The organism is Auraticoccus cholistanensis (assembly GCF_009742705.1).
Taxonomy (GTDB): Bacteria; Actinomycetota; Actinomycetes; order Propionibacteriales; family Propionibacteriaceae; genus Auraticoccus; species Auraticoccus cholistanensis.
In genome coordinates this window covers 64,759-108,529 of sequence record NZ_WPCU01000001.1, presented here as the reverse complement: position 1 = coordinate 108,529, position 43,771 = coordinate 64,759, and the positions used below count along the sequence as shown (strand labels likewise).

Genomic DNA, 43,771 nt, shown 5'->3' with positions numbered 1-43,771 from the left:
GGAAGCCGGGGCCGTCCAGCAGCAGCGGGACCCGGATCGAGCCGTCGTGGGCGGAGCGCTTGTACTCCCCGTTGCGGGTCTTGAAGTGCGAGCCGTGGTCGGAGGTGTAGGCCAGCACGGTGTCCTCGGCGACCTCCAGGCTGATCAGGGCGTCCCGCAGCCGTCCCAGGCACTCGTCCAGCCGCTTGACCTGCCCGTAGTAGCCGGCCAGGTGCTTGTGGGCGGTGCCGGGCAGGGCGGCGAGGTCCGGCGGCATCCACGCTCCGGTGTAGCAGTCGCGGTACACCTCCGGAGCCGGGTAGGTGTCGAGCTCGTTCTGGTGGTGGGGCTCGATGAGGGAGACGAACAGCATGAACGGCCGTTCGTCCTCGGCGGCCACGAACCGGATGGCCGCGTCGGTGAGCGCGTCGGCGCGGTAGCCGGTCAGCTGCACCGGGGCGTCGTCGCGGTCGTAGACCACCGTCTTGTACTCGTCGGAGGTGAACTCCAGCAGGTTGGAGCCGAGCCAGTGCTCGTAGCCGTCGCGCTCGGCCGCCGGCACGGGGTTGTGCTCGCTGAGGTGCCACTTGCCGATGTAGCCGGTCCGGTAGCCGGCGTCGCGGAAGACCCGGCCGAGCGTGGGCAGCGAGGGGTCGAGCGGGATGCCGTTGCGGTGCACGCCCGCCCCGGTCGGGTAGCGCCCGGTCTGCAGCGCCGCGCGGGCGGGGGCGCACACCGGGTTGGGGGTGCAGGCGACCTCGAACATGGTGCCGCGCTGCGACATCTGGTCGAGGTTGGGCGTCAGGCCGGTGGGGTTGCCGGCCACCCCGAGGGTGTCCCAGCGCTGCTGGTCGGTGAAGAAGACCACGACGTTGGGTCGTCGCGCGGTCCGGGAGGTGTCGGTCATGGGATCTCCTTGCTGGGGGTGGTCACTTGAGCCCGGACAGCGCGATGCCGCGGACCAGGAAGCGCTGGGTGAGGACGAACAGCAGCGCGGTGGGCAGGAACAGGATCAGCGCCCCGGCCGCGGTCAGGTTCCACTGGGTGAAGTACTCCTGGTTGAACAGCGTCAGCCCGATCGGCATGGTCCGCATCTCGGTGCGGCTGGTGGCGATCAGCGGCCAGAGGAACTCGTTCCACTGGAAGACGAAGGAGAACAACCCGAGGACGGCCAGCGCCGGCTTCAGCTGGGGCAGGATGATCTGGGCGTAGATCCGCAGCTCCGAGGCGCCGTCCACCCGCGCGGCCTCCATCAGCTCGTTGGGCAGCGGCGAGATGAACTGGCGCATCAGGAAGATGCCGTAGGCGTCGATCAGGAACGGCACGACCAGGCCGCGGTAGGTGTCGGTCCAGCCGAGCTGGGAGAAGATCGCGTAGATCGGCAGCATCCTGACGAAGAACGGCACCATCAGCGTGGTCAGGATGGCCACGAACGCGATCCGCTTGCCGGGGAAGTCGAACTTGGCGAACGCGTAGCCGATGAGCGGGTCGAACACCAGGTGCGAGATGGTGATCGCCCCGGCCATCACCAGGCTGTTGAGGAAGAAGCGCCCGAAGGGGGCGGCCTCGAACAGCCGGACGAAGTTGTCCCACTGGGGTGCGGCCGGGATCAGCACCGGGTCGCCGGCGAAGGTCTCGGCGTCGGACTGCAGCGCCAGCGACACCATGTACAGCAGCGGCAGCACGGTCAGCAGCCCGGTGAGGAGCAGCAGCAGGTACGACACCACCCGGTCGCCGGGGAACAGCCGCTCGGGGCGGATCGCCCGCGGCTGGAGGTCAAGCGCCGTCATGGGTGCGGTCTCCGATCTTGAGCTGGACCACCGACAGCACGAGGATCACCACGAGCAGCAGCAGCGACAGCGCCGAGGCGTAGCCGAACTGGTTGTCGTTGAAGGCGACCCGGAAGACGCGGTGGGCGTAGAGGGAGGTGTCGTTGCCCGGTCCCCCGCCGGTGACGATGTAGGGCAGCGCGAACTGCTGCAGCGCCCCGATGACGCCGATGATCGACACGAACAACGTGGTGGGGGCCAGCAGCGGCAGGGTCAGGTGCAGGAACCGGCGCCACGGTCCGGCCCCGTCGATGCGCGCGGCCTCGAAGTAGACCTCGGGGATGCCCTGCAGACCGGCCAGGAACAGCACCATCGTGTAGCCCACCGTGGCCCACACCTCGATGCCGATGATGGTGGCCAGCGGGTGGGTGCTGAGCCAGGCCTGCCCGGGCAGCCCGACGGCGTCCAGCAGCCGGTTCAGGATGCCCACCTGCGGGTCGAGGATGTTGCGCCACAGCAGCCCGATGATGGAGATCGAGGTCAGGTACGGGATCAGGATCACCGCGCGGAACAGCGTCCGCCCGGGCAGGCTCTGGTTCAGCACCAGCGCCAGCAGCAGACCCAGCACGATGCCCACCACCAGGCTGCCGGCGGCGAAGCCGAGGGTGATCAGGAACGAGTGCAGCACCTCGGGGTCGGCGAGCGCCCGGGTGAAGTTCCCCGCGCCGACGTACTCGCTGCTGGTCACCCCGCCGAAGAGGGCGGCGTTGAGCTGGCTGCCGATCGGCAGGAAGAACATCAGCGGGAAGAAGACCACGGCCGGGGAGAGGAACAGCCAGGCGGTCACCGCCTGCCGGCGCGCCATCCGTGGGCGGCCCCGCGGCGGGGCCGGCGGCGAGCTCGGAGCCGGCCGACGTGCGGTCGCGGTGGCGCTCACCCGAGCACCCCGCGGGCCTGCTCGCGGAAGCCGTCCAGGGTCTCGGCCACCGGTCGGCCCTGGATGATCATGGCCTCGTAGGCGGCCTTGAACAGGTCGTTGACCTGGGTCTGGACGCCGCGGGCGGCGAGCTCGGTGCTCTCGGCCCTGACCAGCCCCACCGCGGCGGCGACGGTGCTGAGCACCTCGTCACCGGCCACCTCCGGCGAGTCGGCCCAGCTGCGCCGCGGCATCGACATGCCGGTGGCGGCGGTGGCGGCGAGCTCGGTCTCCAGCGCGGTCAGCCGGCCCACCAGCTCCCAGGACAGCTCGGGGTCCTTGGCCTGGGTGGGGATCATCAGGCCGGCGCCGGCCATCGACGACGCCTGGACGGTGCCGGTCAGCGGCTCGGCGACGCCCAGGTCGATGTCGGGACTGCCCTGCCGGACCGGGCCGAGGTCCCAGGGGCCGGTGAGGAACATCGCGGCACGGCCGGCGGAGAACAGCTTCTGGGGCCCCGAGTAGTCCGTGGTGGCCACGGGCGCCGGCGACACGTGGTCGGTGTGGACGAGCCGCTGCAGGAACTCGTAGACCTCGTCGCCGCGCTCCCTCGGGACCAGGAAGTCGCCGTCCTCGACCGAGGCGAAGGTGACCTCGTGCTGCAGGTACCAGGGGGCGCTGTAGGAGTAGTCGGAGTTGACGGCGAACCCGGAGACGTCGTCGCGGGTGGTGCCCAGGGCCACCTCGCGGAACTCCTCCCAGGTGGTGGGCGGGGTGTCGAAGCCGGCGTCGGCGAGCATCGTGCGGTTGTAGAACAGCAGCCCGTTGGCGGTCAGGTGCAGCGGGACGGCGTAGGTCTTGCCCTCGTGCTGGCGGGCGAGGATGGACTCGGGCAGGAAGTCGTCGGGGAAGCCGATGTCGGTGTTGGCGGCCAGGTCGTCCAGGGCCATCACGTTGCCCTGCACGCCGTACTGGATGCTGGCGGTGCCGGGCTCCTCGACGAGGTCGGGGACGTTGCCGGAGCGGAAGTCGGCGACCAGCTTGGTGGTCAGGTCCGGCCACTGGAACTTCTGCCAGTTGACCACCAGGTCGTGGTCCTTGCCGAACTGGTCGATGACCTGCTGGTACGCGTCGTAGGCGTGCCCGGCGTTCCAGTAGATCGTGAAGGTGCCCTCGCCCTGCCCGCCTCCGGTGTCGGGGGTGACGGGGGCGCAGGCGGCTCCGGCGCCCACCGCGCCCAGGACGGTGGTGCCGAGGCCGAGCCTCAGCGCGGCACGGCGGGACAGGCGGGAGCTGGTCAGGCTGGAGTACATCGACGTCTCCTTCGAGGTGTGTGCGGGTGCAGGGAGGGCGTGCGGGGACGCCCCGCAGCGGCCGCGACGGGCCGGACTGCCGGTGGGGACGAGCGGATCGAGGGTCGGGAAGTCGAGCGGGCGAGCTGGTGTGTGCGAGCGGGCGAGCTGGACAGATCGAGCGGGCGGGCTGGAGGTGGGGCGTACCTCAGGCCGAGGAGCGGTGGTGGAGCCGCCACGGCATGACGATCTCCTGGGCGGGACGGTCGGGGTCCTCGATGCGCGCGAAGAGGGCCTCGACGAGCGGGCGGAACTCGAGCTGGTCGCTCCCGACGCTGGTCAGCGGCGGTGAGGCGAACAGGCCTTCGGAGGTGTTTCCGGCGCCGATGACGGCGAAGTCGTCGGGCACCTTGATGCCGCGGTCGGCGGCGGCCTGCAGCGCGGCGAGCGCGCCACGGTCGGACTCGCTGACCAGGGCGTCGGGCGGGTCGGGACCGTCGAGCAGCGACCGGACGGCGACCACGGCCTCGGCTCGGTCGTCGGCGCCGGTGCGGACGAGGTCGGTGAGCAGCGGGCGGCCGGACTCGGCGAAGGCGGCGCGGAAACCGGCGTAGCGCTCGCCCGGGGAGCCGTCCACCGGGGCGGCGTGGGCGAGGTAGGCGATGCGCCGTCGGCCCTGCTCGATCAGGTAGCGGGTGGCGGCGGTCATGCCGGCCCGCTCGTGGGCGCGCACCACGTCCACCCGGGGCACCGACAGGTGCTCGTGGAACACCACCAGGGCCCGGGTGGTGCGGGCGTAGTGGCTGATGTCGATGCCGGCCGGGAGCGAGACGACGATCGCGCCGTCGACGTAGCCGCGCTCCAGCACCCGCAGCGAGTGCGCCGCCCGCTCCGGGTGACGGATGGGCAGGCCGATCACCGAGTACCCGCGCTCAGCGGCGAGGTCCTCGCACTGGGCGGTCAGCTGGTCCAGCCAGGGGCTGACCGGCGGTGCGTAGGCCAGCGCGATGAGCTCGGTGCGCTGCCGGCGCAGCACCCGGGCGGCGGTGTTGGCGGTGTAGCCCAGCCGGGCTGCGGCGGCCGTCACCCGCTCACGGGTCTCGGCCGGCATCCCCGTGGCGCGGTCGGTACGACCGCTGAGGACGTAGGACACCGTGGTCACCGAGACCCCGGCCTCCTCGGCCACGTCGCGCAGCGTCACCCGGCGGGCTGCAGCGCCCTCGGTGTCGCGTCGTCGACCGGCCATGGTGAAAGCATTCACCAGGTGCAGCGCATCCGTCAAGGAGGCACGCAGCCCACACGCGTGTCAGCGGGCGCGGTCGTCCCAGACCTCGGCGCGGTCGAGGCTGACCACCGTGCCGCCGGAGGCGGGGTTCTTCCGGCCGGTGACGCGCACGGTCACCGTGTGCTCCCCGGGAGGCAGCAGCCGGCTGGTCCAGTGCTGGGCCTGACCGCTCCGCGGCCGGGAGTACAGGTCGACCAGCTCCTCGGGGCGGCCGTCGACGGAGATGCCGGCGATGCCGTTGCCGACGTCGCGGACGCTGAACAGCGCGATCTGGGTGCCGGTGAAGCGGATGGTGGCCGTGCTGCCGGTGGTCCAGCTCCAGTGGTCGTCGCCGCGGTAGCACTGGTGGCCGCAGCCGGTGCCGGAGTGCCACTCGCCGGCGTACTCGACCTCGAACAGGCCGGTGCCCTCGTCGAAGTCGTTGATCGCCCGCGATCCGGGGCCGGGGTCGCCGGAGGGGACGACGACGTCGGTGCCGAGCGCCACCGGCGGGTCGATCAGCGGCAGCCCCTCGGCGTCCCAGCCGACCCGGGCGGCGCGGGTGCTGCGCCACTCGTAGGTGTACTCGCTGGTGTTCTTGGCGTGGTAGGCGATCCAGTCCTCGGTGCCGTCCGGGCTGCGGAAGAAGGAGTGGTGGCCGGGGCCGAAGACGCCGGCGGCGTCGTGGCGCTGCAGCAGCGGCCGGTCGTGGGTGCGCCACTGGGCGAGGTCGGTGGGGTCGCCGTCGGCGTCGATGGAGATGGCGTAGACCGAGTAGTCGGGCTTACCGGTGTCGCAGCTGGAGTAGGTGAGGAAGAGCCGGCCGTCGTGGACGATCGAGGTCGGGCCCTCCCGCACCTCGGGGCAGGTGCCGCGCTCGACCGGCAGCGCGACCACGGGCCCGCTGGTGGACCACGGGGTGTCCATCGGCTGCAGGTAGATCTGCTGCGGCCCGCCCTCGAATCCGCGGCCCGGGGCGCTCCAGGTGAAGTACTGCCGGCCGCCGACGGTGATCGGCTCGCCGTCGATCATGTAGGTGCCGTGGTCGGCGATCTTGGCCTTGAAGTGGTACGGCCCGGTCGGGTCGTCGCCCTCGGACTCCAGCACGTACATGCGGTGGTTGGCGTCCACCCCGTCGCTGGCGGTGTAGTACACGTACCAGCGCGGGCTGCTCTCCCCCGGCGCGGTGGAGCGGTAGAGGGCCGGCGCCCAGATCTGGGTGCTGCGCGAGGGGTCGTCGTCGGCGCCGCGCCAGATGGTGCGGACCCGGGCCCGTGGCAGGTCGGCGATCGACTCGGCGGACTTGATCGTGAGCCGGTCGCCCTGGGTGGTCATCAGGTGGTAGCGGCCGTCGACGGTCACCATGAAGGGGTCGGCGTCGGGGTCGAGCGGGGCGCGGAAGACCGCGGGCTCGTCCGCAGCCGCGTCGGTCTCGTCGGAGGGGTGGGCCGCGGGAACGCTGGAGGCGACCAGCACGGAGGCGGCAGTCAGCATCATCAGGGCGGTGCGGAGCATCTCGAGGACCTCGTCGTCTCGGGGGGTGGTCCGGTCACCGTAGCCCGGAGGGCTCGCCCGCGTCACGGGGTCCGGAGGCTCGCCCGCGTCACGGGGTCCGGAGGACCCGCCCGTCAGCGCACGTAGACCACGTCACCGACGGGCCGCTCGCCGGCGGCGTCGGAGGGGTTGCTGACCAGCTCGCCACCCACGGCCATCGCGGTCGAGCCGCCGCCGTCGAGGTTGAGCGCGTCACGCAGCCCGAGGGCCACCGCCACGTCGGCCGCCTCCGGGATCGACAGCCCCAGCTCGTCGGGCTGCCGGCCGTCCACGGTGACCAGCACGGTGCGGCCCTGGTCGTCCACCCCGGCGAAGGTGCGCGGGTTGCGCTGCAGCACCCAGCCGTAGGCGAAGGAGGGGTCGTCGGGGCGGACCATCCCGTCGCGCTGCTGGGTGACGTGCGTGCGCCCGTCGCGGACCAGCTCGGGGCCGCCGTTGAGCACCGAGACGCCGTCGCGGGTCAGCGGACGTCCTGCGTCGGTCAGCGAGGTGCGCAGCCGCAGCCGGCTGCCCTCGTCGGCCACCAGCTCCGAGACCCGGTCCCCGGTGGCCTGCACCGAGCGCTGGCCCGGCTGCAGCGCCGTCCCCCGCTGCTCGGCGACGCGGACCACGCGCCCGTGCTCGTCCACGACCACCTCCCGGCCGGGACCGCTGGGCGTGGTCGGCCCGAACGCGGTGGTGAAGGCCACCAGCTCGCCGTCGTCGGTGCAGGTGACGTCGTGCAGCGGGCGGTCGGTCGGCTGGTCACCGGTGCCGCCGCAGTTGCGCACCAGCCCGGGGACGCGGTTCAGCCCGTCCAGCTCCGCGGTCCGCGCGTCGCGCCCGCCGGGCCGGGACCGGCCGTGGAGCGTGACGCTGCCCTGCCAGCCGGGACGGACCACGTCGGTGCGGCGGGCGTCGTCGCGGAGCAGGAGCACCGGCCGGTCGCCGACCGGCTCGGAGACGAGCTCGCCGTCGTAGACGGCCGCCCCGGCCGGGTCACCGGGGGCACCGGCGGCGGGGTCGAGGACGAAGAAGCCGGCGTTCACCGCGGCGATCGCGCCGGCCTCGGCGGCCAGCTCGGTGACGGTCTCGCGGTCGACCAGGTCGGGCCCGTAGGAGGCGCCGAGCTCGCCGTCGAAGGTGCGCGGGTCGATGGTGAGGACGTTGACCGTCCACCGGCCGGCGTCGGCGCTGCCGCCGTCCCAGCCGCGGTACCAGTCACGGGCGCTGAATCCGGCGGTGCGGAGCGCGGTCACCGCGGCCCGGGCGGCCTGCTGGGAGGGGTGGCCCTCGGTGAGCCGGACCCGGTACCCGAGCACGGACGCCGGGACGTCGGCGGTGGCCGGCTGCTGCACCGGCTGCACCTCGGCGGCGAACCCGGCGGCCGCCAGGTCGGCGACGAGCGCGTCGGCGCTGGCCCGGTCCTGCACCGCCCGGGCTGGGGCGTCCGGGTCCGGGCCGGTGGAGGGGATCGAGAGCTCGACCACCCACGGGGTGGCCGCGTCGGGGGCGCCGCGGACGATCCGGGTGTGGCTGACGCCGTCGGCGAGGCGGGTGGTGACCTCGGTCTGGGTGAGCCCGGCCGGGCCGAGCGGCAGCTCCGGGACCTCCGGCTGCGCGGCGGCGCGGGGCGCGGCGACGAGCGCGACGGTGGCCACGCAGGCCAGGGCGACGGCGGTGGACAGCGGAGCGGGGTGCCTCATGGGCAGGAGCATGCACCCTGCGGGCCGGCGGAACCAGACCTGGGCGTGAACGCGCGGTGAACCCGCGCACCCGGGCGCGCGCTCAGTCCCAGGTGATGCCGACCTTGCCGGTCCGGCCGGAGTCGGCCAGGGCGTAGGCGTCGGCGGCGGACTCGATGCCGAACGTGTCGGTCACCACGACCGAGGGGTGCAGCTCCCACCGGGACAGCCGGTCCAGCAGCTCGGCCATGCGCACCGTGGACGACACCCAGGAGCCGTGCAGCGTCAGCTGGCGGTGGATGATGGCCTCGCTGACGTCGACCGTGAGCTCGGCACCCTCCCCCACCAGCGCGACCCGGCCCCACCGGCGGGTGCCCCTGAGCGCGGCCAGCTGCCCGGCGCCCGCTCCGGAGCAGTCGACGGAGGCGTCGGCCCCCACCTGCTCGACCGGCAGGCTCTCGTCGACCTGGGTGGTGACGGCGCCGAGCCGCTCGGCGATCTGGCGGCGCTCGGGGCTGGGGTCGCTGCCGATCACCTCGGTGACGCCCATGGCCCGCGCCAGCAGCCCGGCGGCCAGCCCGACCGGGCCGAGCCCGACCACGAGCAGCCGGTCCCGGCCCGACACGTCGAGACGGCAGAGCGCCTCGTAGGCGGTGCCGAACCCGCAGGCCACGCAGGCGCCGTCGAGGAAGGTGAGGTTGTCGGGCAGCAGCAGCAGGTCGGCCTCCTCGGCGAGCAGGAAGTCGGCGTGCCCGCCGTCGCGCTGCCAGCCGTAGGCGGCCCGCATCGGGGAGGTGCAGCTGATCTGGTAGCCCTTGCGGCACTCCTCGCAGAGCCCGCAGCCGCTGATGTGGTAGACGACGACGCGGTCGCCCACCGCACGCTCCTTCACGCCGGGCCCGACGGCGACGACCTCGCCGGAGGGCTCGTGCCCGCCGACGACGTCCTGGTAGGCCTCGGGGCCGGTGCCCAGGTGCTCGCGGTAGATGGCGCGCAGGTCGCTGCCGCAGATGGTGGAGGCCCGCATCCGCAGCAGCACCTGCCCGTGGCCGGGGGTGGGCACGGGAACGTCCTTGAGGTCGACGGTCCGGTTCCCGGGGAGGTAGGCGGCGCGCATGGTGGTCGTCATCGTGGGCATCCTGTCGTGGTCGTCCGGTGCGGGCTGCTGCTCGCGGTCAGAAGAGGGTGTAGCCGCCGTCGACGGTGACGACGGAGCCGGTCATGAAGCTGGAGGCGTCGGAGGCCAGGAACACCACGGTGGGCGCGATCTCCTCCGGCAGGGCGTAGCGCTGCATGGGGGCGTCGTCGATCCAGCGCGGCTTGAAGGCGGGGTCGTCCACGGGCGCCATCTCGGTGCGGACGTAGCCGGGGGCGATGGCGTTGACCCGGATGCCGAGCGGCGCCCACTCCGCGGCCAGCGACCTGGTCAGCTGGTGCACCGCCGCCTTGGAGGCGTTGTAGGCCGGCTGCCACTGCGGCCGGTTGACGATCTCGGCCGAGATGGAGCCGATGTTGACGATCACCCCGCCGCCGGCGTCGGCCAGGTGGCGGGCGGCGACCTGGCTGACCTTCCACAGCCCGTCGACGTTGGTGTCGAACACCGCACGCCACTCCTCGTCGGGGACCTCGAGGGCGGGCCGGTGGATGCAGGCGCCGGCGTTGTTCACCACCACGTCGAGCCGGCCGGTGGCGGCCAGCGCGGCGTCGACGGCGGCCTGCACCGAGCCGCGGTCGGTCACGTCGAGGGCGGTGCCGACGACCGTGCGTCCGGTCTCGGCGGCCAGCTGGGCGGCGACCTCGGTGCAGGCGTCGACGTCACGGGCGCCGATCACCACGTCGGCGCCCGCCTGGGCCAGCCCGCGGGAGAAGGCGAGGCCGAGGCCGCGGTACCCGCCGGTGACCAGGGCGGTCCTGCCGGCGAGGGAGAAGGTGTCGAGGACGTTCACCGCGACACCACGACGACGGACTTCATCGACGTCGGGTCCGCGTCGGCGGTGAGCGCGAACTCGGCGTCCTCGAGGTCGAACTCGGCCGTCACCAGGGCGTCGAGGTCGACCCCCGGCTGCTGGGCCGCGGCGATGACCTTGGGCCAGGTGTCGACGTAGCGGAAGATGCCGGTGAGGGTGAGCTCCTTGTTCATGATCGTCTGCACCGGGATCGGCATCGTCTCCGCGCCCAGCCCGACCATGACGGCGCGGCCGCCGGGGCGCAGCGCGTCCAGCCCGGACAGCAGCGCCGGGGTGGCGCCGGAGCACTCGATGAAGGCGTCGACCCCGAGCTCGCCGAGGTCGACGTCGGCGGCGGTGGGGTCGAGGGAGGCGGTGGCGCCGAAGTCGAGGATGCGCCGGCGGCGGGACTCGACCAGGTCGGTGACGACGACCTCGGTGGCGCCGTAGCTGCGGGCGGCCAGCGCGGTCAGCGCCCCGATCGGGCCGCCGCCGCTGATCAGCACCCGCGAACCGGGCTCGAGGGCCGCCTTGCCGCACGCCCACATGCCGACCGAGAACGGCTCGAGCAGGGCGGCGGCGTGGTCGCTGAGGGTGTCGGGGACGGCGAAGGTGAAGTCGGCGGGGGCCACCACGTAGTCGGCGAAGGCGCCGTCGACCGGCGGCGTGGCGAAGAACTGCATGCGCTCGCACAGGTTGAGGTGGCCGGTCTTGCAGAGCCGGCAGGTGCGGCAGGGCCGCTGCGGGTCGACCGCGACCCGCTCCCCCACCCGTGCCTCGTCGACGCCCGGTCCGACCGCGGCGACCACCCCGGACATCTCGTGGCCCAGCACCAGGGGCTGCTCGACGACGAAGTCCCCGATGCGGCCGTGCTCGTAGTAGTGCACGTCGGAGCCGCAGACGCCGACCGAACGGACCCGGATCAGCACCTCGCCCGGACCCGGTTCGGGGACGGGGCGCTCCTGCAGCTCGAGCCGCTTCGCCTCCAGCAGGACGCTGGCGCGCATGGTGCTCGGCACGGTGGTGGTCATCGTCGATCCTCTCCGCTCGGACCCTGGTGACGATATCCGGCGGCGCCGACAGCCGGCACGCGGCTGGCCCGCGGTCCGAGGGCACCCGACAGGCCGGGGAGCCAGCAGCGCATCCGGGCGAAGCCGGGCTCGTCCGGCTTGGTCAGTCCCGGTGGTAGGTGGCGACCGCGGTCAGCACCAGGGTGAGCTCGCGACCCTGCTGCAGCGTCCACAGCTGGTCGATGTCGGCGTCGGTGGGCCGGTCGTAGCGGAAGTACTGGCGGCTGGCGTCCACGCCCTCGGGGGTGGTTGCGAGCGGCGGTGCCGGGTTCTGCCGGTGGGCCGGCAGCGGGTCGTCGTCCTGGTCGTCGCTGGGGTGCGCCTCGAGCTGGACGCCTCCCAGGCACTCGTAGCGCAGGCCCGGCAGGTCGCTGGCGGTGTAGTCGGGGCGGGAGCCGAACTGGCGCCAGTAGCGGGTGATGAGCCACTCGGCGTCCTCGACGTGGTGCTGCGCGGAGTTGTAGGTGGAGGTGCAGCCGGCGGCCTCGGCGAGCCGCTGCTGCTCCCGCAAGCCGGTCTCGACGTCCCCGCCGTCCACGACGACCACCAGCTCGAGCGAGCAGTGCCAGTCCCACTCGGTGTCGATCTTCCAGTTGTGCTGGCCGGCGTCGCAGACGTCGAAGGCCGCGGTGGCCAGCGGCGGGCGCTCACCGCGGACGGCGTCGAGCAGGGCCCGCAACGGCGGCTCGGCCCGGGCGGCCGCCTCGCGGACCTCGGGCTCGCCGGGGTCCTCGGGGTCGATCTCGTCGGTCAGCAGGCACCCGCCGAGCGTGGTGAGCGCGACCAGCAGGAGCAGCAGACGACGGCGCATGCCGGAAGTGTGCGCGCCGAGCAGCTCACCGAGGTTCCTCGGACCGCACACTGGGGGCGGGCGGTGCCGCGTCGCCGGGCACCCGGGCCCTGTTATCGTCCCCGATCAGCCGACGACCTGGGAGGTGCCATGAGCCGCGACACCGCGGGACCGGGCCCGGTCGACCTCCCGCGACGGGCCGTCCGCCCGGTCGTCCCCAGCTCCCGTCGTGGCGCTGCGGCCCGCGAGTGGCTGCGGTGAGGACGCCCTGGCGGGGCGGTCGTCAGCCCGTGCCCGGGTGGGTGCCGGTGGTGCTGCTGGTGCTCTCGCCGCTGGTGCTGGTGGCCGGGGTGGTGGAGCTGCTGCGCGCCGACGGGTCCGGCGACACGGTGACGGCCGCGCTGGGTCTGCTCGTCGGGCTGGTCTGCGGCGTGGTGGGCTGGCTCGGCCGCCCGCGCCCGAGCGGGCGCGGCGACGCCTGAGCGGCTCCGACGCGCGCGCGAGGAGGTCCGGACACGACGACGCCCGGCCCCCGCGTGGTGCGGGAGCCCGGCGTCGACGGGGTCACTGCTGCTCGGCGGCCTTGGTGATGGCCTCGAAGGTCTCGTCGTCCAGCTCCAGCGAGGCGGCGGCGATGTTCTCCTCCAGGTGCGCCACGGAGCCGGTGCCCGGGATCGGCAGGATGGCCGGCGACTTGCGCAGCAGCCACGCCAGCGCGACCTGGGAGGAGGTGGCGCCCAGCCGGTCGGCGATGTCGGCGACGATGCCGCCGGGCTTGCCCAGCTCGCCGCTGGCGATCGGGGCCCACGGGATGAAGCCGATGCCGTTGGCCTCGCAGTGGTCGAGGACGTCCTGGGCGTCGGTGTAGGTCAGGTTGTAGCGGTTCTGCACGGTGGCGACGGTGAAGTGCTTGCTCGCCTGCTCGATCTCGGCGACGGTGACCTCCGACAGGCCGAGGGCGCGGATCTTGCCCTCCTTCTGCATCGCGGCCAGCTCGGCGAACTGGTCGTCGGCGGGGACGTCCGGGCCGATGCGGTGCAGCTGCAGCAGGTCGAGGGTGTCGACCTTGAGCTTGCGCAGGCTCAGCTCCACCTGCTGGCGGAGGTAGGCCGGGTTGCCGACCGGGGTCCAGATGTTGGGGCCCTGGCGGGTGTTGCCCACCTTGGTGGCGATCTTGACGTCGCCGTAGGGGTGGAGCGCCTCGGCGATCAGCCGCTCGCTGACGTCGGGGCCGTAGGCGTCGGCGGTGTCGATGAAGTCGACCCCGAGCTCGACGGCGCGGCGCAGCACCGAGCGGGCGACGTCGGCGTCGGCCGGCTCACCCCAGATGCCGTCGCCGGTGATCCGCATGGCGCCGAAGCCGAGGCGGGTGACGGGGCCGAGGTCCTTGATGTCGTAGGTGCCGGATGCGCGGGCGTCAAGAGTCGTCTGAGTCATGCTCAGGCCAACCTCAGGCCCGGGTGCGGATATTCCGGGGGCGGCCGGGAGCGGGCCGGCGACCGGGTTCAGGCGGCCGTCGAGTGCGGCAGCTCCAGGAGCTGGAACAGCTGGCCGATGGCGCGGGCCTCCAACCCGCGGACCTGCTCCAGCTGGCGGCTGGCGCGCAGCGGGTCGGCGGCGAGGTCGGCCGCGCAGGAGATGCCGGCCTCCAGCAGGCGGTCGGCGGCGTCCTGGATGACGCAGCTGCGCGGGCGCCCGCCGAGCCGCGTGCGGTCGTCGAGGACCCGGCAGAAGGCGTGGTCGTCGAGGCTGGAGATGTGGGACAGGCTGTCGGCCGGCTTGCCGGCGCGGTGGCGGTGCCAGCGGTCGACCACGACGCGGACGGTGAGCGGGTCGGCGGCCGGTTCGTCCTCACCGCCCGCGGCGGAGTAGACGGCGGCGATGAGGGCCAGCTCGATCTCGTGCGAGTAGCTGGAGGGGTGCGAGGCCGCGATCGTGGGAGGGTTCGGCTCGGCGTCAGGTCGTGGCCGGCGTCGGAGCTTGTCCCAGAGCATGGCGGATCCTCTCGTCAACGTTGACGGGTCCGACTGTACGTCAGCGGCTGCCGCAGACCCAGGGGTCGGGCGGAGATGCCTCAGCTGACGCGGGCCCAGGAGGCGGCGAAGCGGTCGGGCGAGCGGGACCCGCCGGCCTCGGCCTCCTGGTCGGGCTGGAACTCGCCGTCGACGACCGCACCCACCCGCAGGTAGCGGTCCCAGAGGGACTCGAACACGACGAACTCGGCCTGGACGTCGTCTCCGAGCTGGTCCTCGTCGGTGCGGGACAACGCCTCGGCGGTGGCGCGCAGGAGCCGGTCGAGGTCGGCGTCGCCGACGTCGCTGTCGACGACCAGGTGGACGCGGGTGGACACGGCCACCTGCCGCACGGCCGCCACCGGCGCGACCTCGGCGACCAGCCGCCGCTCCGCCGACGCCCGCGGCAGCGGCGAGGCGCTGTGGAGCTCACCGTCGGCGGCCAGCTGGTCCTCGGGCTGACGCTCCCGGAACAGGTCGATCGGCAGGTACTCGACACCGGCGACCTCCTGCAGCCGGTCGTGGACCTCCGCCCACGCGTCCAGGTCGCTGACCTGGATCTGGGTCAGCCTCGGCTCGCTGGCGTACCCGGGGTCCGGTGGGCCGAGCACCCGGTCGGCGCCGGCGTCCAGGGCGGTCTCGGCCCACTCGAGCCGCTGCCCGCTGAAGGTGTCGGCGAAGACGTCGGCCCCGGCCCGCAGCCCGCCCCAGCCGAGCAGCAGCCCGCGGGAGAACGGCTCGGGGTCGACCAGGCCGTCCACGTCGTCGACGACCTGCTCGAGGGTGACGTCGTCGGGGTCGAGCAGCACCGCTCCGCGGACCTCGTCGTACCGGCCGGCCTGGCCCTCCACCCACCCCCGGGTGCCCGGGTGCTGGCGGCAGAGCCCGTCCAGCTCGGCCACGGCGTCCCGGGGCAGCTCCATGCCGAGCTCGTCGGAGCGGGTCCACCGCACCCACGCCGAGCCGTCACCGGAGCGGACCTCCCGGGTGGTGCGCGCCTGCTCCCCCGCCCGCTCGTCGTAGTCGGCGACCAGGTCGAACACCTCGCACGGCGCGGCGGTCACCACGTAGTCGGGGTGGTCGCCCACCGTCGCGGACTCGGCACGTCCGTCGCCGCGCAGCCAGAGGGCCGGCTCGAGCGCCTGGTGGCCGGTGCCCGGGCGGATCACCGTCTCCATGCCGTCGACCGACAGCAGCACGCTGCCGCCGTACCGGTCCCAGTCGAGGACCTCCTGCTGCATGGCGTCGACCAGGGCCAGCACCTCGGCGTCCGGCAGACCCGGCTGCGTCGCCACCCGGATCCACTGGTCGTCCTGGTCGTCGCCGTAGACGGTCGGCTCGGGCGCGGCTGAGGCGACCGCGGGCTGCTCGGCCAGCCAGGCGACGGCCCGGTCGCGCTCCTGCTGCTCGTCGTCCTCCGGCGGCGACGAGCAGGCCGCGGTGGTCAGCAGCAGGACGGCCGCGAGGCCGGCGCGGAGGCGTCTCGTCACCCCGGCATGGTGGCAAGGCGCGGGGTCGCGGCGCCGACGGCGTTCCGCCCCAGAGTTGTCCACAGATGTGCCGACGGACCGCCCCGACGACCGCCCGCGCTCCCTAGCGTCGAGGCCATGACCACTCCCCAGGACGACCTCCCCGCGCTCGACGACGGCCTGCTCGGCTTCGGCGCCCCTCCGCCCGACCCGCGCGGCGAGAGCATGGCCGACGTGATGGCCCGCGTGGCCGAGGTGGCCGCCGACCTGTGCGGCGACCTCGGCCCGGCCGGCGCAGCCACGCCGTTCGACGACCTGTCCGCGTCGGCCACCTCGCCGGTCGGTGAGGTGGACGTGGCGGTCCGCGACACCGTCGTGACGGGGCTGCGCCTCGACGAGCAGTGGCTGCGGACCGCCGACGTCGTCGAGGTCGAGCAGCTGGTCCGCGACACGGTGAACCGGGCGCTGGCCGACTTCCGCGACCGGGCGGTCGAGCAGATGCTGTCCGGTGGGTCCGGTGGCACGGACCTCGCCTCGCGCATCGCCGCCCTGCAGACCGACATGCACGAGGCCTTCCGCAACGACCTGGCCCGCGCCGTGGCGCCCGGTGAGGAGCTCGTGCGGCGAATGGGAGGGGCGTCGTGAGCACCGCGTTCGACCCGGGTTCGTGGACCAAGGGCGCCACCGCCATCACCGAGGAGGCCGCCGCCTTCTCCCGGTCGGCCACCACCACCCTGGGCAGCAGCTCCGACGTCGGCGCGCTCGGCGCGACCGGCGGCTCGACGTTGGTGGACGAGGCGATCGCCACCGTGCTGCCGCCGGTGTTCGAGGAGGTCGCGGCCACCATCGCGGCCCTGGCCGAGGGGCTCCGCCAGGAGGCCGACCTGATGCACGCCACCGCCGCCGCCTACCGCGACACCGAGGACGCAGGCGAGCTGCTCGGCCGCCGCGCCGGGGAGGTGTGAGCCGTGGCGATGGTGCTGCCCGGGTGGCTCGAGGAGGCGCTGCAGTTCGCCGGCTACTCCTGGCCCTCCACCGACGAGGACGTGCTGCGGGCGTGGGCCGCGGAGTGGTCCTCGCTGTCGGAACGGGCGACCGGCCACGCCGACGAGGTCGACCACGCCGTCGCCTTCGTCTCCTCGACCAACGAGGGCGCGGGCGTGGCGGCCTTCACCAGCTACATGCGCGGCGACAGCAACCTGGCCGCGCTGCGGGACTTCGCCGCCGCCACCGGCCTGCTCGCGCAGGTGTGCAGCGTCGTCGCGAGCATCGTGGTGACGGTGAAGCTGGCCGTCATCGCCCAGCTCGGGACGCTCGCGGTCGCCATCGCGGGTGCCGTGGCGTCGGGTGGGTTGGCGTCCGCCGCGGTGCTGGTGGCCCGGGAGGTCGCGCGGCGGCTGATCGACGCGGCGATCGGGTTGGCGGTCGCCGAGATCTTGGACGTGTAGCTGTGGGCGGCCTGGTCAAAGCACTGCTGCAGCTCTTGAGGCAGGCAACGGCCAACAGGGGAGGCGTGCGCGCTCTGCCCGTGAGCAGCCGAGGCTGGCAGTCACGCCCACCTCACAGGGCCGTGACAAAGCCCGGAGACCCGGGCACACCGCTGGCAGGCGTCCCATCGAACGCCCAGGTGCGTCGCCTCAGTCCCAGCCCACACGTCAGCGATGGGCTCGAGTATGAGTGGGTGGACGCCCAAGCCAAGCGTGTTCGCCTGCGGGTTCACGACCGAGACGCCTCGGCGCCGCCGGGCTCCAACGCTGCATCTGGGCCCGTCTACCGCGTACAGGTCGGCCAGCGGTACCAGCGCGCCGACGGAACCCTCGCCCCGCGTTCAGCGCACAACCCGAACAGCCCGAATTATGATCCGGACGTCTCGAACGACACCCACATCCCGTGGCCCCAGGACCTACCTCTGCCATGGCGGCTGACGAAGCGATGAGAAAGGACGAATCCGTGGGGACCAGACGACACACGGGCGTCGGGGCAGCAAACCTCGCCGGACTCCTCGACCGGATCCGCTCGAGCAAGGATGGCGTGGAGAAGGCGCGTGAGATCGACAGCTCCACCGACTGGGCGACTCAGTACACGATCGCTGAAGGCGAGACGGTGGCTCGCTTCCTCGCGACGATGGTGGGCGAGCGGTCCGATCCGACGATCCTGGAGGCCGTCCTCAACGCGTTGGCCGAGCTGGATTCGCATGAGCTGCTCCCACGCGACGTGCTGCTCTCCGCCGCAGCACTTCCCGACAGCGAGGACCCGTCGGCACAGGAAGCGCTGGACTACCTGCGTGAGGCGGCGTCGTGGGAGCGGCCAGCTGTACCTGAGCTAACCCACACCTGTTGACGCGACCCTGCTCACGCTGGCGGCCGACCCGCCACCTGCAGATGTGCCTCCGTTGCTTTCACGGTGGCGGACGACTGCTCCCACGTGCAGCCCTCGATCCGAGGGGCAACAGGTACGAAAGCGGAGGCGTACACACACCTGCCATGGCCGAAACATCCACCTTTGCCGTGGATCGAGTGAGGAGAGTTAGATGGCGATAGGGACAGCTCGTGTGAGCCAGCTCGTCGCCAAGCTCGCACGGGACAGGGCGGAGGAGCGTCGTGACGCCGCGGACGGGTTCTTGGACTACATCTCCCAGTACAGCGAAGCGGAGGCCGAGAGGGTTGGGCGGGCACTGCTGCAAGCCGCTCAGCTCGAGCACGACGCAGGCGTGCAGGAGTCCATCGCGAATGCCCTTGCCGAGCTCGCGGTCAACTCACGGCTGAGTCCCGACCTCGTGATGTTGGCTGCCGACATACCTGTCCTGGACGACAGGAATGTCGAAGAGCAGCTGGAGTACCTGCGGGAGAAGGCCGCAGGCTTCTCGAGGGGAGGCGAGGTCACCGTCGCCGCGGGTTCGTCAGACACCCATCGGTTCGGGCCGTCACCAGTTGTGGCGGCGGAGGACAGGACAGGTCTTCGTGCGTCCGAGCAGAGATTAGGGTCCGCCGAACCGAAGGAGATTCCGTGAATGACGTCGATGTGGGGACACTGCTGAGTTCCCACCGCTGGGAGGACCGGCTCCGTGCCGCCGAGCTGTTGCACCGGTGCGCGGACCCGTCCGCGGTGGTGATGTTGAGGGCGCTGCTCGAGGACGACGACGGGGCCGTCATCGGAGCTGCCGCACCGGCGCTCCTGGCCTGCGGTGAGGGAGGTTGGACAGCGGCACTCGAGGGTGTCTGGAACAGCGACGACACCGCTCAGACCGAAGCCATCCGCGGAGCCTTCATCGACCTGGTGCTCCAGGACCAGGACGTCGAGACCGTGCTGTCGGACCACGTGGCCCGGCCTCGGAGCGACGCCGCGGCACGCGGCGCCAACGAGATGCTGATCGCGCTCAAGCTGCGGCCCGCCGCCGACTGACGAGCGTGAAGATGACAGGTGGCGAGGCAGGAACCCCGAGCTCGCCCTGACGAGTCTGGTGCCGAGGGTCACGCCGTCCCTCGGCAGCAGCAGGAAGGTCCGTGATGACCGGTGTGACCGTGTCCCTCACCGCAGATGAGGCACTCGTCCTCCTGGACTGGCTGGCGACCGAGAACGAGATCGAAAAGGTCGCGGTCGAGCCGTCCGTGCGACAGACCCTGTGGAGCCTGGAGGCCGTGCTGGAGTCGGTGGTCGGCGCAGTGGTGGCCGGAGACTACGCCCAGCAGGTGGCGCAAGCCAGGGCCAGACTGACCGCCGCCGCCCTTCCGGACAGTGACGACCCATCAGTGCAGGAAGTGCTGGACTAACTGCGCGAGGCCGCATCGTGGGAGCCGTCAGCCTCCTGCTCATGGAAGGAGGAGTCGTGAGCCTGACCGAGCCGCACCTCACGTGGTTCATCGACGGCCTGACGTCCCCTGACGAGCAGACGCGGTTCTCCGTCGCGGAGGCGGTCGACGACTGGCTCGAGTACTTCGACCTCGAGCAGGCGAGTCAGATCGGATGCCGTCTCCTCAGCCTCGCCGCCACCGCCAAAGATGAGGGCGAGCTGGAATCGGTGACCCACGCCCTCCATGCGCTGGCGCAATGGGACCTTCTGGATCGGGAGGTCTTGAGCGCGTCAGCGAGGCTTGCTCTGCCTGACAACCCCTCTGTCCGGAAGTACTTGACCTACTTGCGTGCGAGGGCGGGCCGGAGCGGACGTGATGGGCACCATGCCCGCGAGGGTCGACCAGGCTGACCCTTCAGCACCCCGATAACAGGACTTCCGGCCTCGTCCGTAGGGTCAAGACCATGCGCACCAGAACGATCGGCAACGACACCGTCGGACGCGTCGAGGTGGGAGCCATCGGGCTCGGCCTGATGACGTTCGACCAGACCGGCACGCAGCCCCGCGAGCAGCTGCTCCACACCGTGAAGGCGGCCCTCGGCGCCGGCGTCACCCTCTTCGACACCGCCGACGCCTACGGTCCCGGTGAGGAGAAGGGTCCCGACGCGCAGGGCGAGAACGAGCGGCTGATCGCCTCGCTGCTGGACGAGCTCGGAGTCCGCGACGAGGTGTTCCTGGCCACCAAGGGCGGGGCAGTGCGCACCGAGGGCGGCGGTTGGGCCATGGACAGCAGCCGCGAGCACCTGCTGGAGGCGGTGGACAACAGCCTGCAGCGGCTCGGCGTGGAGCAGATCGCGCTGTGGCAGCACCACCGGCCCGACCCGGAGGTCACCTGGCAGGAGACGCTGGACACGCTGAGCGAGATCGTGGCCTCGGGCAAGGTCCGGATGATCGGGCTGTCCAACGTCGACCCCGAGCAGATCCGCGCCGCGCACGCCCAGCTGGGTGATGCCCTGGTCAGCGTGCAGAACCAGTTCAGCCCCAAGTTCCGCACCAGCCTGCCCGAGATCGACGTGTGCACCGAGCTCGGGCTGGCGTTCCTGCCGTGGAGCCCGCTGGGTGGGCTGTCGGACGCCAAGGAGCTGGCCACCAAGCACCCGGCCTTCGCCGAGATCGCCGAGGCCCGCGGCATCAGCGCCCAGCAGGTCGCGCTGGCCTGGGAGCTGGCGCAGTCGCCGGTGGTCATTCCGATCCCGGGGGCGAAGCGTCCGCAGTCGATCCACGACTCGGCGGCCGCGGCCGACCTGGACCTGACGCCGGAGGAGATCGCCGCTCTCGACCGGGAGTGACCTGTCCGACGCCCGCAGCCGACCGGGCTGCGGGCGTCGGGTCAGATCTCGTAGGCGCGGCTGGGGATCTGGGTGGCGAGCTTGCCGCCGCTGACGTCGACCAGGGTGCCGGTGATGTAGCCGGCGGAGTCGCTGGCCAGGAAGACGAGCAGGTCGGCCACGTCCTTCGCGCTCTGCCAGCGGCGCAGCGACAGGGTGTCGAGCAGCCGGTCCTGGTCGGCGGGCGCCATCTCGGCGAAGCCGTTCATCGCGGTCGGCACCATGCCGGGGGCGTAGGCGTTGACGGTGACGTCGTAGGGGCCGAGCTCGCCGGCCAGCACGCGGGTGAACTGCACGACGGCTGACTTCGAGGCGGCGTAGGCGGCGCTGCCGATGCTCGGCACGATGGCGGCGAACGAGGCGGCGTTGAGGATGCGCCCCGACCGCTGCTGCTTCATGGTGGGGATCACCGCCTGGCTGAGCAGGAAGACGCCGCCGACGTTGACGTCGAAGCAGGCCCGCCAGCGGTCCCAGTCCAGGTCCTCGACCGAGCCGACGACGTTGATGCCGGCGTTGTTGATCAGCACGTCGATGCGGCCGTGGCGCTCGACGACGGTCCTGACCGCCGAAGCCACCGACTCCGGTGAGGACACGTCGCAGGCCAGCTGCACGTGGCCGGCGGCGGTGTCGTCCTCGTCGAAGGCGATGTCGAGCGCCGTCACGGCGGCGCCCTCGGCGACGAAGCGGTCGACGATGGTGCGCCCGATGCCGCGTGCGCCGCCGGACACCAGCACGACCTTGTCGGTGTGGTCGATCAGCACTGTGGTCTCCTTGCCTGGTCAGTGGGACTGACAGTACTGACCGATCGCGCGACCAGACGGAGGAACATCGTGGAGAAGGTGCTGTGGGTCACCGGCGGCGGCAGCGGCATGGGTGCCGCCGCGGCCCGTCACGCGGCCGGGCAGGGATGGCGGGTGGCCATCAGCGGCCGGCGCGAGGACGCCTTGGCCGAGGTGGCGGCGGCGATCACCGACGCCGGCGGCGAGGTGCTGACCGTCCCGCTCGACGTAACCGACCCCGAGCAGATCAAGACCGCCCACGAGCAGGTCGTGCAGCACTGGGGACGCCTGGACGGCCTCGTGCTCTCCGCCGGGCTGAACAGCCCGCGCCGCGCCTGGGCCGACCAGGACATGGACGAGTTCGCGCGCATCGTCGACACCAACCTGCTCGCCGTGGCGCGGGTCATCGACGTGTCGCTCCCGGAGCTCCGGCGCTCTGGTGGCGTGGTGGTCATCATCTCCTCCTACGCCGGCTGGCAGGTCAGCCCGCTGGCCGGCGTGGCCTACAGCGCGAGCAAGACCGCGCTGGCGTCGGTCGCCATCAGCCTCAACAAGCAGGAGGCCGAGCATGGGGTTCGGGCGTGCCACCTGTGCCCTGGTGACGTCGCCACCGACTTCCTGCAGCAGCGACCCAACGTGCCCGACGAGGCGGCGCGGGCGGTGATGCTGACGCCGGACGACGTCGGTCGGGCGGTGGGGTTCGTGCTGGACTCACCTAGCCACGTGAGAATCGATGAGGTGGTTATCTCCCCGGTCGCGCAGACATAGGCGCCCGGCCCATGCTGTGTGGCGTTCACATGAGTGCTGACCGTATTGGCGCCGGGAACGGCCAAACCGGACAGTTGTCGAGGGAATGCCGGACACCGTGCAGGGTGCTGGACGAAGCGGCCGCTGTATTGTGTGCGCGACCACAAGCGCAGCCTGGCCTGGCCTGGCCTGGTCGAGGCTGACAGGACGACCTGTTCTTTAAGTTGGTCTTCGGTTCGACCTGCCCTGCAACATTCCGCACGTACCCGCCACGAGCGCGGTTGGCACACTCGGCGACCGAGCGCTCGTCGCGCTGGCTAAGGCGCAAGCTGTTGGCCGGCGATCTCGACGAGCGCAACCGCGCCTTGGCGCAGTCGTTTGTGCGCCGCGCCCCGGTTAGCCGCAAGTTGCCCGAACCGGCGCCGGTGCGTGACTGGGTGCCCGCGTGTAATTGCATCGGGGCGCCTCATTTCAGGACACCGTCACTCCGCGCTGCAGCAACCGAGCGCAGACTGTCGCTGACCGCCGCGACGCAGTCCGGCATCGGCCAGCGGCCGTTCGCCACACATTTTGATCAGCCGTGACCCCGGCACATCGCCGTCGCCGACGTGGACCGACTTGCTGGCCGGTCTGTGCGATGCCCTGGACGAGCGGCGGCACGGTGCCAGAGGAGCCGGTGAGGCGCTCGCTGATCGCACTGAGATTCACGCTCGCTGACGCACGCACTGAGATTTAGCAGGTCACCAGGCCTACAGCAGCCCCACCGAGAGATTCGCCAGTTGCGCTCCCAGCTCGACCAGGTCGACGCCGTCCACCGAGAGGAGCAGCAGACGTTGCTCGGCCTCGCCGCAATCTTTGACACCGAGAGGACGACCAGCGTGGCGCGCTGGTGCCGCTCTATCAACCTTCTGAGTTCAGCAACAGAGCCGAGGCCTGACCCTGCTACTACGTGGCTGTACTGTCCGCCTATGGAAGATGAGACGAGCCTCGCCGACGACGCGGCGAAGTCGAGCAAACTCGAGTCCGCCCTCAGGCGCCTCACAGAAGTAGTCGTGAAAGAAGGCGTTGGGCCATTCGTGGGCTCTGAGGCATACGCACATGACCGCTTGCGTCGTACAGGGGATCTAGAGAAGGCCTTGCAGCGCATCGTGACGGAGACGATCGCATCCTCGGGCGTGACCGGGCTCGTTACAGGCATCCCGGGCGGGATCGCTATGCTCGCCACTCTTCCGGCTAACCTGACCTCCAGTTTCGCGTTGAATGCTCGTATGGTCGGCGCTATTGCCACGCTGCGTGGTTACGATGCGGATGACCCGAACGTCATGACGGCGATCCTGGCCATCATGGCGGGGACAAGTCCTGGTCAGGCGGCAAAGCTGGCGGGGGTAAAGGTCGGCGTCAAGGCGGCGGATGCGGGCCTCCGCGCCTTACCTATAGGAGCGATCCGTCTGATCAATAAGCGCATCGGCTTCATGCTCATCGCGAAGTACGGGACCAAGCGTGCACCTATCGTGCTGGCAAAGGCCGTGCCGCTGGTGGGTGGGTTGGTTGGAGGTAGTGTCGACGCTACGCTAACTGCGACTATCGCTTCCCTGTCAAAGAAGTGGTTCCCTGCCGTGGCGCCCTCAGCAACGGTGGTGCAGGGGGAGACCAGCCCCTGACGCCCCTAATTCGCTAGCCCACTGCGCGCCGCGATACGAGTTCAGCTGGCTCCGTTGAAGACGAGCGGTGTTGCGACGAGCGTGGGCATTGAAATCCAAAACACGTGGTCGGCAGGCGAATGACTGGACTTGATGGCGAAGTCACGTGTCATCCACAAGGCAGCGGCAACTCGAGCCGCCATGTTACGGGCGACACGCGTACTCGCCATCACGGCAGCATTGGCGGCATGCGGTCGCCTAGTTGTAACAAGCACACGCCGTAGTCAGTGGGGCACCTTGCACCAGGGGTGTCGCCAGGACTGTGGCGGGGGAGCCGTCGTGTAGTCAAGCAGCGACGAGCAGCCACCGCGCCACCAACGCCCTCGCTGAGCAACCAGTCCACCTGTTCGTCACTATTGGCGTGGCTTGCCACGAAGGTCAGGAAGGCCGTGGTGGTGTCCATCCGTCCCGAAGGCCGCCCTCGTGGATATGTGCTCCAGAGCTGCTGCACTGGGATGCGGGTCAACCCACTCCTGATTGATATTGGCGCGGGTGGCCAGCGTTGCCCAGGTGGCCGCTCGAACATCACCGTCGGTCGCTTCCCGAGAGGTTCAGCCAGAGCTGCTCGGCAGCAAGCGAAGCCGAGGGTCCAGCAGCGCCAGCTCGAGGTAGGAGCACTTGGCGTCCGCGGCCACGTCGACGGCGAGCCCCACTGGGCCACCCGGGTGCACAAGGACCCACTCTGGCTCAGTCGCCCGACGAACCACCGTTCCCAGGCCTTGAAAGAAGGACGCTCAAGACCCCGGGGTCAGCGAGAGGACTGCTAACCAACACCCGACGGGTGGCGGCGCTGCTGCGCCCTACGTCGGCCGCGCGGACCGCGGCCAACAACTCCGGCACCCGCACCGGGTGCTCGCGCCACCGCGGAAGTCGGTGGGCATCCAGGACAGCACGAGCGACTGAGGTGTCCACCTCTCTGGCGTCAGTGCACCCACCGACCGTTCCGCGTTGTCCTCAGTCGTCGAGCTCGGCCTCTCGCTCGGCAGCAGCCACCTCGCTCGCATTCGGTTGCTCGTCAGCAGTCGCGGTCAGCAGTCGCTCGCTGTAGCCCTGACCGTCCATCCAGGCCAGGACGTCGAGCACGCGCAGAGCCGACACGTCAGCCGGGAGGCCTGCATCGTCGCGCAGCGCGATCAGTCGGTGGTGAAGCGCGCCGTCGTCCGCTAGCAGCGCTGCGTGCAGCGGTCGCCAGAACACTCCCGTCCCACCGGTCAGCGTCGCCTTGATCACGCGGTCGTAGACGGGAATCAGTCGGGGCCGCTTGCGAGCCATCAGCTTGCTGACTTTCGTCGCCCCCAGGCCGCGGACGGCGCGCAGCTCACGCTCGAGCGCCCAGGCGGGCGAGAACCTCTCGCCGTCCAGGGAGGGCTCGTCCACGAGGTCCCGGTCCGGGCCCAGGTCCTGCAGGAGTGCTGAGAGCGTTGCGCGCATCGGGCCGAGGAGCTGGAGCGCAATGTCGGCCGAGACGTTCACCGACAGGAGGGTCAGAGACACGAGGTCGTCGGAGGTGATCTCGTTGGCTTGGTCAGCCCGGGTGCCGCTGGGATCGAAGGTGTCCCACCGGCCACCGGTGTACCCGCCGAGGCCGTCGGCCGACGGGAAGTAGGTGCGCAGGACGCGCAGATCGCGCTCGCGGTTCTCCGGCGTGAGTGATGGGGTCAAGTGCAGCTGTTGATCAGGCACGTGTGGCTCCTGGGTAGGGGACGGACAGGTCGGGGACATTGGTGATGAGGACGTCAGGCAGCGGCGTCTTCCGACGCCTACGCGGCCCCGTAGGCCTGCAGGGCGGCGCGGACCTCCGCCCACTCCCCGGTCGAAGGCATGCGTGCCACCAGGCTGCGGAGATCCTCGGCCAGCGCCGACGTCTCCTCATCGAGCAGGTCGGCGAAACGGACGTCGAGCAACCAGGTGAGGTTGTCCGAGGCGTACATGGCTACGCAGTCGAGAAACACCTCGAGGTTGAGGGCGCGCTCGAACACGCTTGCCCCAGGAAGCGCGCACCACCGGAACATCCCCTCGTACAGCCGGCGACGCAGCGTTGACCCGCTGACGTCGAGCACGGTCCCGAGCGGCGCGTCCTGCCCGCCCTTCTTTTTGCTGCGCTTGCGGTACTGCACGACCTCGTGGACGAGACGCAGCACGTTGTCGTCGGTCATCGACGTCCCCACTACCAGCAGGTGCGTGGTCAGCAGCACGGCTTGCAGAACCGCCCCCGCCGGTCGGGAGGCGCCGTCGTAGCCGGCGAAGTCAGCCCGGGTCAGCACAATCGAAGCCGGCTCATCCACCGATCCGTGCATCTTGAGCAGCCAACGTTGGTCCGGACCCGGGTAGGACGTTGGCAGGACGGCCACCACCTTGTCGTCGGACTCACCAGACCTTGCAACCGCCCGACACGCCAACTCGTACAGCGTGTCGTAGTTGGTGGTGATCGCCTGCTTGCACTGAAGAGCCGAGAGCAGCAGATGGGCCGGTGCCGGGACATCGTGCTTCCTGATGATCGACGCCACGCGGCTTGGAAGGCCCTTTTCCGTCTGCTGCAGGAGCTGAGCGACGTCGAGGTGGCCGAGTTCCTTCACGTCGTCCTGTGCGAGGGCGGGCCCCCCAGCTGCTTCAGCAGATCACCCCACGAGGGCAACCCAGCCGGCATGCTCGCGCCTGCGCCGATGAGCAGCGACAGTGACTGGGCCCGTGCCTTCTCTGCGAGGTCCTTCGCGACGGCCAGAGCATCTGACTGGCCCCTGGGACTTCCATCCACCTCAACGGTGATGGCCGGGAAGTAGGTGCCAGGATCGCGACGCCGCGCGTGCTGCAGGGCGCCGTGCACCGAGCGGTTAGGCGTCACGACAGCGACGTCTACCGGATGCTTACGGACGAACTCCGCACAGGTGGTCAGAGCTGCTGCACCACGGCGCCGGTCTGTCCGTCCATGCCGCCGGCACCGACCCCGACGACGGGGACGAGGACGAGCGGTCGGATTCTCCCCGGGCTCTTCGACTCCCCGCCCGTCAGAGCGCCAGCAACCCGTTGCAGCAGGGCACGCAACCGGGACTGTGCCGTGTCGTCGTCATCGTGCTCGTTCGTGACGTCCAGGAACCAGTACTCCTCACCCACGGGCGCCGACGAGTAACCGGTGGCTTCCCAGTCGGCCGGCTTCCAATCCCGGTGCATGTCGGCGGGCGATCGACCTGTCACGTGCTCCCACTGAGGCTCGACGGTTAACAAGCGATCGGTGGGGATGACAGCGGCGTCCGCGACGACATTGCCGATCTTGCCGAGCAGGACGAACAGGTGCCCCGGTCCCGCCAGGGCCTCGGCCGCCGTCGCAATGGACCGGTCTTGACTCATGTCCTGCTCCTCTGTCGGTGGGTGTGATGGATCTGCGTTCAACCGGTCCCTCAGGAGCGGTGGGCTCGGCCGGACGCAGCCATCTGCACCGCCATCGCCGTGGTCTCGTTGAGGTCCTCAGCAACGTCTCGGAGTGTGACGTCTCCGAGGAGGTAGCGCGCTCCGAAGAGGCACTCACCCGTGAGCTGAGTCTGGCGATCGCCGTAGCCGATGCCGAGGAACGGAGGAGCTCCTTTGTCGAGGATGCCCTGGCGGCCGGCTCGGTCGTGTGCCGACTTGAGGTTGGGCGGGTTGGTGACCCACGGCTTGTCGACCTTCGACATGTGTTCCTGCCACAGCCGCAGGAGCCAGTCCCAGTCGAAGCCTGCCGACGTGGTGACTCCTCCCTGGAGGAGGCAGATGCGCACCGACGGTCCCTTCGGCGCGACCCGCTCGCCGTCCGTTGCAGCGCGGGGCCACAACCGCACCGGGAGGTCCTCCTGGACCTCGACGATCACCTCGTAGCCCTCACGCCCGGTGGGGATGCGTAGCGTCGTGACCCAGCTCCTTCCCCCGGAGGCAGGGTGCAGCCTCTTCTCCCCCACAGCTGGTTCGCCAACGGCTCCGAAGACCCAGGCCTGCCGCGCCCTGAGAGCGAGGGCGAAGTCCTCACCTGCACCGAGGCTGCACCACCGCAGGTCGGCTGACACCGCGGGGAGTGCCGTCGACAGGTGGTTGAGAGCGGCTCGGGCAAACGTCGACACCCAGACGTCCGCGCTCTCGGCGTAGGCAGCCAGCACCTTCTCCCAGAACAGCTGAAGCCACGGCGAGTCTGCCGGGAGGTGCAGCGGCAACCGCCCGAGGGTCAGGAGCACCGTGCGCGCCCCGTCCCAACCCTCCTTGGTGATCGTCTCCTCGTACCGCTCGAGCTGTTGCTTCCCCAGACCGGACAGGATCTTGACCTCGATCACCGCGAGCACGGTGCCGTCTGCGGTGCCCACGACGAGGTCGGGACGATTGGGGCCCGACGTCACCTCGCGCCGGACGACGAGCGGACCACCCTCCGTCAGTCCGAGGACTGCCCTCGTGATGACTGGGTCGCTTTCCATCAGGCTGGCGAGAACGTTGGACCAGTCGTTCTCGTTGTTCAAGCTGAGCAGGTGCCTCACCTGCGGCAGCGCGGTCGGCGCGTTCAGCGTCCCGCCTCCTCGACATCGACGGCCACCGCGGTCTGCGGGTGCAGGAACAGCAACACGGTCCTGACGGCCGTGCCGGTCGCCGCCTCGAGACACGAGCGATACGCCCTCATCTGCGGGGCGTAGTACGTCACCCGGGAGTCGATGCCTCCCGGGGGCACGGCATCGGTCTTGTAGTCGACGACGACCAGCGTCCCGTCGTCCTCACGGAAGATGAGGTCGACGTAGCCCTCGAGGACACGACCGTCGTCCTGCACGGTGCCCACGTAGCTCTCCTGCCAGTGCTCTCGGGCGGCGGCTCGCTGAACCAGCTCGCTCCCCAGCGCCGAGCGGACGAGGTCCCGCACTAGGTCGGCCTGCCCGAGGACGCCCTCGGCCAGCACCTGCGCCTCGACCGCCGCCTCGAGTCCGGCACCGGTGGCCAGGTCGACGCTCTGCAGCACCCCGTGGACCGCACGCCCGACCGCCGAGCCATAGCGACCCTTGGACCAGGGCGGCAGCTCGAGGTCCCGCGGCCCCTTGGCCATCCCGTCGGGTGCCTCGGTGGCGCCGAGCTCGACCTCCGGTTCGGTGCCCTCCAGGCCGGACGCACTGACCGTGTGGACGGTGGCGCTCTCGTCCCGCGCAGCCTGCACTCCGGCCAGCCACTCGTCCCAGTCCGGTGGTGGCTCAACACGAGGCGGCGAGGCTGGACCGTCCTCGGGCTGCGCAGCGCCGGAGAAGTGGTGGGCCCCGAAGCCGGCGGCTCCTGCGTCGGCCAGCAGGCTGGCGGCCGTAGTCTGGCCGGGCCTGCGGTGCAGAGAGACGACCAGGTGGTCCCGGGCACGAGTCGCTGCGACGTAGAGCAGCCGTCGCTTCTCCAGGCCGTCCATCTGCTCGTCCACGGGCGCGGCCTCGGCGAAGTCGTCGGTCTGCACCTGGGACCCGAACCTCACCTGGTAGCCGCCGTCACGCCAGAGCAGCCGGACACCGCGAGGCGTCATCGACTGCGAGCTCAACCCGGACACCACGACGATCGGAAACTCCAGCCCCTTGGCGGCGTGGATCGTCATGGCGTGCACGGCGTCGCTGTCGGTCTCGGGCAGCACGGCCTCGGCGACCCGCGTCGCCTCCTGCGCCTGGAAGGCCGCCCACGCCAGGTAGGCACGGAGCCCGCCCGAAGACACCTCCTGCCAGGCGCGCGCCTGGTCGACCACGAACCGCACACGTCGCCAGACGTCACGGCCACGTGGCCGCGCGGCAGCGACCTCCATCATCCGTCGGTCGGCCACCAGCGCGGCCAGCACCTCGCTGGGTTGCAGCCACCGCGCCCGCCGCGCCAGGCCACGCAGGTAGGACAGCGCCGATCCGACCGGGCCGTCGGCAAGGGGGTGCTCGTCCTGCAGCCGCGACCAGATCCGGATGCGGCCGCCAGCGTGACGCCAGTGCCACAGGTCGTCGTCCCCGCACCCGAAGAGGGGTGACCGCAGGGCCATTACGAGAGACAGCTCGTCGGTGCTGTCCGCCACCGCCCGTGCGGCGGCGAAGAGCTCACGAATCTCTTCGCTCTGGTAGACCAGCGAGCTCGCCTCCGCCCGGAAGGGGATCCCGGCCCCGTCAAGCGCGTCCTCAAGAAATGGCAGCGACGTCCGCGCCGGCACGAGCACGGCGATGTCGCGGTGCTCGGCGGCGCGCCAGCCGCCCTCGGCTCCGAGCCTGGCGTCCCACACCTGCCAGCCGTCACGGAGCGCCCGCTGGACCGCGGCAGCCACGTCGGCGGCCTCGCGGCGACGGATCTCGTCTGCGTTCGGCTTGTCCTCGTGCGCCTCCACCCCTAGAACGGTCACCGCAGGTCCTTCAACCGCGTCCCAGCGGTGCGGAGCCAGTGGCTCGTAGGAGGGTTGACCCTCGCCTCCTTCGATCAGCGAGACGAACACGCCGTTCACCCACTGCAGCACCGGCGCGACGGTGCGAAAGTTCGTGTACAGCGTCAGCCGCCTCCCGAGGCGGCGCTCCGCCTGCAGGTAGGTGGCGATGTCTGCTCGTCGGAAGCGGTAGATCGACTGCTTCGCGTCGCCCACGAAGAAGAGCCGTCCCTCGGGCACAGCGACGTCCTGCCAGTTGTCCTGCTCCGCGGCGGCCCCGGCGGCGATGCGGACGGCGAGCTCGATCTGAATCGGGTCGGTGTCCTGGAACTCGTCGAGCAGCAGCCGTTGGTACTGCTGGTGCATCGCGTCCCGGACCGCGGGCTGCTGCCGCAGCAGCTCGCGGGTCAGCACGAGAAGATCGTGGAACTCCAACCGCCCCTCACGACGCCGCTCCTCCGCCGCGGCGAGCACCTGCTGGCCGGCCCACCGTACGAGGATCCGCAGGCACCGGTCGACCACGACGGCCACGACCTCGCCAGCCAGGTCTCGCACGCCCGCCCCACGGGCTCGTACCTCAGCCACGTCGACGCCCCACGACTTCTTCTTCCCCTGCGTGAAGGAGATCTGGGAGATCCGGCGCAGCCCGCCCAGGCGGACGCGGACGTCATCGGTGGCGGCGAGGAGCGCGAGCTCCTCACGCAGGGTCTCGAGGTGGGCTAGCAGCCGGTCCTCGTCGTCGGTGCAGTGCCCGGACAGCGCCACCACCGCGTGGGCGTCCGCCAGGAGGCCGTCCAGCTCCGGCACCTCGAGCACCGTAGGTGGCTGGTCGATGATGCGCTCCTGGATCAGGTCCCAGTCGTTGCCCAGCGCCCGCACCAGGGACCGGATGTGGTCGAGCTTCACCCCCAGCGCGAGCGCGAGGAGGAGCGGCTCGGCCACCTCGTCGTCGTCCAGGAGCACCCGCTGCAGGGTCGACCAGCGGTCGGCGAAGGCGACGCTGGAGCCCACCTCGTCCAGCACCTCGATGACCGGCGGCAGACCGGCCTCGATCGGGTAGCTGGCGAGGATGCGCTGGGCGAAGGAGTGCAGGGTGCCGATCGCGGCCGTGTCGAGGTCGTCCAGCGCCTGCTGCGCGCGGGCGTGGGTCGGCTCGCCGGCGTCCTGGCCGATCGGCTCGAAGCGCCCACGGAGCCGGTCCCGGAGTTCGGCGCCAGCCTTCTCGGTGAAGGTCACCGCAGCGACCTCGGCCAACCGGACGCCGTCCTCGAGGACCAGCGTCGTGACTCTGTCGACGAGGGCTTGCGTCTTACCCGATCCGGCGCCGGCGTTGACGAAGAGGGTCTGGTCGGTGGCCGTGCGGATGGTGTCGCGAGCCAGGTTGTCAGCGGGCGTCATGACGCGTCTCCTGTGGTCGCGGGCTCCAGCAGCCCGACCAGCTCCGCCAGGGCCGGGTCGGTCCGCTTACGTTGCCATCGGTCGCGGTGCGGGCCGTACCCCACCCCGTCTGGGTTGCAGTAGCGGCAGGCGATCCATCCGTAGTCGTCGTCGACCGGCGGGCGGACCGGGAACAGCCCGTTCGCGATCGAGCGCACGAGGATGTCGAGGACCCGGGCGTACTCGGACTCGACCTCCGGCGTGAGCGAGATCCGTCGCCGACCGTGGTTGCGCATCACGAACCAGTAGCTGGCCTCGACCGGTGTGGCGCGGTCGGCCAGCTGCTCGCGGGCGGCGTAGCCGTAGACCGGCAGCTGCAGCCTGGTCCCGCCGGCGAGGGGGTTGTCCTGGGTAATCGCCTTGTACTTGCGGTCGCTGCCGGTCTTGATGTCGGTGACGTACAGCCGCCCGTCAGCAGCCTGGTCCACCTTGTCGGCGCTCCCTCGCATCCGCAGACGACCCTCCGGGAGGGCCACCTCGACCGGCTCAGGGCCACCGTGTCCCATGCCGAAGGCCAGCTCGCTCCTGACCACTCGGGCACCGGTGGTGGCGCGCTCCTCCTCATCCTCGGCCAGCAGCTCGGCCATGGCCTGCCGGATGGCGGTCTGGTCCCGTTCCCACAGCCGCGGGTGTCCGGTGAGGCCACGCGCCTGCATCCGCTGGGCCCGTTCTGTGGTGATGGCGTCCAGCCGCTGCCGCTGCTCGAGGCTCCACGGTTCACCGAACCCTGGGAGTCGGCCCTCGAACTCGTGGATGAGCTGGTCGAGGCTCTCGTGCACCAGGGTGCCGAGGTCGAGCGGGGAGATCTGCACGACGTCCTCGGGCACCTCCACCGGGCGGACACCCAGCAGTCGTTCGACGAAGAAGGCGTGCGGGCAGTCAGCCAGCTGCTCGAGCCGCGTCGGGGAGACCGGGGTGTCGTCGTGGGCGTAGTCGGGTAGCCCTGCGGCTCCCGCGAGGTGCCCGTCGAACCGGGTGAACGCCGTTCCGGCGCGGGCATCAGCCAGCTCCGTCGCTGACGCGACCACCACGTCATGCAGGCCACCGGCTGCGGATGCCCGGATCCGCCACTCCTGTTCGGTAGCCAGCTGCGCAGCACCCATCAGCTGTCCGGCGAACGACCCGGAGGAGGTGAGGGCGCTGTCGTACTCGCCGGCCTCCCACCCTGTGGCCGAGAGCATCGGCTCTCCGCTGAGGTGGCGGAGCGTGGGGAGCAGCCAACGCAACGGGAGGCGACGGGTGGAGCGGCGAAGGTCACCACGAGGGAAGCTGACGACCGCCTCCGGGGCGCTCGCCAAGGCGATCAGCAGATGGCGGTGCCGCTCGTCCATCCGGTCCCGGATACCGCGGAGCATGTCTGGTGCCGCCGCGCGCGCGGCCGCGGGCAGCAGGGCGTCCTCACGCTGCCGGCCGGGGTACAGGTCCTCGCTGAGCCCGACCAGGAAGACGTGGTCGAGGTCGAGACCGACCGCCGCCGACAACGGCGCGACGAGCACGCCCTCGCCGAAACGGCCGACCCGAGGCAGTGCGCGTCCCAGCTCCAGCGTGAGCAGGTCACGCAACGCAGCCAGCGAGACGTCACCGGCGACCCGGTCGAGCTCGCCCAGTCCACGCAGCGTGGAGGTGATCGCAGCTGCGGCGTACTGCTCCTCGACCGGCAGCTGCTGCAGCTCCGCCTGCTCACCCACGAGAGTGGTGAAGAGGTTCAGGCACCACGCGCTCAGCTCCGCCCACGACGTCAAGGAGTCGGCGTGTGCGAACCCGGTCCGCAGCCCGACGGCGAACTCGCGCAAGGCCTCGGCTTGATCGGCGTTGCGTCGTGCGCCCTCTCCCGAGCCGGGACCTTCTTCTTGGTCCAGCTGGTCGGCCTCGGTCCGACGGTCGGCGGCGTAGAGCTCCAGCCGTTGCTGCCAGTCGTCCCCTCGCACCACGCCGGCGCTGCGGGAGATCCGCTCCCAACCGGTGAGCGGGATGGATCTGCCGGCGAGGTCGCGTGTGGGCGCATGCGCAACCGCGTCGAACAAGGCACCGCGGGCGACGTCGTCAGCCGGGAGCGCGAGGACCTCCAACAGGATCCGAGCCACCGCGCGCTCCTGCACCGGTCGACTGCCTGGGCCGTTGACCGACACACCCGCCGCGGCCAGGTGCTCGTGCAGCAGCCGCGCGTAGGGGGCGCGGGCGGAGTACAGCACCGCCACCCGGTCCGCTCGCGTCGACTGCAGCGTGGTGACCACCTCCCGCACCACACACCGAACTTCGTCGTCGGAGTCGGAGCTGGTCATCACCCGGTCAGCCGTGGCCTGCTCCACGTCCTCCCCTCCTGGCGCCGCGCCCAGCTGCTCCAGCGCCCGATGCAGAGCGGCGTCCGGCCGCGGGACGCCGGTCAGGGCCGCGACGACGTGAAGCCGGCCGGCGTCGGCCACGGCGCGGAGCAACCGCAGCTCACCGGGCTCCGGCGTCTGGGGCAGGTACAGCACCACCTGAGTGCGGAGGTCGGAGCCGAGGACCACGTCGGTCGCCGTCTCCAAGAGCGTCTCGGTGTCGTACCAGTCGTCTGCGAGCCGGGACTCCATCGCCGCCTGCACGTCGACCACCTCACCGGTGACCCTCGACGTCACCGCCACGGCCTGCCTGGCAGCGACGGGCAGGGGCCGCAGCTCGTCGTAGGCCTCAGCTACGGCACCGAGGGTGGCGGGGTGGTCGGCCACCGTGGCCAGCGAACTGGCCAAGTTCGACCGCAGCACCGCGCGTGCGGTGGCGGCTAGAACCGACCTGGTGGTCGGGCGGCGGCCACGCATCCGTGGCCCTGCCAGCTGCTCGGCCCAGCGGGGCACCGTGCTGACGGCGACGGCGGCCACACCCGGACTTCCGGCCACACCCTGAGCGAGGAAGCGGCGCGCGACGAGACCGGCGATGTTGCTGGGTGCCAGGACGACCACGGGCACCATTGCGTCACCCGCCTTGAGCTCACCGACGACGTGCGCCAGCCGCTCCAGAGCCGGGCGACCGTAGGACGTGTACTCGACCCTCACGCGGCTCCTCCGCCTGTCGTCATCGTCTCGGCCGAGCGCAGCCGGTGCCGCACACCGTCACCACCGACTGTCTCCACCAGCTCCCGAGGGCCAACCACCACCAGCAGCGAGCGGGCCCGGGAGAGACCGGTGTAAAGCATCTCGCGCGCTCGCTCGGGCTGCTTGAAGCCGTTGACCACCAGCACGACGACCGGACGCTCGAGCCCCTTGAACCCGAGCACGTGGCCGTAGAAGACGTCCTCGCCGGAGAAGAAGTTGTCCCAGTACGCGGCATGCCCGACGGCTTCGATGTCGTGTACCTGCGCGGGGTGGCGCCGCTGGGTGGTCAGCAGCGCCACGTGACCGGGCTCCCACCCCTCGTCCAGCAGCGACTCGACCACCTCGTCTGCCACCTCGATCGCCTCGTCCACCGACGCCTCGACCAGCCTCACCGGTGGGCCGTTCAGTCCCCGCGGGTCCGTCGTGCTCCCCGCGAGGGACCCGAAGAGCTGGGCGATCTGCCGAGTCGACCGCAGGTTGCCGGAGAGGGTGAAGGGAGCCAGCTCGATCGGCACCTGTCCGTTCCGCGGGAAGACCCGCTGGGCGTCGTCCATGAAGGCGAACAGGCCACCGCGCTCGGGGTCACGCAGGCACTTCAGCAAGGACGGCCACCACAGCTCCCCGAAGTCCTGCGCTTCGTCGACGACGACCGAGTCGAACAGCTCCTCCTGCGGCCTCGTCTCGGCGAGCTCTCCGAGCCGCAACGGCAGCCGTCGCTCCCAGTAGTCGGGGTCGTCGTCGGCCCCCGGTTCCGCTCCCCACCGCTTCGGCAGGTCGTGGAACAGGCCGACATAGGCGGGCGGACGCCGCCAGCCGGCGGTCATGCGCTCCAGGTAGCGACCGAGGCCGCGCGAGTAGCAGAGCAGGGCGACCCGCTCCCCTGCGTCGACCCGTCGTCTCGCCTGCTGCAGCGCTAGGTAGGTCTTGCCCGTGCCCGCGCCTCCGACGATGCGCATCCGTTGCTGGTGGGCGAGCACGTCGAGCATCCGCGCCTGCTCGGCGGTCAGGCGGTCGGCGTGGTCGGTGTGCTCGGCGGCCAGCGCCACCTGCTCGACGTGACTCGGGAAAGCGTGGTCGACGATGTCGATGAGGTCGTCGCGACCTTGTTCGTCGATGGGCGAGCGGCCACCCCCCGCTTCCCACAGAGCCCGCTCCACCTGCTCAGCGGCGGTGCCGCCCTCGAGCTCGCTCCGTGTGAGCAGCATGCTGGGGTGCAGGTCGAGGCTGCCTCGCCACTCCCCTTGCAGGTAGGTGTGAGGGAACGCCACCATGGTGACGATCCGGCTCGCGGCCATCGCGACGTCGCGGGTCTTGAGCAGGTCGATGAGCAGGTGCCGGGTTCGGTTGGCCTGCCGGACCGGGTTGATCACCCGGCCCGAGGTGTTGCCCTGCAGCCACTCGCCGTCACGGCGGCGGATGCGGCCACCCTTCACCTCGAGCACGGCGATGCCCCTCCCCGGCCAGGCCACCAGCAGGTCGATCTCCGCCTCGGTGCCGCGCGAGAAGAGCTCGACCCCGGCGAAGAGGGCAGCTTCGTCAGGCAACGTCTCGACGAGGGCGCGCCAGACCGCCTCCTCACCGCCGCTGTCGGCGTCGAACAGCGGTGTCCGAGGGATCAGCCGGGGCGCCACGCAATATGTCTACCGGACGGCACTGACAACTGGCCAGGGTCGAGCAGCCGTCCTGGACAGCTCGACGACCACCGCACCTGCTGGTGCGGGCGCCGACACATACGGTGCTCGCTACATGGCGCACTCCAGCATCCTGGCTCTCAGAGCGACACCGACGCCGCACGCTCCCACAGCCGTCCCGAGCTCCTCGTCGACGGCAGCGCCTGGGCGACCGCGGCCTGCGCCTCCTGCGCCGATCGTCCGAGCCGTCGCGCGTAGGCCACCGCGACGGCCGGCGTGCGCTGCTCGGCGGCCACGCAGTGCACCAGGACGGTCCGCCCCTCCGCGCGCAGATCGGCGACCACGGACGCGGTGTCGGCGAGCACGAAGTCGAGATGGGGGTTGTCGGCAGGGTCGTCGGAGTCGAGCAGCCAGACCTCGACGTGGTCCTCCTCCCGGACTCCCGCCGCAGGCACCTGGTGGAAACCGAGCCGACACAGCGACACCACCGCGTCACCGGCCTGACCCAGGTCCCCCACCGTCCCGAGCAGCACGCCGGCGTCATCTGGGTGCGGTACTGCCGTCCAGCCTGGCTCGGCGTAGGGCATCCGCGCCACGCCCGGCCACCCAGCGGAGTCAGGTCGACCTCCCACCCCGGTCAGCACCGACAACGTCACCAGGTCGCGGACCCGCACGCCCGGCCAGCCGTGGACCTTCCGCCGCCACCGGGCCGGCACGGCCGAGACACCCCAGTACGCGCCCAGCAGACCGCCGGCGATGGCGGCGACGGTGTCGGTGTCGTGCCCGATCCTGATGGCCGTCTCCAGGACGTGCTGCAGGTGGAGGCATCCGAAGCTGCCGGCCGCCGGCTCCTCGGCCGGGACGGGAGTGTGCACGATGCTCGACCAGGCCGCCTGCAGCGCGGTCACCGTCCACCCGTTGCGGAGGAATCGCGAGGGCTGCTCCTGCGTGGCCTCGTCCAGGAGAGCCCGCCAGCGGTCGCGCTGCCCCACCGGCAGCAGGTCCAGGCCGGAGTGGACGTCCAGCTCGCGGTCCACGACCGCCCGGCGGACCGCCTCCGACCACAGCACGCAGGAGGCCACGGCATCGGGGTCCGGGTGCGTCAGCGCGGCCACCGCCGCCGCCGCGTCGGCAGTGAGCCGGCGGTCGTCCAACCGCGTGAGCCCGACCACGGCGGTGCGCATCAACGCACCGTTGCCGGCCCCGCCCCGCGGGTGCACAGCGAGGTCGCGTCGCGCTGCCTCGGTCATCCGACGCCCGACCGGGCCTTCGGTCCGAAGAGCCGCCCCCAGCACCCGGGCGGTCTGGTTGCCGATGTCCGTGGCACCCAGCCGTTGCCACTCCAGGAACGCGGTCGCCACCTCGTCCAACGCGGCGTCGCTGGTCAGGTCGGCGCCGGTGGCAGCCACCTGGGCGATGCACACCGCCATCTGGGTGTCGTCGCTGAACTCACCGGGGGCGTAGGCACCCAACCCTCCCCCGAGCATGGTCGGGTGCTCGCCCAGGGCCCGGCTCCCGAACTCGTACGGCACCCCCAGCGCGTCGCCGCACGCCTGCCCGACCAGCACCCCTGCCATCCGATCTCGATCCATACCGACACCCCGTTTCTATTGTCAGGATAACAATATAGCGCTGCGGTGCAGCAGCCGCTCCGAGCAACACGGGCGTGTGCTGGCGAGGCGACCTTCCGCGGACGTCACCCACCTCGACCCATCAGATTGCGGCCGACGCCGACGACGCCCTCTTGCTGCGCGTGTTCGCAGCGCCCCGGTCTCGGGCGTGCCTCCGGCACTGCGGTCGAGGAGACATAGCCTTGCCGACGTGGCGCTCCAGTCGGACTTCTTCCCCTTCTACGTCACCGTCGACGTGGTGGTCCTGACCCTCCGCGAGGACGTGCTGCACGTGCTGCTGGTGGAGCGGGGAAGCAAGCCCTACCTGGGCGAGCTGGCACTGCCGGGCGGTTTCGTCCAGCCAACCGAGGACCTCGAGCCGGCGGCGTTGCGGGAGCTCCGAGAGGAGACCGGGATCTCGCTGCGGCCGCGCTACCTGGAGCAGCTCTCCAGCTACGGGGCCCCCGACCGCGACCCGCGCCACCGGACTATCAGCATCGCCTACCTGGCCGTGCTCCCTCGGCTGCCGGAGCCGACGGCGGGTACGGATGCACGGGCGGCCGGGTGGTACTCCCTCGAGGAGGTCGCGGATCGGGCGCTGGCTTTCGACCACCGCGACATCTTGGAGGACGGCCTCGAGCGGGCCCGCGCGAAGCTCGAGTACACCTCGCTCGCCACCGCCTTCTGCGATCCGGAGTTCACCGTGGCCCAGCTACGTCGCGTGTACGAGGCGGTGTGGGGACGTCCGCTCGACCCAGGCAACTTCCATCGCAAGGTTTTGGCGTCCCCCGGCTTCGTCGAACCGACCGGCAGGGTCCGATCGGGCGGGCGAGGTCGACCGTCGCAGCTCTACCGCGCAGGAGAGGCCGCGGTTCTGCATCCACCTGTGCTCAGGTAGCCCATCGACATCCAGCGAAGACCGCACCGAATGGCCCGGTGCTGGGCTTGGATGACGCCCATGGACCTCACCCCCACGATTGCCCCGGTATCCGCGTCGATCGCGTGGATCCTGCCGGTTCCGCAGGCGGTCACGGCTGCGGCGATCCATCACGAGAAGTGGGGCGAGCTCGACCAAACCAAGGGCTGGGATCTGGCGGAGATCGACACCAGGTGGTGGCACGGACGCCAGCCGACGGCTGCGGTCCGGGACCGGGCGTCCTGGTTCGTCCGCAGTCGTCTGGCGACCGCGGTCACCGCCGACGCCCACAGCCTCATCTCCTTGCGCCCGGGGGGCCTGCCCAGCCTGGCGGCCGCTGGCGTCTGTGTGGCCGCGATAGAGCTGCGGCGTCACACCGACGGCGTGGACCTGGACGCTGTCTGCCTGCACCTCAACCTCGACGGCGACGCCCAGCAGCGTCCGGACCTCGTGGCCCAGCTGCTGCGTCGCCCGGGGCGTGCGTGGCACCTCGCGGGACCCGATGTGGACAGGAACGCCTTCCTGCACGACGTCGAGCAGCTGCTCGGCGACCACGGCCTGGTTGCCAAGCTGACCCAGGGCGGCTACCTGTACTGCGGCAAGGGCAGTCGCAGCGAGGTCCGACCGCAGATCCTGACCCACCTGATCCTCAACGGTGAGGTTCCGCCACCTCCGCTGCTGCAGGACTACCAGAACTGGGACGTGCATCAGCAGTGGGCCTACGCCCTGGCCAGTGGAGCGAACGCCGAGCTCTACTTCCGGCTGCCGCCGGATCGGCGGGAGGCAGCGGAGGCCTCGACCACGTGGCTGGGTCACACCATGATCCGCTCGGAGCAGGACGGAGCGGCCTTCATCTCCACTCGTGAGGTCGACCGCCCGAGCGTGGAGAACGTCGACACCCAGCTGCTGGTCCACGGCCGCTTCCTCGACCTCACCGTCTTGGCCATGCGCCAGCAGTTCTTCCTCGAGCGTCACGCCAACGAGCTGGTCGAGACCGCTCGAACCTTCGGCGGAGCGGACGAGCACGACGACCTCGGCGAGGTCATAGGGCACGAGGAGCGCCTGCTCCGCTTCCGCAATCGCCTTTGGTTCACCGGGGTCCCGTCCCGACCGGAAGGGACCGCGGTCCTGCGTCTGCTGCAGAGCCAGTACGGGTCTCCTGAGCTGCTCGACGACATCGCCGGGGAGCAGGCGGATATGGTGCGGATCCTCGAGCTCCGCGACAGCCGTCGGCGGCGTATCGCCGGGGAGCGGGCGGAGGAGTCACGGCGCCAGCAGACCGAGCTGACCCAGCGCCAGCAGGACGAGCAGCAACGGACGAGGCAGGTGGTCGAGACCGGCGTGGCGCTGCTCACGCCACCGGCGGTCCTCTCCGGACTCGCCGCGCTGCTGGTGGATCCCAGCTGGCGGTTGTTCCTGGGGACGTTTCTGGTGTCGCTCACCGTCGTGGTCCTGGCTCTGCTCTTCCTCCGCTCGCGCCGTAGCTAGCACCGTGCGAGCTCCGGACCGAACCGGCCGGGCTTCGGGGCGAGCGCGACCCCGGGCTGCCCGACAACGGTGCTACGCGACCCGGACGAGCCGATTCTCAGGAGCGGCCGGTCCTCGAGGTCCGGCGTCAGGACGCCGATAGCAGCTCGCGGTTCAACTGGTCCGCAGCTGCGACCACCACCTCGGGACTCAGCAGCGTCGGCCCCCTCAGGCGTCTCCGCAACGACCGCGGGGCCAGCAGCTGCACCCGGCCGACACAGCGCCGCACAGCGCCGATCGACCAGTTCCCGTTGACGAACAGCAGCACCGGCTGCACCCTGACGGGCACCGTCGTCGCGTCGAGCAGTCGCTGCACCGCCTGCGCCTGACGATCCACCGCCTCCGCCAGCTTGGTGGATCGACGTCCGCCCACCCACAGAGACGGGGAACCCGTCCACCGACCGCGTACCTCGATGCGACCGCGGTAGTTCTTGGCGTCGACCACGAAGACTCCGCTGCGACACACCACCACGTGGTCGAGGTTGGCCCGGGAGCCGGGAAACCTGCGGTCGTGCAGCACGCGCGCGCCGGGCTCCGCGGCGACCAGCTGGTCGAGCAGCTGACCGACGAACCGCTCCCCCTTCGCCCCTCGTGCCCATGCCCGCACGTGCTGCGGCTCGCCGACCAGAGCCAGCACGACGGGCGCGAGGTAGCCGAACCGGTCACGCACCCGCTGGCGGTAGCGAGCTCGCCTGCGTCGGTACTCCTCCTGGGCGGAGCCGCCTGCCGCGGCCTGGACAGCACTCGAACACCCTGTCCGGCCGGCCTCCGCCACCATCTCCGGTGGCGCACTGGCCCCTGACGCCTCCGGGGCGATCGATGGCGCCGGCAGAGAGGGCTCGGCTGGAGCCTGGACGTCCGGCCTGACCGGCTCCGAGCACGGCAGGCACCAGATCAGTCGAGAACTGGAGTCCCGCATCGCACGGGCGCCCGGAGGCAGGCCTGTCGTACACGAGACACAGACGCCGGGGTAACGCAGCACAAGCTGCTTCGTGGTCACGCGCCCAAGGGTGCCCGACGTCAGGTCCGGTGGGCGTGTTGCAGAGGCAGGGCCCTGACGACCTTCTCTTGCGCATGTGCAGCAATTGCATACACTTGCCGTATGCACGAGGACATCACTCTCATGGACGCCGCCGTGGCGGCCCTGGAGTCCGCCGCCCGGGATCTTGCGACTGACGACCATGCCGTCGCGCTGGCGGCTCTCTCCTCGGCTCAGCACAAGATCGACGCCTTGATCGACGAGATCGCCGCCCACGGCGTCCTCGCCGGGCAGTCTGTCCGCTCGTTGGCCGAGGCCGCCGGCGTCGCCCCGAACACGTTGTCTCCGCGACTGGCCCGCACGACAGTTCTCGGGGGCTACGCCGAGCACGGGCGGGTCGGAGCAGAGGGCATCGCCCGGGCCCGCTACGACTTCCGTACCGGGCAGTACCAGCCGTCTGAACCCGCCGCCCCGCTCACCTTCCGCGCTCGACGTTCACGAAAGGACCGCTCATGACCGATCCGACCTTCACCCACCTGGCGATGCTGCTCGACCGCTCGGGCTCGATGCAGGCCATCAAGACCGCCACGGAACGGGGCTTCGACGCCTTTGTCGCCGAGCAGCGTGCGCAGCCAGGCCTCTGCACCATGACGCTGGCCCAGTTCGACTACGAGTACCAGGAGGTGTTTCGCGACCTCGACATCGCCGACGTGCCCCCGCTGGAGCTGGCTCCCCGTGGCAGCACCGCTCTGCTCGACGCCATCGCGAGGCTGGTGCACACGACGGGCGAGCGCTTGGCCGCGCTGCCTGAGCACGCACGGCCCGGCAACGTGGTGGTGGGCATCATGACCGACGGCCACGAGAACTCCAGTCGCGAGTACACCCACCCGGCGATCAAGGCGTTGATCAGCCAGCAGGAGGAGGTCTACGACTGGACGTTCCTGTACATGGGCGCCAACCAGGACGCGATCGAGGTGGGCGAAGAGCTCGGCGTCGACCCCCGGCGCTCGATGACCTACACCGCCGCCGGCACCGGCGCTGCCTTGGGAGCCACGGCGGCGATGGTGTCGCGGATGCGAGAGGCCCGCGCCGGCGGTCTGCCTGCCCGGCAGGTGCGGGAGGACACCGGCTACACGCAGTCCGATCGCGACCAGGCGGGCCGCTGACGGCCGACGCCGGTGGGGGAGCCTGCAGCAGCTCGAGCCAACGGGTGCGTGGAGGGACGCCCTGCTGTCCACGGACCGCGAGGCAACGGTGGTGACGCACGATGCGGGGCTTCCGTCCCTCGACCGCCGGCAGCGTTCTGGCCCCCTCCCGGGCGGAGGTGGTGGACTCGCTAGATTCACCACCTCAGCGCCGAGAGGAGCTCGCATGGCCGCCATGCACACGCTGATCGCGATCATCGCCGTCGTCGTGCTGATCATCCGGTTCAAGGTCGACCCGGTGATCGCGCTGGTGCTGGCCTGCCTGTACCTCGGCCTGGCCGCCGGCGTGGGGGTGGAGGGCACGGTCACCGCCATCACCGAGGGCTTCGGCTCGATCATGGTCGAGGTCGGTCTGCTGATCGGGTTCGGCGTGCTGATCGGGTCGCTGCTGCACTCGATGGGCGCGTTCAGCAAGCTGGTCAACGGGCTGCTGCGCGTGGTGGGCGCCCGGCGCCTGCCCTACGCGATGGCCGCCGCGCTCTCCACGATCTTCCCCTCGATCTACGTCGACGTGCAGGTGGTGCTGGCCTCCCCCATCGCCCGTTCGGCGGCCCCGCACATCGGCCGTCGCGGCCTCGGCTACCTGGCGGGCGCGATCGGCACCGGCATCTTCTCGGGCTACGTCTTCGTGGTCCCGGGGCTGGCGGCGGTGTCCATCGCCGGCCTGATCGGGGTGCCGCTGGGCAGCTGGCTGCTGTTCGGGCTCGTCTTCGGCCCGGTCACAGCGGTTCTCACCACGCTGCTGTTCGCGCTGCTGGTGCGGATGGGGCTGTGGAAGCCCGACACGGACGAGGTCGACGAACCGACCGCCGCCGAGGTCGAGGAGGCCGAGGCCGAAGCCGCCGCAGAGGCCGGGCCGAGCGCGTCGGAGCGCCGGCTGCCGCCGCTCAAGGTCTCGCTGC

42 protein-coding genes (2 of these 42 running past the window's edge) are annotated in these 43,771 nt (G+C 71.1%); 18 read left to right on the top strand and 24 right to left on the bottom strand.

The features are described from left to right. From GC722_RS00490 to GC722_RS00440, 11 genes are all read right to left on the bottom strand, one after another. On the bottom strand, positions 1–886 hold the 5' portion of the coding sequence (locus GC722_RS00490; protein ID WP_156606995.1) for a sulfatase-like hydrolase/transferase. The gene continues 473 nt to the left of window position 1, outside the view; only the first 886 of its 1,359 coding nucleotides appear in the window; its start codon is at positions 884–886; the stop codon falls past the left edge of the window. Between the two features lie 22 nt (positions 887–908). Then, on the bottom strand, positions 909–1,769 hold the full coding sequence (locus GC722_RS00485) for a carbohydrate ABC transporter permease (protein ID WP_156606994.1): 861 nt from the start codon (positions 1,767–1,769) through the stop codon (positions 909–911). Next, complete coding sequence (locus GC722_RS00480; RefSeq protein WP_156606993.1) at positions 1,756–2,613, bottom strand: carbohydrate ABC transporter permease; 858 nt, start codon at positions 2,611–2,613, stop codon at positions 1,756–1,758. The genes GC722_RS00485 and GC722_RS00480 overlap by 14 nt, the downstream gene beginning before the upstream one ends. Before the next feature lie 68 nt (positions 2,614–2,681). Beyond that, complete coding sequence (locus GC722_RS00475) at positions 2,682–3,977, bottom strand: ABC transporter substrate-binding protein (RefSeq protein WP_156606992.1); 1,296 nt, start codon at positions 3,975–3,977, stop codon at positions 2,682–2,684. 187 nt (positions 3,978–4,164) lie between these two features. Beyond that, positions 4,165–5,202, bottom strand: a complete 1,038-nt coding sequence (locus GC722_RS00470; RefSeq protein WP_156606991.1) for a LacI family DNA-binding transcriptional regulator — start codon at positions 5,200–5,202, stop codon at positions 4,165–4,167. 60 nt (positions 5,203–5,262) lie between these two features. Next, positions 5,263–6,735, bottom strand: a complete 1,473-nt coding sequence (locus GC722_RS00465) for a family 43 glycosylhydrolase (RefSeq protein WP_156606990.1) — start codon at positions 6,733–6,735, stop codon at positions 5,263–5,265. A gap of 113 nt (positions 6,736–6,848) precedes the next feature. Then, a complete protein-coding gene (locus tag GC722_RS00460; RefSeq protein WP_197429635.1) occupies positions 6,849–8,459 on the bottom strand; it encodes a phosphodiester glycosidase family protein in 1,611 nt (536 codons plus the stop codon). Between the two features lie 82 nt (positions 8,460–8,541). Continuing rightward, positions 8,542–9,567: a zinc-dependent alcohol dehydrogenase family protein gene (locus GC722_RS00455; protein ID WP_231747260.1), complete on the bottom strand. Its 1,026-nt coding sequence runs from the start codon at positions 9,565–9,567 to the stop codon at positions 8,542–8,544. A 46-nt stretch (positions 9,568–9,613) separates the two neighbouring features. Next, positions 9,614–10,384, bottom strand: coding sequence for an SDR family NAD(P)-dependent oxidoreductase (locus GC722_RS00450; protein ID WP_331714235.1), 771 nt, complete (start codon positions 10,382–10,384; stop codon positions 9,614–9,616). Beyond that, positions 10,381–11,415 (bottom strand): NAD(P)-dependent alcohol dehydrogenase, encoded by a 1,035-nt coding sequence (locus GC722_RS00445; protein WP_156606988.1) that lies wholly within the window; start codon positions 11,413–11,415, stop codon positions 10,381–10,383. Before GC722_RS00445 ends, GC722_RS00450 begins: the two co-directional genes overlap by 4 nt. A gap of 142 nt (positions 11,416–11,557) precedes the next feature. Further along, positions 11,558–12,265 (bottom strand): hypothetical protein, encoded by a 708-nt coding sequence (locus GC722_RS00440; RefSeq protein ID WP_156606987.1) that lies wholly within the window; start codon positions 12,263–12,265, stop codon positions 11,558–11,560. Between the two features lie 269 nt (positions 12,266–12,534). On the opposite strand from GC722_RS00440, the gene GC722_RS00435 reads away from it, so the two are divergent. Continuing rightward, a complete protein-coding gene (locus GC722_RS00435; protein WP_156606986.1) occupies positions 12,535–12,726 on the top strand; it encodes a hypothetical protein in 192 nt (63 codons plus the stop codon). Positions 12,727–12,808: 82 nt separating this feature from the next. Here GC722_RS00435 and GC722_RS00430 read toward each other — a convergent pair whose 3' ends face one another. The 3 genes from GC722_RS00430 to GC722_RS00420 all read right to left on the bottom strand — a co-directional run bounded on the left by GC722_RS00430 (position 12,809) and on the right by GC722_RS00420 (position 15,746). Continuing rightward, entirely contained in the window at positions 12,809–13,681 is an 873-nt protein-coding gene (locus GC722_RS00430) for an aldo/keto reductase (protein WP_156606985.1), read from the bottom strand. Positions 13,682–13,749: 68 nt separating this feature from the next. Continuing rightward, the gene (locus tag GC722_RS00425) at positions 13,750–14,238 is read right to left on the bottom strand and encodes a hypothetical protein (RefSeq protein ID WP_156606984.1); all 489 of its coding nucleotides are present in this window, start codon (positions 14,236–14,238) and stop codon (positions 13,750–13,752) included. A gap of 80 nt (positions 14,239–14,318) precedes the next feature. Further along, entirely contained in the window at positions 14,319–15,746 is a 1,428-nt protein-coding gene (locus tag GC722_RS00420) for a hypothetical protein (RefSeq protein WP_156606983.1), read from the bottom strand. 117 nt (positions 15,747–15,863) lie between these two features. Between GC722_RS00420 and GC722_RS00415 the strand changes: the two genes are divergently transcribed. The 10 genes from GC722_RS00415 to GC722_RS00375 all read left to right on the top strand — a co-directional run bounded on the left by GC722_RS00415 (position 15,864) and on the right by GC722_RS00375 (position 20,864). Beyond that, a complete protein-coding gene (locus GC722_RS00415) occupies positions 15,864–16,370 on the top strand; it encodes a hypothetical protein (RefSeq protein WP_156606982.1) in 507 nt (168 codons plus the stop codon). Then, the gene (locus tag GC722_RS00410) at positions 16,367–16,690 is read left to right on the top strand and encodes a hypothetical protein (RefSeq protein WP_156606981.1); all 324 of its coding nucleotides are present in this window, start codon (positions 16,367–16,369) and stop codon (positions 16,688–16,690) included. Before GC722_RS00415 ends, GC722_RS00410 begins: the two co-directional genes overlap by 4 nt. 9 nt (positions 16,691–16,699) lie before the next feature. Beyond that, entirely contained in the window at positions 16,700–17,173 is a 474-nt protein-coding gene (locus tag GC722_RS17460) for a WXG100-like domain-containing protein (protein WP_456298106.1), read from the top strand. 2 nt (positions 17,174–17,175) lie between these two features. Continuing rightward, positions 17,176–17,661, top strand: a complete 486-nt coding sequence (locus GC722_RS19435; protein WP_408609282.1) for a polymorphic toxin type 30 domain-containing protein — start codon at positions 17,176–17,178, stop codon at positions 17,659–17,661. After that, positions 17,640–18,065, top strand: coding sequence for a hypothetical protein (locus GC722_RS00400; RefSeq protein WP_156606980.1), 426 nt, complete (start codon positions 17,640–17,642; stop codon positions 18,063–18,065). The genes GC722_RS19435 and GC722_RS00400 overlap by 22 nt, the downstream gene beginning before the upstream one ends. A gap of 211 nt (positions 18,066–18,276) precedes the next feature. Next, positions 18,277–18,735, top strand: coding sequence for a hypothetical protein (locus tag GC722_RS00395; protein ID WP_156606979.1), 459 nt, complete (start codon positions 18,277–18,279; stop codon positions 18,733–18,735). Then, positions 18,732–19,127 carry a HEAT repeat domain-containing protein gene (locus GC722_RS00390; protein ID WP_156606978.1) on the top strand — a complete coding sequence of 132 codons (396 nt, stop codon included), beginning with the start codon at positions 18,732–18,734 and terminating at the stop codon, positions 19,125–19,127. Before GC722_RS00395 ends, GC722_RS00390 begins: the two co-directional genes overlap by 4 nt. Before the next feature lie 101 nt (positions 19,128–19,228). Then, the gene (locus tag GC722_RS00385) at positions 19,229–19,495 is read left to right on the top strand and encodes a hypothetical protein (RefSeq protein ID WP_156606977.1); all 267 of its coding nucleotides are present in this window, start codon (positions 19,229–19,231) and stop codon (positions 19,493–19,495) included. Between the two features lie 56 nt (positions 19,496–19,551). Continuing rightward, on the top strand, positions 19,552–19,926 hold the full coding sequence (locus GC722_RS00380) for a hypothetical protein (RefSeq protein WP_156606976.1): 375 nt from the start codon (positions 19,552–19,554) through the stop codon (positions 19,924–19,926). Positions 19,927–19,979: 53 nt separating this feature from the next. Further along, a complete protein-coding gene (locus GC722_RS00375) occupies positions 19,980–20,864 on the top strand; it encodes an aldo/keto reductase (protein WP_156606975.1) in 885 nt (294 codons plus the stop codon). 41 nt (positions 20,865–20,905) lie between these two features. Here the strand turns inward: GC722_RS00375 and GC722_RS00370 are convergent, their stop codons facing one another. After that, the gene (locus GC722_RS00370; RefSeq protein ID WP_331714234.1) at positions 20,906–21,664 is read right to left on the bottom strand and encodes an SDR family NAD(P)-dependent oxidoreductase; all 759 of its coding nucleotides are present in this window, start codon (positions 21,662–21,664) and stop codon (positions 20,906–20,908) included. A 69-nt stretch (positions 21,665–21,733) separates the two neighbouring features. Here GC722_RS00370 and GC722_RS00365 point away from each other — a divergent pair, with 69 nt between their 5' ends. Both GC722_RS00365 and GC722_RS00360 read left to right on the top strand, forming a co-directional pair. Next, positions 21,734–22,450, top strand: coding sequence for an SDR family oxidoreductase (locus tag GC722_RS00365; protein ID WP_197429631.1), 717 nt, complete (start codon positions 21,734–21,736; stop codon positions 22,448–22,450). Between the two features lie 947 nt (positions 22,451–23,397). Further along, positions 23,398–24,090 carry an EcsC family protein gene (locus GC722_RS00360; RefSeq protein WP_156606974.1) on the top strand — a complete coding sequence of 231 codons (693 nt, stop codon included), beginning with the start codon at positions 23,398–23,400 and terminating at the stop codon, positions 24,088–24,090. Between the two features lie 993 nt (positions 24,091–25,083). On the opposite strand, the gene GC722_RS00355 is transcribed toward GC722_RS00360, so the two are convergent. The 8 genes from GC722_RS00355 to GC722_RS00320 all read right to left on the bottom strand — a co-directional run bounded on the left by GC722_RS00355 (position 25,084) and on the right by GC722_RS00320 (position 38,209). Then, positions 25,084–25,812 (bottom strand): DUF6308 family protein, encoded by a 729-nt coding sequence (locus GC722_RS00355; RefSeq protein WP_156606973.1) that lies wholly within the window; start codon positions 25,810–25,812, stop codon positions 25,084–25,086. Positions 25,813–25,889: 77 nt separating this feature from the next. Further along, positions 25,890–26,705, bottom strand: a complete 816-nt coding sequence (locus GC722_RS00350) for an SIR2 family NAD-dependent protein deacylase (RefSeq protein ID WP_156606972.1) — start codon at positions 26,703–26,705, stop codon at positions 25,890–25,892. A gap of 313 nt (positions 26,706–27,018) precedes the next feature. After that, positions 27,019–27,474, bottom strand: a complete 456-nt coding sequence (locus GC722_RS00345) for a hypothetical protein (RefSeq protein ID WP_156606971.1) — start codon at positions 27,472–27,474, stop codon at positions 27,019–27,021. A 50-nt stretch (positions 27,475–27,524) separates the two neighbouring features. Further along, positions 27,525–28,622: a PD-(D/E)XK nuclease family protein gene (locus tag GC722_RS00340; protein WP_156606970.1), complete on the bottom strand. Its 1,098-nt coding sequence runs from the start codon at positions 28,620–28,622 to the stop codon at positions 27,525–27,527. Between the two features lie 23 nt (positions 28,623–28,645). Continuing rightward, the gene (locus GC722_RS00335) at positions 28,646–31,891 is read right to left on the bottom strand and encodes a UvrD-helicase domain-containing protein (RefSeq protein WP_156606969.1); all 3,246 of its coding nucleotides are present in this window, start codon (positions 31,889–31,891) and stop codon (positions 28,646–28,648) included. Next, positions 31,888–34,029, bottom strand: a complete 2,142-nt coding sequence (locus GC722_RS19060) for a PD-(D/E)XK nuclease family protein (RefSeq protein WP_331714233.1) — start codon at positions 34,027–34,029, stop codon at positions 31,888–31,890. Before GC722_RS19060 ends, GC722_RS00335 begins: the two co-directional genes overlap by 4 nt. 929 nt (positions 34,030–34,958) lie before the next feature. Beyond that, positions 34,959–36,632, bottom strand: a complete 1,674-nt coding sequence (locus tag GC722_RS00325) for an NERD domain-containing protein (RefSeq protein ID WP_197429630.1) — start codon at positions 36,630–36,632, stop codon at positions 34,959–34,961. A 140-nt stretch (positions 36,633–36,772) separates the two neighbouring features. Further along, entirely contained in the window at positions 36,773–38,209 is a 1,437-nt protein-coding gene (locus GC722_RS00320; protein WP_231747258.1) for an ADP-ribosylglycohydrolase family protein, read from the bottom strand. Between the two features lie 244 nt (positions 38,210–38,453). Here GC722_RS00320 and GC722_RS17955 point away from each other — a divergent pair, with 244 nt between their 5' ends. Together GC722_RS17955 and GC722_RS00310 are read left to right on the top strand one after the other, a co-directional pair. Beyond that, on the top strand, positions 38,454–39,140 hold the full coding sequence (locus GC722_RS17955) for an NUDIX hydrolase (protein WP_331714232.1): 687 nt from the start codon (positions 38,454–38,456) through the stop codon (positions 39,138–39,140). Positions 39,141–39,200: 60 nt separating this feature from the next. After that, positions 39,201–40,646 (top strand): hypothetical protein, encoded by a 1,446-nt coding sequence (locus GC722_RS00310; protein ID WP_156606966.1) that lies wholly within the window; start codon positions 39,201–39,203, stop codon positions 40,644–40,646. Positions 40,647–40,773: 127 nt separating this feature from the next. Here GC722_RS00310 and GC722_RS00305 read toward each other — a convergent pair whose 3' ends face one another. Then, positions 40,774–41,355, bottom strand: a complete 582-nt coding sequence (locus GC722_RS00305; protein WP_197429629.1) for a nuclease-related domain-containing protein — start codon at positions 41,353–41,355, stop codon at positions 40,774–40,776. Between the two features lie 432 nt (positions 41,356–41,787). Between GC722_RS00305 and GC722_RS00300 the strand changes: the two genes are divergently transcribed. From GC722_RS00300 to GC722_RS00290, 3 genes are all read left to right on the top strand, one after another. After that, entirely contained in the window at positions 41,788–42,180 is a 393-nt protein-coding gene (locus tag GC722_RS00300) for a hypothetical protein (RefSeq protein ID WP_156606965.1), read from the top strand. Further along, complete coding sequence (locus GC722_RS00295) at positions 42,177–42,830, top strand: vWA domain-containing protein (protein WP_156606964.1); 654 nt, start codon at positions 42,177–42,179, stop codon at positions 42,828–42,830. Before GC722_RS00300 ends, GC722_RS00295 begins: the two co-directional genes overlap by 4 nt. 205 nt (positions 42,831–43,035) lie before the next feature. Next, on the top strand, positions 43,036–43,771 hold the 5' portion of the coding sequence (locus GC722_RS00290; protein WP_156606963.1) for a GntP family permease. It continues 683 nt past the right edge of the window; the window shows 736 of its 1,419 coding nt (coding positions 1–736); its start codon is at positions 43,036–43,038; its stop codon lies beyond the right edge, outside the window.

Excerpts from the sequence above, each read along its gene's own strand:
- GC722_RS00480 (WP_156606993.1), bottom strand. The coding sequence starts at position 2,613 with ATGGCGCGCCGGCAGGCGGTGACCGCCTGGCTGTTCCTCTCCCCGGCC.
- GC722_RS00485 (WP_156606994.1), bottom strand. The coding sequence starts at position 1,769 with ATGACGGCGCTTGACCTCCAGCCGCGGGCGATCCGCCCCGAGCGGCTG.
- GC722_RS00375 (WP_156606975.1), top strand. The coding sequence starts at position 19,980 with ATGCGCACCAGAACGATCGGCAACGACACCGTCGGACGCGTCGAGGTG.
- GC722_RS00440 (WP_156606987.1), bottom strand. The coding sequence starts at position 12,265 with ATGCGCCGTCGTCTGCTGCTCCTGCTGGTCGCGCTCACCACGCTCGGC.
- GC722_RS00310 (WP_156606966.1), top strand. The coding sequence starts at position 39,201 with ATGGACCTCACCCCCACGATTGCCCCGGTATCCGCGTCGATCGCGTGG.
- GC722_RS00425 (WP_156606984.1), bottom strand. The coding sequence starts at position 14,238 with ATGCTCTGGGACAAGCTCCGACGCCGGCCACGACCTGACGCCGAGCCG.
- GC722_RS00345 (WP_156606971.1), bottom strand. The coding sequence starts at position 27,474 with ATGAGTCAAGACCGGTCCATTGCGACGGCGGCCGAGGCCCTGGCGGGA.
- GC722_RS00475 (WP_156606992.1), bottom strand. The coding sequence starts at position 3,977 with ATGTACTCCAGCCTGACCAGCTCCCGCCTGTCCCGCCGTGCCGCGCTG.
- GC722_RS00465 (WP_156606990.1), bottom strand. The coding sequence starts at position 6,735 with ATGCTCCGCACCGCCCTGATGATGCTGACTGCCGCCTCCGTGCTGGTC.
- GC722_RS00430 (WP_156606985.1), bottom strand. The coding sequence starts at position 13,681 with ATGACTCAGACGACTCTTGACGCCCGCGCATCCGGCACCTACGACATC.
- GC722_RS00320 (WP_231747258.1), bottom strand. The coding sequence starts at position 38,209 with ATGGCAGGGGTGCTGGTCGGGCAGGCGTGCGGCGACGCGCTGGGGGTG.
- GC722_RS00470 (WP_156606991.1), bottom strand. The coding sequence starts at position 5,202 with ATGGCCGGTCGACGACGCGACACCGAGGGCGCTGCAGCCCGCCGGGTG.
- GC722_RS00460 (WP_197429635.1), bottom strand. The coding sequence starts at position 8,459 with ATGAGGCACCCCGCTCCGCTGTCCACCGCCGTCGCCCTGGCCTGCGTG.
- GC722_RS00400 (WP_156606980.1), top strand. The coding sequence starts at position 17,640 with ATGGCGGCTGACGAAGCGATGAGAAAGGACGAATCCGTGGGGACCAGA.
- GC722_RS00445 (WP_156606988.1), bottom strand. The coding sequence starts at position 11,415 with ATGACCACCACCGTGCCGAGCACCATGCGCGCCAGCGTCCTGCTGGAG.
- GC722_RS00300 (WP_156606965.1), top strand. The coding sequence starts at position 41,788 with ATGCACGAGGACATCACTCTCATGGACGCCGCCGTGGCGGCCCTGGAG.
- GC722_RS00295 (WP_156606964.1), top strand. The coding sequence starts at position 42,177 with ATGACCGATCCGACCTTCACCCACCTGGCGATGCTGCTCGACCGCTCG.
- GC722_RS17460 (WP_456298106.1), top strand. The coding sequence starts at position 16,700 with ATGGTGCTGCCCGGGTGGCTCGAGGAGGCGCTGCAGTTCGCCGGCTAC.
- GC722_RS00360 (WP_156606974.1), top strand. The coding sequence starts at position 23,398 with ATGGAAGATGAGACGAGCCTCGCCGACGACGCGGCGAAGTCGAGCAAA.
- GC722_RS00415 (WP_156606982.1), top strand. The coding sequence starts at position 15,864 with ATGACCACTCCCCAGGACGACCTCCCCGCGCTCGACGACGGCCTGCTC.
- GC722_RS00455 (WP_231747260.1), bottom strand. The coding sequence starts at position 9,567 with ATGACGACCACCATGCGCGCCGCCTACCTCCCCGGGAACCGGACCGTC.
- GC722_RS00335 (WP_156606969.1), bottom strand. The coding sequence starts at position 31,891 with ATGACGCCCGCTGACAACCTGGCTCGCGACACCATCCGCACGGCCACC.